This is a genomic window from Streptomyces sp. NPDC002520 (assembly GCF_053595235.1).
In genome coordinates, this window is record NZ_JBSFXG010000024.1 from 1 (window position 1) to 53462 (window position 53462).

The 53462-nt window shown below is 70.6% G+C and carries 58 protein-coding genes and 1 pseudogene (1 of these 59 running past the window's edge); 30 read left to right on the forward strand and 29 right to left on the reverse strand.

Annotated elements, in window-relative coordinates; genetic code table 11:
- Positions 1-123: 123 nt before the first annotated feature.
- On the reverse strand, positions 124-672 hold the full coding sequence (locus ACWD5D_RS28475; protein WP_451375610.1) for a cysteine hydrolase family protein: 549 nt from the start codon (positions 670-672) through the stop codon (positions 124-126).
- A gap of 82 nt (positions 673-754) precedes the next feature.
- Here ACWD5D_RS28475 and ACWD5D_RS28480 point away from each other — a divergent pair, with 82 nt between their 5' ends.
- Complete coding sequence (locus tag ACWD5D_RS28480) at positions 755-1315, forward strand: GNAT family N-acetyltransferase (RefSeq protein WP_451375611.1); 561 nt, start codon at positions 755-757, stop codon at positions 1313-1315.
- Positions 1316-1388: 73 nt separating this feature from the next.
- Here the strand turns inward: ACWD5D_RS28480 and ACWD5D_RS28485 are convergent, their stop codons facing one another.
- From ACWD5D_RS28485 to ACWD5D_RS28515, 7 genes are all read right to left on the reverse strand, one after another.
- A complete protein-coding gene (locus ACWD5D_RS28485) occupies positions 1389-2969 on the reverse strand; it encodes a type IV secretory system conjugative DNA transfer family protein (protein ID WP_451375612.1) in 1581 nt (526 codons plus the stop codon).
- A 10-nt stretch (positions 2970-2979) separates the two neighbouring features.
- The gene (locus tag ACWD5D_RS28490; RefSeq protein WP_451375613.1) at positions 2980-4392 is read right to left on the reverse strand and encodes an ATP-binding protein; all 1413 of its coding nucleotides are present in this window, start codon (positions 4390-4392) and stop codon (positions 2980-2982) included.
- A 14-nt stretch (positions 4393-4406) separates the two neighbouring features.
- Positions 4407-5966: an SCO6880 family protein gene (locus tag ACWD5D_RS28495; RefSeq protein ID WP_451375614.1), complete on the reverse strand. Its 1560-nt coding sequence runs from the start codon at positions 5964-5966 to the stop codon at positions 4407-4409.
- Entirely contained in the window at positions 5963-7306 is a 1344-nt protein-coding gene (locus ACWD5D_RS28500; protein WP_451375615.1) for a hypothetical protein, read from the reverse strand. Before ACWD5D_RS28500 ends, ACWD5D_RS28495 begins: the two co-directional genes overlap by 4 nt.
- On the reverse strand, positions 7296-8111 hold the full coding sequence (locus tag ACWD5D_RS28505; RefSeq protein ID WP_451375616.1) for a hypothetical protein: 816 nt from the start codon (positions 8109-8111) through the stop codon (positions 7296-7298). The genes ACWD5D_RS28500 and ACWD5D_RS28505 overlap by 11 nt, the downstream gene beginning before the upstream one ends.
- A gap of 177 nt (positions 8112-8288) precedes the next feature.
- Positions 8289-8597, reverse strand: coding sequence for a hypothetical protein (locus tag ACWD5D_RS28510; protein ID WP_014673544.1), 309 nt, complete (start codon positions 8595-8597; stop codon positions 8289-8291).
- Positions 8598-9205: 608 nt separating this feature from the next.
- Positions 9206-9811 (reverse strand): TetR/AcrR family transcriptional regulator, encoded by a 606-nt coding sequence (locus ACWD5D_RS28515; protein ID WP_451375617.1) that lies wholly within the window; start codon positions 9809-9811, stop codon positions 9206-9208.
- Between the two features lie 62 nt (positions 9812-9873).
- On the opposite strand from ACWD5D_RS28515, the gene ACWD5D_RS28520 reads away from it, so the two are divergent.
- The 6 genes from ACWD5D_RS28520 to ACWD5D_RS28545 all read left to right on the forward strand — a co-directional run bounded on the left by ACWD5D_RS28520 (position 9874) and on the right by ACWD5D_RS28545 (position 16134).
- Positions 9874-10830, forward strand: a complete 957-nt coding sequence (locus ACWD5D_RS28520; RefSeq protein ID WP_451375618.1) for an oxidoreductase — start codon at positions 9874-9876, stop codon at positions 10828-10830.
- A 188-nt stretch (positions 10831-11018) separates the two neighbouring features.
- Positions 11019-12059: an SDR family oxidoreductase gene (locus ACWD5D_RS28525; protein ID WP_451375619.1), complete on the forward strand. Its 1041-nt coding sequence runs from the start codon at positions 11019-11021 to the stop codon at positions 12057-12059.
- A gap of 169 nt (positions 12060-12228) precedes the next feature.
- Positions 12229-12999, forward strand: coding sequence for a trypsin-like serine peptidase (locus tag ACWD5D_RS28530; RefSeq protein ID WP_451375620.1), 771 nt, complete (start codon positions 12229-12231; stop codon positions 12997-12999).
- A gap of 351 nt (positions 13000-13350) precedes the next feature.
- Positions 13351-14007 carry a nuclear transport factor 2 family protein gene (locus ACWD5D_RS28535; RefSeq protein ID WP_451375621.1) on the forward strand — a complete coding sequence of 219 codons (657 nt, stop codon included), beginning with the start codon at positions 13351-13353 and terminating at the stop codon, positions 14005-14007.
- 187 nt (positions 14008-14194) lie between these two features.
- On the forward strand, positions 14195-15196 hold the full coding sequence (locus ACWD5D_RS28540; protein WP_451375622.1) for a C40 family peptidase: 1002 nt from the start codon (positions 14195-14197) through the stop codon (positions 15194-15196).
- Between the two features lie 230 nt (positions 15197-15426).
- On the forward strand, positions 15427-16134 hold the full coding sequence (locus tag ACWD5D_RS28545) for a phosphatase PAP2 family protein (protein ID WP_451375623.1): 708 nt from the start codon (positions 15427-15429) through the stop codon (positions 16132-16134).
- A gap of 24 nt (positions 16135-16158) precedes the next feature.
- Here ACWD5D_RS28545 and ACWD5D_RS28550 read toward each other — a convergent pair whose 3' ends face one another.
- Positions 16159-17718, reverse strand: coding sequence for an FAD-binding oxidoreductase (locus ACWD5D_RS28550; protein ID WP_451375624.1), 1560 nt, complete (start codon positions 17716-17718; stop codon positions 16159-16161).
- 342 nt (positions 17719-18060) lie between these two features.
- On the opposite strand from ACWD5D_RS28550, the gene pstS reads away from it, so the two are divergent.
- The 4 genes from pstS to pstB all read left to right on the forward strand — a co-directional run bounded on the left by pstS (position 18061) and on the right by pstB (position 22207).
- Positions 18061-19194: a phosphate ABC transporter substrate-binding protein PstS gene (gene pstS / locus ACWD5D_RS28555; RefSeq protein ID WP_451375747.1), complete on the forward strand. Its 1134-nt coding sequence runs from the start codon at positions 18061-18063 to the stop codon at positions 19192-19194.
- 123 nt (positions 19195-19317) lie between these two features.
- Positions 19318-20325 carry a phosphate ABC transporter permease subunit PstC gene (gene pstC, locus ACWD5D_RS28560; RefSeq protein WP_451375625.1) on the forward strand — a complete coding sequence of 336 codons (1008 nt, stop codon included), beginning with the start codon at positions 19318-19320 and terminating at the stop codon, positions 20323-20325.
- Positions 20322-21383: a phosphate ABC transporter permease PstA gene (gene pstA, locus ACWD5D_RS28565; protein WP_451375626.1), complete on the forward strand. Its 1062-nt coding sequence runs from the start codon at positions 20322-20324 to the stop codon at positions 21381-21383. The genes pstC and pstA overlap by 4 nt, the downstream gene beginning before the upstream one ends.
- A gap of 47 nt (positions 21384-21430) precedes the next feature.
- Positions 21431-22207: a phosphate ABC transporter ATP-binding protein PstB gene (pstB, locus tag ACWD5D_RS28570; RefSeq protein ID WP_451375627.1), complete on the forward strand. Its 777-nt coding sequence runs from the start codon at positions 21431-21433 to the stop codon at positions 22205-22207.
- 291 nt (positions 22208-22498) lie between these two features.
- On the opposite strand, the gene ACWD5D_RS28575 is transcribed toward pstB, so the two are convergent.
- Both ACWD5D_RS28575 and ACWD5D_RS28580 read right to left on the reverse strand, forming a co-directional pair.
- Entirely contained in the window at positions 22499-23497 is a 999-nt protein-coding gene (locus ACWD5D_RS28575; protein ID WP_451375628.1) for an anion permease, read from the reverse strand.
- A gap of 7 nt (positions 23498-23504) precedes the next feature.
- Positions 23505-24125, reverse strand: a complete 621-nt coding sequence (locus tag ACWD5D_RS28580; RefSeq protein ID WP_451375629.1) for a DUF47 domain-containing protein — start codon at positions 24123-24125, stop codon at positions 23505-23507.
- A 206-nt stretch (positions 24126-24331) separates the two neighbouring features.
- On the opposite strand from ACWD5D_RS28580, the gene ACWD5D_RS28585 reads away from it, so the two are divergent.
- Entirely contained in the window at positions 24332-24640 is a 309-nt protein-coding gene (locus ACWD5D_RS28585; RefSeq protein ID WP_014673531.1) for a metal-sensitive transcriptional regulator, read from the forward strand.
- A 31-nt stretch (positions 24641-24671) separates the two neighbouring features.
- Here ACWD5D_RS28585 and ACWD5D_RS28590 read toward each other — a convergent pair whose 3' ends face one another.
- Positions 24672-24839, reverse strand: coding sequence for a hypothetical protein (locus ACWD5D_RS28590; RefSeq protein WP_393881813.1), 168 nt, complete (start codon positions 24837-24839; stop codon positions 24672-24674).
- A gap of 101 nt (positions 24840-24940) precedes the next feature.
- On the reverse strand, positions 24941-25876 hold the full coding sequence (locus tag ACWD5D_RS28595) for a hypothetical protein (protein ID WP_451375630.1): 936 nt from the start codon (positions 25874-25876) through the stop codon (positions 24941-24943).
- A gap of 153 nt (positions 25877-26029) precedes the next feature.
- Between ACWD5D_RS28595 and ACWD5D_RS28600 the strand changes: the two genes are divergently transcribed.
- Positions 26030-26203, forward strand: a complete 174-nt coding sequence (locus tag ACWD5D_RS28600; RefSeq protein WP_451375631.1) for a hypothetical protein — start codon at positions 26030-26032, stop codon at positions 26201-26203.
- A 259-nt stretch (positions 26204-26462) separates the two neighbouring features.
- Here ACWD5D_RS28600 and ACWD5D_RS28605 read toward each other — a convergent pair whose 3' ends face one another.
- The 4 genes from ACWD5D_RS28605 to mshD form a co-directional block, all read right to left on the reverse strand.
- Complete coding sequence (locus tag ACWD5D_RS28605) at positions 26463-26888, reverse strand: NUDIX hydrolase (RefSeq protein WP_451375632.1); 426 nt, start codon at positions 26886-26888, stop codon at positions 26463-26465.
- Positions 26889-26907: 19 nt separating this feature from the next.
- Positions 26908-28083: a CHAD domain-containing protein gene (locus ACWD5D_RS28610; RefSeq protein ID WP_451375633.1), complete on the reverse strand. Its 1176-nt coding sequence runs from the start codon at positions 28081-28083 to the stop codon at positions 26908-26910.
- A complete protein-coding gene (locus ACWD5D_RS28615) occupies positions 28064-30295 on the reverse strand; it encodes an RNA degradosome polyphosphate kinase (RefSeq protein WP_451375634.1) in 2232 nt (743 codons plus the stop codon). Before ACWD5D_RS28615 ends, ACWD5D_RS28610 begins: the two co-directional genes overlap by 20 nt.
- Before the next feature lie 392 nt (positions 30296-30687).
- Positions 30688-31617, reverse strand: a complete 930-nt coding sequence (gene mshD, locus ACWD5D_RS28620) for a mycothiol synthase (protein ID WP_451375635.1) — start codon at positions 31615-31617, stop codon at positions 30688-30690.
- A gap of 191 nt (positions 31618-31808) precedes the next feature.
- Here mshD and ACWD5D_RS28625 point away from each other — a divergent pair, with 191 nt between their 5' ends.
- Positions 31809-33608 (forward strand): bifunctional metallophosphatase/5'-nucleotidase, encoded by a 1800-nt coding sequence (locus ACWD5D_RS28625; protein ID WP_451375636.1) that lies wholly within the window; start codon positions 31809-31811, stop codon positions 33606-33608.
- An 89-nt stretch (positions 33609-33697) separates the two neighbouring features.
- On the opposite strand, the gene ACWD5D_RS28630 is transcribed toward ACWD5D_RS28625, so the two are convergent.
- From ACWD5D_RS28630 to ACWD5D_RS28655, 6 genes are all read right to left on the reverse strand, one after another.
- Positions 33698-35143: a sensor histidine kinase gene (locus tag ACWD5D_RS28630; RefSeq protein WP_451375637.1), complete on the reverse strand. Its 1446-nt coding sequence runs from the start codon at positions 35141-35143 to the stop codon at positions 33698-33700.
- A complete protein-coding gene (locus ACWD5D_RS28635) occupies positions 35140-35874 on the reverse strand; it encodes a response regulator transcription factor (RefSeq protein ID WP_451375638.1) in 735 nt (244 codons plus the stop codon). Before ACWD5D_RS28635 ends, ACWD5D_RS28630 begins: the two co-directional genes overlap by 4 nt.
- 90 nt (positions 35875-35964) lie before the next feature.
- Positions 35965-36198, reverse strand: a complete 234-nt coding sequence (locus tag ACWD5D_RS28640) for a hypothetical protein (protein ID WP_451375639.1) — start codon at positions 36196-36198, stop codon at positions 35965-35967.
- 31 nt (positions 36199-36229) lie between these two features.
- Positions 36230-37258 (reverse strand): S1C family serine protease, encoded by a 1029-nt coding sequence (locus ACWD5D_RS28645; protein WP_451375640.1) that lies wholly within the window; start codon positions 37256-37258, stop codon positions 36230-36232.
- A 179-nt stretch (positions 37259-37437) separates the two neighbouring features.
- Entirely contained in the window at positions 37438-38463 is a 1026-nt protein-coding gene (locus tag ACWD5D_RS28650; RefSeq protein ID WP_451375641.1) for a LacI family DNA-binding transcriptional regulator, read from the reverse strand.
- A gap of 95 nt (positions 38464-38558) precedes the next feature.
- Positions 38559-39338, reverse strand: a complete 780-nt coding sequence (locus tag ACWD5D_RS28655) for a winged helix-turn-helix transcriptional regulator (RefSeq protein WP_451375642.1) — start codon at positions 39336-39338, stop codon at positions 38559-38561.
- Positions 39339-39501: 163 nt separating this feature from the next.
- Here ACWD5D_RS28655 and ACWD5D_RS28660 point away from each other — a divergent pair, with 163 nt between their 5' ends.
- From ACWD5D_RS28660 to ACWD5D_RS28670, 3 genes are all read left to right on the forward strand, one after another.
- Positions 39502-40353, forward strand: coding sequence for an alpha/beta hydrolase (locus tag ACWD5D_RS28660; protein ID WP_451375643.1), 852 nt, complete (start codon positions 39502-39504; stop codon positions 40351-40353).
- Positions 40354-40427: 74 nt separating this feature from the next.
- Positions 40428-40682 (forward strand): MoaD/ThiS family protein, encoded by a 255-nt coding sequence (locus ACWD5D_RS28665; RefSeq protein WP_451375644.1) that lies wholly within the window; start codon positions 40428-40430, stop codon positions 40680-40682.
- Positions 40683-40686: 4 nt separating this feature from the next.
- Entirely contained in the window at positions 40687-41862 is a 1176-nt protein-coding gene (locus ACWD5D_RS28670; protein ID WP_451375645.1) for a hypothetical protein, read from the forward strand.
- Here the strand turns inward: ACWD5D_RS28670 and ACWD5D_RS28675 are convergent.
- The 3 genes and pseudogenes from ACWD5D_RS28675 to ACWD5D_RS28685 form a co-directional block, all read right to left on the reverse strand.
- Entirely contained in the window at positions 41859-42230 is a 372-nt protein-coding gene (locus tag ACWD5D_RS28675) for a DUF397 domain-containing protein (RefSeq protein WP_451375748.1), read from the reverse strand. The genes ACWD5D_RS28670 and ACWD5D_RS28675 overlap by 4 nt on opposite strands.
- Positions 42222-42302 (reverse strand): annotated as a pseudogene (locus ACWD5D_RS28680) (DUF397 domain-containing protein); the annotation flags it as partial. The pseudogene ACWD5D_RS28680 and the gene ACWD5D_RS28675, both read right to left, overlap by 9 nt.
- Positions 42284-43126, reverse strand: coding sequence for a helix-turn-helix domain-containing protein (locus ACWD5D_RS28685; RefSeq protein WP_451375646.1), 843 nt, complete (start codon positions 43124-43126; stop codon positions 42284-42286). The gene ACWD5D_RS28685 and the pseudogene ACWD5D_RS28680, both read right to left, overlap by 19 nt.
- Before the next feature lie 169 nt (positions 43127-43295).
- On the opposite strand from ACWD5D_RS28685, the gene ACWD5D_RS28690 reads away from it, so the two are divergent.
- From ACWD5D_RS28690 to ACWD5D_RS28715, 6 genes are all read left to right on the forward strand, one after another.
- Positions 43296-43697 (forward strand): hypothetical protein, encoded by a 402-nt coding sequence (locus tag ACWD5D_RS28690; RefSeq protein WP_451375647.1) that lies wholly within the window; start codon positions 43296-43298, stop codon positions 43695-43697.
- A 260-nt stretch (positions 43698-43957) separates the two neighbouring features.
- Positions 43958-44695, forward strand: a complete 738-nt coding sequence (locus tag ACWD5D_RS28695) for an LmeA family phospholipid-binding protein (RefSeq protein WP_451375648.1) — start codon at positions 43958-43960, stop codon at positions 44693-44695.
- Between the two features lie 258 nt (positions 44696-44953).
- On the forward strand, positions 44954-45034 hold the full coding sequence (locus tag ACWD5D_RS28700; protein ID WP_350751515.1) for an Ms5788A family Cys-rich leader peptide: 81 nt from the start codon (positions 44954-44956) through the stop codon (positions 45032-45034).
- Between the two features lie 131 nt (positions 45035-45165).
- Positions 45166-46011, forward strand: a complete 846-nt coding sequence (locus tag ACWD5D_RS28705; RefSeq protein ID WP_451375649.1) for a sulfurtransferase — start codon at positions 45166-45168, stop codon at positions 46009-46011.
- A 45-nt stretch (positions 46012-46056) separates the two neighbouring features.
- On the forward strand, positions 46057-46344 hold the full coding sequence (locus ACWD5D_RS28710; protein ID WP_010351646.1) for a DUF1416 domain-containing protein: 288 nt from the start codon (positions 46057-46059) through the stop codon (positions 46342-46344).
- A 113-nt stretch (positions 46345-46457) separates the two neighbouring features.
- Positions 46458-46724: a DUF3099 domain-containing protein gene (locus ACWD5D_RS28715; RefSeq protein WP_451375650.1), complete on the forward strand. Its 267-nt coding sequence runs from the start codon at positions 46458-46460 to the stop codon at positions 46722-46724.
- 50 nt (positions 46725-46774) lie between these two features.
- On the opposite strand, the gene ACWD5D_RS28720 is transcribed toward ACWD5D_RS28715, so the two are convergent.
- The gene (locus ACWD5D_RS28720; protein WP_451375651.1) at positions 46775-47431 is read right to left on the reverse strand and encodes a TetR family transcriptional regulator; all 657 of its coding nucleotides are present in this window, start codon (positions 47429-47431) and stop codon (positions 46775-46777) included.
- 162 nt (positions 47432-47593) lie between these two features.
- Between ACWD5D_RS28720 and ACWD5D_RS28725 the strand changes: the two genes are divergently transcribed.
- Both ACWD5D_RS28725 and ACWD5D_RS28730 read left to right on the forward strand, forming a co-directional pair.
- Positions 47594-48379, forward strand: a complete 786-nt coding sequence (locus ACWD5D_RS28725; RefSeq protein ID WP_451375652.1) for an SDR family NAD(P)-dependent oxidoreductase — start codon at positions 47594-47596, stop codon at positions 48377-48379.
- Positions 48380-48420: 41 nt separating this feature from the next.
- Positions 48421-49185 (forward strand): glucose 1-dehydrogenase, encoded by a 765-nt coding sequence (locus ACWD5D_RS28730; RefSeq protein ID WP_451375653.1) that lies wholly within the window; start codon positions 48421-48423, stop codon positions 49183-49185.
- Between the two features lie 54 nt (positions 49186-49239).
- Here the strand turns inward: ACWD5D_RS28730 and ACWD5D_RS28735 are convergent, their stop codons facing one another.
- Positions 49240-49602, reverse strand: coding sequence for a DsrE family protein (locus ACWD5D_RS28735; protein WP_451375654.1), 363 nt, complete (start codon positions 49600-49602; stop codon positions 49240-49242).
- Positions 49603-49911: 309 nt separating this feature from the next.
- Here ACWD5D_RS28735 and ACWD5D_RS28740 point away from each other — a divergent pair, with 309 nt between their 5' ends.
- The 4 genes from ACWD5D_RS28740 (at position 49912) to ygfZ (ending at position 52217) form a co-directional block, all read left to right on the forward strand.
- Positions 49912-50487, forward strand: coding sequence for an FABP family protein (locus ACWD5D_RS28740; RefSeq protein WP_451375655.1), 576 nt, complete (start codon positions 49912-49914; stop codon positions 50485-50487).
- 93 nt (positions 50488-50580) lie between these two features.
- Entirely contained in the window at positions 50581-50775 is a 195-nt protein-coding gene (locus ACWD5D_RS28745) for a hypothetical protein (protein ID WP_451375656.1), read from the forward strand.
- A 28-nt stretch (positions 50776-50803) separates the two neighbouring features.
- Positions 50804-51241, forward strand: a complete 438-nt coding sequence (locus ACWD5D_RS28750) for a Fur family transcriptional regulator (RefSeq protein ID WP_451375657.1) — start codon at positions 50804-50806, stop codon at positions 51239-51241.
- Between the two features lie 10 nt (positions 51242-51251).
- Entirely contained in the window at positions 51252-52217 is a 966-nt protein-coding gene (gene ygfZ, locus ACWD5D_RS28755; RefSeq protein WP_451375658.1) for a CAF17-like 4Fe-4S cluster assembly/insertion protein YgfZ, read from the forward strand.
- A gap of 82 nt (positions 52218-52299) precedes the next feature.
- On the opposite strand, the gene dtd is transcribed toward ygfZ, so the two are convergent.
- The gene (gene dtd / locus ACWD5D_RS28760; RefSeq protein ID WP_451375659.1) at positions 52300-52725 is read right to left on the reverse strand and encodes a D-aminoacyl-tRNA deacylase; all 426 of its coding nucleotides are present in this window, start codon (positions 52723-52725) and stop codon (positions 52300-52302) included.
- 160 nt (positions 52726-52885) lie between these two features.
- Here dtd and ACWD5D_RS28765 point away from each other — a divergent pair, with 160 nt between their 5' ends.
- Positions 52886-53462, forward strand: partial view of an RsiG family protein gene (locus ACWD5D_RS28765; RefSeq protein ID WP_451375660.1) — the 5' portion only. The gene runs 17 nt beyond the window's last position; the window shows 577 of its 594 coding nt (coding positions 1-577); its start codon is at positions 52886-52888; the stop codon falls past the right edge of the window.

A 53462-nucleotide genomic window follows, 5' to 3' on the forward strand; every position in this document is an offset into this window, starting at 1 on the left:
GTACTGCAGGGGGGACCCTGTGGGAGAGTAGGACGCCGCCGAACAAATTTTGGGAAAACCCCCGCATCCACGGATGCGGGGGTTTTCTGCGTTCAAGAGCGGCTAGGCGGTCAGCAAGAGCGGTCAGAAGGTCACGTCCGCCGTGTTCACCGTTTCGCCCCGGCGGCCGGGTGCGTGCTGCCCGTTCCAGTAGAGGTTGGTGTGCGCGATCACCAGCTCGGGGGCGGGAGCGCCGTACTCGGTGGCGTCCTCCGTGGTGTGGGCGTCGCCGGCCAGCGTCGCGTCGTAGCCGCGGACGAGCGCGCCATGCAGCGTGGAGCGGACGCAGAAGTCGGTCTGGGCGCCCGTGACGACGACACGGCCCACCCGGTGCTCGGCCAGGACCGACTCCAGGTCGGTGTCCTCGAAGGAGTCCCGGTAGTTCTTGTGGACGAGGGGCTCGGTGTCGAGGCGCGTCAGCTCCGGTACGTACTCCCAGGCTTCACTGCCCCGCTTGAGTTCGTCGTCGTTGTGCTGCACCCAGACCACCGGCACGCCTTCCGCGCGGGCCTTGTCGATCAGGGTGTTGATGTTGGCGAGGACGCCGTCAAGGTTGTGGCAGCCCGACACGACGTCGTTCTGGACGTCGATGACGAGCAGTGCGGAATGCGGCCGATCGGGAAGCGTGGTCATGCGCCCACAGTAGAAGCTGCCGCTGACATGGGCGCCCCGTATATCGGGTGAGGGCCGGGGCCGGGGCGGCTACCGTTCCGTCATGAGTACTCAGACCCGTGCCGACTACATCGTGCGCGCCCTGCGCCCCGAGGAGTGGGCCGCCGCACGGCAGCTGCGCCTTGACGCGCTGCGGGACCCGGTCGCGCACATCGCCTTCCTGACGACGTACGAGGAGGCCGAGGCCCTCCCGGACTCCTTCTATCAGGAACGGGCCCTGCAGTCAGGTGAAGGGGCCACAGGGGCACGACAGTTCATCGCCGAGGCGCCGGACGGGGCCTGGGCCGGCACTGCCACGGTGCTCCTCGAGGAGCCCGGCGGCAAGGACTGGGCAGGGTACCCGGTCGACCGGCGACAGGGGCAGGTGGTCGGTGTGTTCGTCCGGCCCGAGCACCGCGGGCGCGGGCTGACCGAGGCGCTGCTCGATGCCGGCGCCGCCTGGGCGTGGGAGCAGAAGGCCGAGCGGATACGGCTGTTCGTGCACGAGAACAACACGAGGGCGCAGGCGGCCTATCGCAAGGCCGGATTCGTGCCCAGCGGAGTGGCCGTGACGTTCGCCAAGTTCGAGGCGGAGAAGGACCTGGAGTTCGTCCTGGAACGGTAGTTCCGGGACCGGTGGTTCCGGGACCGCGGGGTTCTCGGACCGGTCCCTTCCAGCCCGGACCGATCGATCGCTTCTAGACAGGTAGCTCCTGGTGGGGCCAGCGGGATTTCGCCTGTTCGCGGGAGCGGAGGAGGGCCAGGGTCGGCAGGCCCCGCTCGGTTCCGGCGGCCAGCAGGTCGGGGAGCTGGGGGATGGGGGCCACGGCCGCCACATCGTCCAGGACCAGGGTCAGTGGTGGGTCGAGCCGACCGGAGGATGACCGTTCGGCCATGCGCCGGCCGCGCTCGACCACGCTGGAGACGAGGGCCGTCAGCAGGGGCATCGCCCCTGGGTTGGTCCTGGGGTCCTCGATGGATTCACCGACCACATAAAGCGTGCCCCCTTCCTGGACGAAGGAATCCAGGGAGAGCGCATCAGTTCGGTTGGGGGTGCAGGCCTCGCGAATGTTGACCGTGAAGAGGGCGGAGAGGGCCCGGCTGGTCAACTCCTGGGCGATGTCGCGGCGTTCAGGGTGGGCGGTGAGCGCGGCCTCGAGTTCGCCGGCGGCGCCGGGGGCGGCTTTGGGATGGGTGCGGAGGGTGCGTACAGCGTCCTGGATCTGGGTGCCCTGGGACCAGCGGTGGACGTGGCGGATGGTGCGGTTCTCCAGGGCGGCGGCGTGGAGATAGCTCCTCAGGAGCGTTATCGCGGTGTCGGTGACCGCTTGGTCGATCCTGGCCGTGGGCTGGACGGGGCTGATGAGGGCCGTCGCCCTGTGCAGCGCGGTCTGCTTGTCCTCGCAGCCGGTGGTCGGGGACCAGTGGAGGCGGGCGGGGGTGTCGCAGAGGTGGGCGGGGTCGTAGAGGAGGGTGGGGCCCAGTTTGGCCCTGGCGTCCTTTGTCTCGGCCCAGAGGGCCGGGTTCGAGGTGAGGACGAGGGCGGGGCCCGGCGCGTCCTGGATCGCCTGGGTGGCGGTTTCCTGGCGGGCCGCGGGTGGTGCGTAGTGGACCGCGCCCTCGGCGCGGGGAGTTACCCAACCGGCGCCCCGGTTGCCGTCCGCCGGGAAGCGGCCGTTCGGCTGCTGCGGCTCGGGCTCCTGACGAGGCGTGGGTACCTCATGCTGCGTCTGCGTCTGCGTCTGCGTCTGCGTCTGGGGCTGCGTCTGGGGCTGGGGCTGGGCCTGGGCCTGGGGCTGTGCCTGGGCCTGGGGCGGGGGCTGGGGCAGGGGCTGCGGCTCCGGTGTCTGTTCCTGGGCCTGCGCTCTGTCGCGAGCACCCGCCCGCGCCCTCCCCTTCCCGGTGCCCCGCTGCGCTCTCCCCGCCCGCCACCGCGCCACCACGCCGATCACGAACACGGTCAGCACGAACAGGATCATCAGCTGGCCGATGAACAGGCCCCAGAACAGGCCCCAGCCGGAGAGCTGGTGCGCGGGGGTGTCGGGCCAGGCGCCGGCCAGGTCGTGCGGCTCGCCGATCAGGTGGCGCATGGCCGGCGGGGTGCGGGTGAAGGTGACGGCGTCGGGCCAGGCGCCCTTGGCGAAGTAGGCCGCCAGGCCCGTGGCCGTCCAGACCAGCACGGTCATGCCGATGAGGAAGGCGAGCAGGCCGATCAGCAGGCCGTCGGGGATGCCGCCCTGGCTCTCCCGGCCGCTGTCACGGCGGTCGTCCCGTCTCACGCTGTTCCCCCTACGCCACCGTCGACTCGGAGTCGCCCAGGTGCTGCTCGACGAAGGCCGCCGCCCGCTGTTCGGCCTCCAGCTCGGCCGCGTGCAGCGCGTCGTCGGCCGTCAGCTCGCTGGAGGACTCGGTCATCGCGCGGTCGGTGAAGACCAGGGGGCGTTCCGTCTCCGTGACCAGGTGTTTGACCACCTGGACGTTGCCGTTGACGTCCCAGACGGCGATGCCGGGGGTGAGGGTGGGGATGATCTCGACCGCCCAGCGCGGCAGACCGAGGACCCGTCCCGTCGCTCTCGCCTCGTCCGCCTTCTGGGCGTAGATCGTCCTGGTCGACGCCATCTTCAGGATCGCCGCCGCCTCCTTCGCGGCCGCGCCGTCCACCACGTCGGACAGGTGGTGGACGACCGCCACGAAGGACAGACCGAGCCGTCGGCCGAACTTCAGCAGCCGCTGGAACAGCTGGGCCACGAACGGGCTGTTGATGATGTGCCAGGCCTCTTCCACGAGGAAGATGCGCTTCTTGCGGTCGGGGCGGATCCAGGTGTGTTCCAGCCATACGCCGACGATCGCCATGAGGATCGGCATGGCGATGGAGTTGCGGTCGATGTGGGAGAGGTCGAAGACGATCAGCGGGGCGTCGAGGTCGATGCCGACCGTGGTCGGGCCGTCGAACATGCCGCGCAGGTCACCGTCGACCAGGCGGTCGATGACCAGGGCGACGTCGAGTCCCCACGCCCGTACGTCGTCTATGGCGACGTTCATCGCCTCGGCCGACTCCGGCTCGGGATGCCGCAGCTGCTCCACGATGTCGGTCAGGACCGGCTGGCGGTCCACGATCGTCTCGTTGACGTAGGAGTGGGCGACCTTGAGGGCGAAGCCGGAGCGTTCGTCCAGGCCGTGGCCCATCGCGACCTCGATGATCGTACGGAGCAGCGCGAGCTGGCCCGTGGTGGTGATCGAGGGGTCGAGCGGGTTGAGGCGGATGCCGTGGTTCAGGGCGGCCGTCGGGTCCAGCCGGATCGGCGTTATTCCCAGCTCCTCCGCGATCAGGTTCCATTCACCGACGCCGTCCTCGCCCTGTGCGTCCAGGACGACGACCTGGCGGTCCTTGAAGCGCAGCTGGCGCAGGACGTACGTCTTCTCCAGCGCGGACTTGCCGTTGCCGGACTCGCCGAGGACGAGCCAGTGGGGGGCCGGGAGCTGCTGGCCGTACAGCTGGAAGGGGTCGTAGATGTAGCCCTTCCCGGAGTACACCTCGCGGCCGATGATGACGCCGGAGTCGCCGAGGCCGGGCGCGGCGGTGGGCAGGTAGACCGCCTGGGCCTGGCCCGTGGAGGTGCGTACCGGCAGCCGGGTCGTCTCGACCTTCCCGAAGAGGAAGGACGTGAAGGCGTCGGTGAGGACGGACAGCGGATCCCGCATCGGCGAATCAGCCCCTACCTTCGGATGCCGGTGGCGAAGGGAAGTGTGTTCACGAAGGCCCGGTGGTGCTCGCGGTCGCACCACTCCAGCTTCAGATACGACTTGCCTGCGGAGGCCCTTATCGTGCGCTTGTCGCGGTTCAGGGCCTCCGGGGTGCGGGCGGAGACGGTGATGTAGCCGACCAGGTTGACGCCGGCGGCGCCGCTGGCGAGGTCCTCGCCGCGCTGGTCGAGGCGGTTGTGGGCGGCCACGTCGCGGGGGTCGACCGTCCGGTTCATCTTGGCGGCGCGGGAGGCCTCGGCCTCGTCGTTGGTCTTCTCGGTGAGCATCCGCTCGATGGCGATCTCGGTGGGTTCGAGGTCCATCGTCACGGCGACCGTGCGGATGACGTCAGGGGTGTGGACGAGCAGCGGGGCGAGGAAGTTGACGCCGACGGGGGTCATCGGCCACTCCTTCACCCAGGCCGTGGCATGGCACCAGGGGGCGCGGGTGGCCGACTCCCGGGTCTTGGCCTGGAGGTAGGTGGGCTCCATGGCGTTCAGCTCGGCCGGCCAGGCGTTGCGCTTCGTCATCGCCTGGATGTGGTCGATCGGGTGGTCGGGGTCGTACATGGAATGGATGAGGGAGGCGAGCCTGCCCTGCCCGAGGGGCTGGCGGACCCGCATGTCGGCCTCCTGGAGCCGCGAGCAGATGTCGGTCAGTTCGCGGGCCATGACGACGGCGAGTCCCGCGTCCCGGTCGAGCCGGCGCCCGGCCTGGGGCCGTGCGGCCCGCGCCATGGCCTGTGCCTCGGCGGCCAGTTCACGGGTGTAGTGCATGCAGGCGACCAGGTAGGCGCGGTGCTGCTCGCTGCTGGTGGACACCATCGACTGGAGCTGGTCGTACGACTGCTGGAGCCACGAGGGCGAGCGTTCGTCACCGCGCTGGGTGACGTCCTTGGCGTGGGCGTCGGGGTCGGCGGGCAGCGTACGGGCGAGCATCTGGATCCGGGTGACGAACCCGTCCCCGTTGGCGACGTGCTTGAGCAGCGTGCCGAACCGGTCGACGAGGGCCTCCTGGTCCTCGGAGTCGCGCAGGCCGACGCCCGGTCCCTCGATCTCGATCGCCGCCGTGACGGTCCTGCGGTCGGCGTGCAGCAGTACGGCGATCTCGTCCGGGCCGAACGGCGCGGCCAGCCAGCTGATCCGCCCGATGCCCGGCGGCGGCCCGATCTCGACCTCGCGCCCGTCCAGCCGGGTCCCGGCATCCACGGCGGAGGAGCGATAGACGGCGGCGCGCTTGACGGTGCGCTTGTACGAGCGGTTGATCTCGAACCACTTGTAGAAGGTGCGGCGCTTGTACGGCACGTACACGGCGGCGAGCGCGAGCATCGGAAAGCCCGTCAGCAGCACGATCCGCAGGGACAGGACCGGGACGAGGAGGCCGCACATCATGCCGAGGAACGCGCCCAGGACGATCAGCGCGATCTCGCCGGACTCTCGGTTCCGGCCGACGATCGCGTTCGGCCGGGCGCGGCCGATGAGATACGTACGGCGGGGCGTGACCGGATGGGACAGGTGGGACTCGGTCGTCAACGCCCTTCACCTCCCGTGCGGTTGCTGTTGCGGGTGTTGCCGGCGTGCGGGGTGTTGACCGGGCTGGGGGAGCGCGGCGCCGGGGTGGCGGGGGGAACTGCTGCGCCGCCGCCCTGCGGACTGCGGGTGCTGTGGGCGGCGACGCCGCCGGAGGCCGGGTTGGCCGGGCGCGGCCCGCTGCCGCCCTGGGCCTGCGCGCCGCCGCCCCCGCCCCCGCCGTTGTTGTCGGCGCGGGCGCTGTGCGTCTTGATGCCCTGGGCGACCATCGTGGCCGGGGAGCTGATGACCGCGGCGGCCTTGGCCTCCGCGCCCTGCATGATGCGGTTGCTGCGGGAGCCGGCGATCTCGTCGCCGAAGCCCGGGACGAAGCGGTAGATCGCGCCGCTGGCGAAGATGGCGAGCAGGATGATGGAGAGGCCGGAGACGACCGCGGAGAAGGCGTCCGGGCCGTTGTCGCCGGAGAGGGCGCCGGCCAGCCCCAGCACGATGACGATCACCGGCTTCACCAGGATCACCGCGATCATGATCCCGGCCCAGCGGCGGACGTGGCCCCACAGGTTCTTGTCCACCAGGCCCGCGTAGACGACGGTGCCGAGGAGGGCGCCGACGTAGAGCAGGGCGGCGCGGATGACGAGCTCCAGCCAGAGGATGCCGGCGGCGAGGATGCTGACCAGCGAGACGACGATCAGCATGATGGGGCCGCCGCCGATGTCGTTGCCCTTGCTGAGCGCGCCCGAGAACGTGCCGAAGAACGTGTCCGCCTGGTCGCCGGTCGCCTTCGCGAGGACGTCGGTCACACCGTCGGTGGCCGATACGACCGTGTACAGGATCAGCGGCGTGAACGCGGAGGCCAGCACCGTCAGCCAGAGAAAACCGACGGCCTCCGAGATGGCGGTCGTGAGCGGCACGCCGCGCACCGCGCGCTTGGCGACGGCCAGCAGCCACAGCAGGAGGGTCAGGATCGAGGAGGCCGCGAACACGACGGCGTACTGCTGCAGGAACTTCTCGTTCGTGAAGTCGACGGTCGCCGTCTCCTTCACCGCGTCACTGAGCTTCCCGATCGTCCAGGAAGCGGCGTCGGCACAGCCCTTGGCGAGGGAGGAGAGGGGGTCGAGGGTGTCGGTGAGGGGGTTGCTGGGGGTACCGGTGAGGCCGTTTTTGGAGCTGCCGTTGTCTTTTTCGCAGAACTGTTTGGCGGGGCCGACGATGAGGTCGCACTTGTTCGACGAGGGTGACGGTGTGGGTGCGGCGACGGCTCGGGTGGCCAGCAGGACGAGGCCACTCTGCACGGCGGTGACAACGGCGGTGGCCTTGAGTACGCGACGCGGGCTACCGGGCATAAGTGAAGCCTCCGTACTCCTCGACGGCCTTCGACATCTCGTCGGCGCTGGATGCCTTGTTGTCACCGGGGACGGGCGCGGGGCCGTCCTTCTGGGAGAAGCTGTCGACCTTCCAGTCGCCGTCCGACCAGCTCAGCTGAAGGGTCAGGGTGAACCAGTCGCTGGTGACGGGGTTGGTCGATCTGTCACCGGCGGTCCCGAACACACCGGTGCACCAGACCTCGACCGTTGCCGCGGTCCCCGAGTAGCTCGTGGTCTTGGTGCCGATCGGCGCGGTACGGGAGACGTAGGTCTGTCCGGCGGCAGCGTTGCCGTTGGCGTCCAGGCCGATGCTGCTCAGGAACTGTCGGCTGTACGCCTTGTCGAACTTGTCGGTCAGAGAGGCCTGCTGGTTGGCGACGAAGACCTGGCGGACGATCTCGTTGCGCCGCGCAGGCTTGAGGATGTCGGCCGAGACCAGCACCACGGAGTAGTTCGCGGCAGCGCTCTGCGCACCCCCCTCCGTGTGTGCGAAACCCGAAGGAATCCCCCCGCTCTTCGTCTCCACGGGACGTGACCCGCTGGCCGCCGTGGAGGAGCTTTTCGGTTGTTGCCCCTTGTCCGTCGAGCCGTCCGCGGACGAGTCCCCTCTGTTCGCGAAGGCGATCGCCGCGATGAGGAGGACGACCACGCCGACGACGGTGATCAGGCCCCGGGAGGAGGAGCGTCCGGGGCGGCGGGGTGCGCCGCCGTAGGGGTCGCCGCCGGGCAGGTGGGTCCGGGTCTGGCCGGTTTCGGTGTAGCCCTGCTCGTCTCCGGGATTCATGCCGCGTACGCCCCCTCCACCTCGTAGACATACGACGGTAGCCGTGCTGGTTCCCGCGCGGGCGCGGTGTGGTGACTCGACATCAGGGAAACGCAACCTCAGCCGGTGGGCACGACGGGTGGGTGGGGTGGAGGGGACGGGAACCGGGCGTGCCCGGGCGGGGACAGGAGAGGAGGGCTAGACCGCCATGCCGTACACGATCGTGAAGAGTGTGCCGAGGGATCCGATGATGAAGACCCCGGTGAGGCCGGCGATGATGAGGCCCTTGCCCTGCTCCGCGCTGAAGGTGTCGCGCAGGGCGGTCGCGCCGATGCGCTGCTTGGCCGCGCCCCAGACCGCGATGCCGAGACAGAGCAGGATGGCGACGGCCATCACCACCTCGATCATCACCTTGGCTTCGTTGCCCAGGCTGCCGAAGGGGCCCCAGTCCGGAGCGATCCCGCCGATGATGGTGTTGATGTCTCCCTTGTCGGCCGCAAAGAGCATGTAAGTCACCGCCCCTGGTGGGTAGTTCCGCATGACCCCTGCCGTGTGCAGAGGTCAGCCCTCATTCTCGCCGACAACGTCGCTGTCGTATGTCGACTTGACGTCATTGGCTGGCGGGTTTCGTACGAATCCTTGGCACGGTCACTCTGTGTATCACGGCAGGTCACGCCGGGCAACGAGGCCGGTGCGAAACCCGTCACGTGGTTACGTCGTTGACCTCTCTTACGCCCTGGCACGGCTTCTGACGGCTGGTCGGGTGAGGCGTCGGGACGATGTTCTCACGGGGTTCTCACGAGCAGGGAAAACGGGCCGCGGCCGGATGCCGTGGCCCGTCTTCCTTCCCGCGCCGCCCCGAGGGGACCCCACGTCCCCCTGCGGTGGCGGCTCCCCGTGACCCGACGGGGGTCGGGCGGCGCCGAGTACGGCGGCCCGCGACCAATGTCGCCTGTCGGGTGGGCGGCAGCCAGGGAGCTTTCGGAGTTCTGACTCCCGCCTTACTGGAGGGGGTTGCCGGCTTACCTCTCGATGGCGAGCGGATGGCGGTGTGCTGGGCGGAACTTGACCGGAAACACGGGGTGCGCACAGGCGCACCGAAGGGGCGCGGCCGCTCAGCGGGGCTTGAGGCCGTGCAGGATCAGATGGACATGCTCGTCCAGCCCGGCCAGGGCCTCGCTCGCATCCAGTGCGCAGCTGGTGATGAGGGCGGCGAGGCCGTGCAGGCTCGACGTGGCGACCATGGCGATCCGCTCGGGATCGCCCTCGACGATCTCGCCCCGTTCCTGCGCCTCGGTGAACATGCGGGTGAGGCCGGTGAGGGACTGGTCGACGGCCGCCGTGAGCTGGGCGGAGCTGTCGGGGTCGTGCTTGCGCGCGAACATCAGCTCCAGCAGTTCCGGGTTCTCGACGGCGAAACCGAGGTAGGCGCGTGCGAGCGCGGTCATGCGCTCCTCGAAGGTCGGGTCCGTGAGGGCGGTGGCCGCGGCGAGGCCCTGGTTGAGGCGCTCGTACCCGTCCAGTGCGAGGGCGTCCAGCAGCGCCTGCTTGTCCTTGAAGTGCCGGCCCGGGGCCGCGTGGCTCACGCCTATGTCACGGGCCAGTTCGCGCAGCGACAGCGCGCCGGCCCCCTTCTCGCGCAGGGTGCGCTCGGCGCTCTTGAGGAGGGCGGCGCGCAGGTCTCCGTGGTGATAGGGGCGGCTCGTCGGGATGCGCGGCATGGGCCCCATCGTAACGTGATGTTGTCGTTGACAGCATTGTTGTCGATGCCTACATTGAGGCTATGGCTGATACGAGCGGTGCGCGCCGTGCGCGCAAATGGAACGCGACCGACCTTCCCGACCTGACCGGCCGCACGGCCGTGGTCACCGGAGCCAACAGCGGCCTCGGCCTCGCCACCGCCGAGGCGCTGGCGCGGTCCGGGGCGCATGTGGTGTTCGCCGTACGGGACCCCGCGCGCGGCGGTGCGGCGGCGGCGCGGGTGGGCGGCAGCACGGAGGTGCGCCGCCTGGACCTGGCGGACCTGGACTCGGTGCGGGAGTTCGCCGCCTCCTGGGACCGCCGCCCGCTGGACCTGCTGATCAACAACGCCGGCGTGATGATGCTGCCCGAGCAGCGCACCAAGCAGGGCTTCGAGATGCAGTTCGGCACGAACCACCTCGGGCACTTCGCCCTCACCAACCTGCTGCTGCCGTACGTCACCGACCGGGTGGTGACGGTCTCCTCCGGCCTCCACCGCGGCGGCGACGGGGTGGTGCACTTCGACGACGTGAACCTGCGGGGCCGTTACTCCCCGACCCGCGCCTACGCCCAGTCCAAGCTGGCCAACCTCCTGTTCACGCTGGAACTCCAGCGCCGGCTGGCCGAGGCAGGCTCGCCGGTGCGCGCCCTGGCGGCCCACCCCGGCTACGCGGCCACCAACCTGCAGAGCCACGCCGCGAACCCCCTCGCGCGGGCCTTCATGGTCGTCGGCAACAAGCTCTTCGCCCAGGAGGACAAGGCCGGCGCCCTCCCCACCCTCTACGCCGCCACCCAGGACCTCCCGGGCGCGGCCTACGTCGGCCCCGACGGCCTCGGCGGGATGCGCGGCGCTCCGACCCTGGTCGGCCGCAGCGCGGCGGCGAGCGACCCGGAGGCGGCGCGGCGGCTGTGGACGCTGTCGGAGGAGATGACCGGGGTGCAGTGGGGGCTCGCGGCGGGGGCTGCTCCGGGTGCGCCGGGGGCTGCCGAACGGTTCTGAGCCGGGTGCGGCGGGCATCCCGGCATCCGGGGCAGGGGCGGGCGGCGGGCCGAGGCAGGAATCCGGTCCTCCCGGTCCTCCCGGTCCGTACCGGGTTTACCCCGCAGTAGAAATTGACCCGTGCACAGCCGCTGACCTCCGCACCCTTGCCGGATACGGTGACCCCTCATGGACGAAGAGGAGCGGGGATGAGCGGCGACACCGGCATCGCGCAGCCGTACGTCCCTGCCGAGTCGTACGTCCCCGCCGGGCGGGACGCCCCTGCCGGGCCGGACGCCCCTGCCGGGCCGGACGCACCTGCCGAGTCGTACGCCCGTGCCCTGCCGGGCGTGCCCGCCCAGCCGGGCCCGCGCGCCGACCATCTCCGCGCCACCCCCGCGAACATCCCTGTGCGCACCCCCGTGACCCCGCCGGTGAGTTTCCGTCTCACCGGCCGCACGGCGCTGGTGACCTGCTCGGTGCGCGGGATCGGGTTGGAGATGGCGCGGGCACTGGCCGGGGCCGGGGCGAAGGTCGTGCTCAACGGCCGTGATCAGGCGGCCCTCGACGCCGTGGCGGCGCGCCTGCGGGGCGAGGGGTACGACATCCTCACGGCAGCCTTCGACGTCACCGACCGGGAGGCCGCCGAGGCGGCGGTGAGCCGGCTCGGCACCGTCGACGTCCTGGTGAACAACGTGGGCGACGACGACCGGCGCGACGTGGGCGAGATGACCCCGGACGAGCTGTCCGGGGTGCTCGGTGTCCGCCTGGCCTCGGCGTACGCCCTGAGCCAGACCGTGGCCCGGGGCCTGGCCGCCCGGGGCACGCCGGGCCGCATCATCAACGTCTCCTCGGTCGTCGGCCGGCTGGGCCGCACCGGAGACGTCGCCTACGCGACCGCCAAGGCGGGGCTGGACGGTCTGACCCGGGCCCTGGCCGCAGACCTCGGCCCGAGCGGTACGACGGTCAACTCGGTGGCGCCCGGCACCTTCGCCACCGACGTCGAGGCCGACGTCGAGGCCGACGTCGCGGGCGAGACCAAGGCCGACGTCGCGACCGAGGGTGCGGCCGGCACCGAGGCCGCCGAGGATCCCGAGTGGGCGCACTGGCTGCGCACCCGTACCGCGCTGGGCCGCTGGGGCCGTCCGGGCGAGATCGCCGGGATCGTCGTGTTCCTGGCGAGCGAGGCGGCCTCCTTCATCACCGGGCAGACCATCGCGGTGGACGGCGGGATGACCACGACGTTCTGACCGGCGCCCCCCGGACGGGCCGCGTGGGGAGGCGGCGGAACGGGCCGCACAGTACGGTGGACCCGGCCTGGGCCGTACGGGCGACGCCCCGGGCGAGAGAGCGGTTCACAGGAAAAAATCAGTGAAGTCGGGACGGGTTTCTCACCTTTGTGCGACAGAGTGAGGACTGATGAAGCGCATCTCACGCATCTCGGTCACCTCGCGTCCCGCGCTGCTCTGCGCGGTGGTGATGCTCGCCCTCACGTCGGCGTCCGTGGCCTCTGCCGATGACGGGCCCGGGCCCCTCGGGGTCACCGCCCTGGCCGCCAGGACCGCGCGGAGCGTGCCGGTGGGCGCGCTGTTCGGCGCGGACCGGGCCGGCAACATGACCGGCGGACACTTCTGCACCGCCTCGGTCGTGCACAGTCCGGGCCGCGACCTCATCGTCACCGCCGCGCACTGTGTCGACGGCGTCGACGGCGACCTGGTGTTCGCACCGGGCTACCGGGACGGCAAGGCGCCGTACGGGGAGTGGAAGGTCGGGCAGCGGATCCTGCCCGACGGGTGGGCGCGCGACCAGGACGAGGACAGCGACATCGCGTTCGCCGTCGTCGACGCACGGGGCGGCCGGCGGATCGAGGACGTCGTCGGAGCGCATCGCTTCGTCCCCGGAGTGGCCACCGGCGCCACCGCCGTCACCGTCATCGGCTACCCCGACAGCCGCGAGACCCCCATCAGCTGCACCAACAAGCCGTCCCCGCACAGCGCCACCCAACAGCGCATCGACTGCCCCGAGTTCACCAGCGGCACCAGCGGCAGCCCCTGGATCAACGGCGACGGTCAGGTGGTCGGCATCCTCGGCGGCCACGAACAGGGCGGCTCGACCGACGACGTGTCGTACAGCGTGGTGCTGGGGAAAGAGGCGGCGGAGCTGTACCGGGACGCGACGGCCGGTTCCTGAGAGGTCGCGGCCTCGACACCGTCGCGTCAGGGATCGTCGGTCCTCGGCCGGCCGCCGCGCACCGTTCCCGAGGGGGGCGGTGAACTCTCCTGTGCCGGCCGGACACCTGCTGATCATCCATCAGTCGACCCGCCGGGCCGGCGCGCTTCGTGGCGCGACCCTCACGCGGCCCTCGCGCGACCCTTGAGCAATACATAAATCAATCATTCGCTTGACAGGTCTGCGCCGTCGTCCATATCTTCAAGCGAGCGATTGATTTAAGAAGCGCCGGCACGCGACGGCGCGCCACCGTCTTGATGGATCCCGGATCCCGGATCCCGGACCCCGAGAACCAACCTGGAGGAACACGACATGAAGCTCGGATGGAAGACGATCATCGCCACGGCCGCCGTCGCGAGCCTGGGCGGTCTCGGCATCGCCGCGGTGCCGTCACAGGCGGCGAGCCCCGTCGCCCCCACCGCGCACGTCCGCACCGCCGGCGACGCGGAGGCCCGCCCGGCCCTGACTCCCCGCCAGCTGTCGGAACTGCCCCTCACCGACCGCCACCTGACCCCGCGCGAGACGGCCAACCTCGCCGTCGTCCTGAACGCGTACCACGTGGCGGAGGGCAAGAGCCTGGACCCCGACGCGTTCGTCGACGGCTTCGCCGAGGACGGCGTCTTCAACGACATGGTCGCCGGTCAGGCCTACCGGGGTAAGGCGCTCGGCGAGGTACCGCGCTACATGGCCAACCTCTTCCCCGACGTCCATCGGGACCTCAAGCGCATCACCGTGAGCGGCGACGAGGTCAGCATCGAGCTGTCGATCCAGGGCACGTTCGAAGGGCCGCTGCGGACGCCCGCCGGCACCGTCAAGCCGACCGGCGCGAGGGTCGACGCACCGACCGCCGACTTCTGGTACCTGCACAACGGCAAGGTCGAGCAGTTCAACTGCTACGTCGGCTACACGAAGATGTACTCCGACATGGGCGTGAACCTCGACTGGGCCTCGGCGGTCGCCAAGGGCTGAGCCAGACCCCGGAGGGCTGTCCGGCCGAGGGCCGGGCGGCCCCTTCCGTTGTCCCGCAGCCGCAGCCGCAGCCGCAGCCGCAGCCGCAGCCGCAGCCGGGGGCGTAGTGCCGGGTGTCACCCGTGAAATGACGCCACATCACGAGGAAAGTGCATTGAACCGCTCTGGCATGGGGGAAAGTTGAACCGTGCGGAAGGTATGGGTGGTCGGTGGGGCGGCGGTCGGGCTCGGGACGGCGTTCGTCGCGCTGCTCGTCGTGGGGGTGTACGTCGTCGCCGGGAATCTGGTGAACGGGGTCACCTCGGGCGGCCGGGGTCTCGCCAAGGGGGCGGTGCCGGCCGCGTACAAGCCACTTGTGCAGGAGTGGGGGAATCTGTGCCCGGCCCTCACCCCGGCGCTGCTCGCGGCCCAGCTGTACCAGGAAAGTGGCTGGAATCCGACGGTCGTCAGCCCTGCCGACGCGCGCGGTATCGCCCAGTTCATCCCGGGCACCTGGGCCACGCACGGCATCGACGGCAACGGTGACGGCAAGCGCGACATCTGGGATCCGCAGGACGCGATCCCGTCGGCGGCGTCGTACGACTGCGAACTGGCGAAGTACGTCAAGGACGTTCCGGGGAACGTCGGCGACAACATGCTCGCCGCGTACAACGCGGGTGCCTACCGGGTCATAAGGGCGGGCGGCGTTCCCGCCATCAGCGAGACGCAGAACTACGTGAAGCGGATCCGCTCCCTGGAGCAGAGCTTCGCCGCGCCGGTCAGCCGGCTCGACCCCACCCGACAGGCCGCCGGAGCCATCGGGTTCGCGCAGAAGAAGCTCGGCACGCCCTATCTGTGGGGTGGCAACGGCACCGCCGACCAGGGCGGGCGCTTCGACTGCTCGGGGCTGACCAAGGCGGCGTACGAGAACGTGGGGATCCAGCTGCCCCGCGTGGCCAACGACCAGTACAACGCAGGCCCGCACCCCTCCCGGGACGAACTGCTCCCCGGGGACCTCGTGTTCTTCTCCCACGACCCGGCCGACTCCCGGGCCATCCACCACGTCGGGATCTACGTGGGCGGCGGCTACATGATCGACGCGCCGCGCACGGGCGCCGTGATCCGGTTCGACCCCATCGACACCGGCGAGTACTTCGGTGCCACCCGGGTCACCGCGGATGGCGCAAAAGCGCTCCCCACCAAGGTGTGAACCGAGCGTGAACCTACCCCCTGAGCTGCGATGATTCGTCTCTCTTCGATAACGTCTGAGTGATCGTTCAGTGGATTGTGGAACGTATGCATGAGTGCTGTGCGTTCCTGGACACGTAGCCGAGCGGACGTCAGTACGCCAGTGCAGCGGAAGCGGATCTACGAACCACGGGGGGCTGGAGCGACGCACACGAGGTGCGTCCGGGAAGACGACGAAGGGGCCGCAGCACGATGGCTGTACTCGCCGAATCCGGATCGAACCCCGACGTCGACCTGCTGTACGACATCAACGGCCTGGCCAAGGACGCGCCGCGCTGGCTCGACCGGGTCATGGAGTTCGTCGGTGAGTACGGACTGCTGCTCGCCATGGTGCTGCTCGTGCTGTGGTGCTGGTGGACCGTGCGGCGCCGGGGCGGGCCGGACGCGGCGTCCTCGGTTGCCGCGCTGCTCTGGGCGCCGCTCGCGGCGGGCATCGCGGTCCTGGTGAACGTGCCGATCCGCGGCTTCGTCGAACGCCCCCGCCCCTTCGTCGATCACCAGGGCCTCGCGGTCCTCGTCACCGGCAAGAACGACTTCTCCTTCGTCAGCGACCACGCCACGATCACCATGGCCCTCGGTGTCGGCCTCTTCGTCGCCGACCGCCGCTTCGGTGTCGCGGGCATCGGGCTCGCCCTGCTGGAGGGCTTCTGCCGCGTCTACATGGGAGTCCACTACCCGACGGACGTCGTCGGCGGCTTCGCCCTCGGCACCGCGGTCGCCCTGCTCCTCTCTCCCCTGGCGAGCGCCCTGCTCACCCCGCTGACGAAGGCCGTGGAGCGCTCCCCGCGCGCGGGCTGGATCGTCCGCCGCGGCTCCTCGTCCGCCCCGGAGGAGAAGGACGGCCTGGTTCCCGGCCCCCGCCCGTGCGCGGAGTCCGACGAGAAGGACCTGGCCGCGTAGCCCCCGTAGGTCCCCTTCCTATTCCTACAGCCCCTGCCCGTAAGAGAAGAACCGCTCCGGGTCGTACTTCTTCTTCACCGTGGCCAGCCGCCCCGCCGCGTCCCCGTAGTACGCCTTCCGCCAGTCCTTCAGCGTGGGATCGGTGTAGTTCTGGTACGCCGCGCCGGAGGCGTACGGCTTCATCGCGTCGTGCGCCGACGTCAGCCAGGACTGGGCCGAGCTGCCGGAGGCCCCCGCCCCCCAGGACGCGATGTACTGCGCCAGCATCCGCGAGCGGCGGTGGACGAAGGCCGTCGCCGTAGGGGAGACCCGGTTGACCGCGCCGCCGAGCGCGGTGAGCGCGATGCTGCCGGCGCCGCCGCGGACCGAGCCGATCTGCCGGAGCAGGGTCTGGATGCCCGCCGCGGACAGCGAGCGGTCGAAGAAGTCGGACCGGGCGGCGTAGGTCTCGCGGCCCAGCCTGCCCTGTGGGGAGCGGCCGGGGGTGGAGCCGGGCAGATGACACTGGGCGTCGGTGGAGAAGGAGGAGCAGCCGGCGTAGATCTCCATCGCCTCCTCGTAGCCCCGGCGGCGCAGGGACACGGAGCGCGCGTCGGCGCCGGCCATGTGTGCCAGCCGGTCCACCGCGTTCTGGAGTTCGCCGTAGGTGCCCAGCGAGAAGCAGGCCACGGAGATCGTCGGTGTGCCGCCCGGGGTGCCGGCCAGGTGCAGGGAGGACCAGATCTCGTCCGGCTGGGAGGGGCCCCACTCCTGCCAGGCCTTGATCAGCGCGGCCGCCTTGGACCAGGACCACGTCATGTACGCGGTCACTGCCTGCGGTGCCGGGTGGGTCGTGAACCGCAGCTCGGTGACGACGCCGAAGTTTCCGTTGCCGGCGCCGCGCAGTGCCCAGAAGAGGCCGGAGTGGGAGGTGGCGTTCGCGGTGACCTGGGTGCCGTCGGCGGTGACGACCGTCGCCTGGGTGAGGCTGTCGCAGGTCAGGCCGTAGGCGCGGGAGGCGACGCCGTGGCCGCCGCCGAGGACCAGGCCCGAGACGCCGACGGTGGGGCAGGAGCCGGCGGGTATGGTCACGCCCTTCGCGGCCAGCGCCCGGTAGACGTCGATCAGCTTGGAGCCGGCGCCGACCACCGCCTGCCCGCCGCTCACCCGGATCCGGTTCAGTTTGGACACGTCGAGGATCAGCCGGCCGTCGCCGGAGGAGTAGCCCGCGTAGGAGTGGCCGCCGTTGCGTATCGCCACCTTGATCCGGCGGGCGTGGGCGTACGCCAGGGTCGTACGGATGTCGGCCGGGTGGGCCACGTAGGCGACCGCGGCGGGCTTCAGTCCGTCGAAGCGGGTGTTGTACAGCTGGTGGGCCGTCTTCCAGGAGGCCTCGCCGGGGCGGACGAGTATGCCGTCCAGGTCGCGGGCGAGGGCCGCCCAGTCCGACGCGGCGGCCTGACTGGTGGTCTTCAGCGCTGTACCGGAGGATGAAAGCGTCGTCGCCGACGACCCGGCGGACGTTCCCGATCCCGAGCTGCACGCGGTCAACGCGGTCGCGGCCAGCGCGGCCGCGCCGCCCGACATGAACGTACGCCGTTCCATATCCGTCGCCCTTCCTCGGCATTCGTGGAACGAGACGACGCCGCGCGCACAGGAGTTCCATCGACAGGAGAACGATCGTCGAACACGCGTCAGCGAGTACCGAGTACGTGTCCGCGTCACCCCGCGTTCGGGATCTGGGCGTGCTCTACCCGTGAGCATTCCGTGACCTCACCGGGCCGATGGCAGGGGTTCACTCTCCGTTCACTTTCGGCCATTGGTCGCTTCATCTGTCGTGCCTAATTTCGGCCGTACCGGTGCTGAGTGCGGCCTTTGAATGCGCTCTGCGCCCAGACGACTTCGCACGCCGCCGACAGCGGCGGCTCCTGGAAGGAACTCCTGAAAGTGATGCTTCAGCGCAAGAACCGGCTGCGCGCCCTCTCTCTCGGTGCTGTCGCCGTCTCCGGCGCCCTTGCCCTGACGGCGTGCGGCTCGGACGACAACGGTGGCGGGAGCAAGGCGTCGGGCAACCCGTCGTCCTCCGCCCAGGCCAGCTCCATCAAGTGCGACGACGCCAAGGGCCAGCTGCTCGCTGACGGCTCCTCCGCGCAGAAGAACGCGATAGACGCCTGGGTCAAGCAGTTCTCGCAGGCCTGTGGCGTGCAGATCAACTACAAGGGTTCCGGTTCCGGCGCCGGTGTGACGGCGTTCACGCAGGGCCAGGTCGCCTTCGCCGGCTCCGACTCGGCGCTGAAGCCCGAAGAGGTCACCGCCTCCAAGAAGGTCTGCTCCGGCGGCCAGGGCATCGACCTCCCGATGGTCGGCGGCCCGATCGCGCTCGGCTACAACGTCCCGGGTGTCGACAACCTGGTCCTGGACGCGCCGACCCTCGCCAAGATCTTCGACAGCAAGATCACCAAGTGGAACGACCCGGCGATCGCCAAGCTGAACAAGGGCGTGAAGCTCCCCGACCTGAAGATCCAGGCGTTCCACCGCTCGGACGAGTCCGGCACCACGGACAACTTCACCAAGTACCTGATCGCCACCACCCCGGACAACTGGAAGTACTCCGGCGGCAAGGCCTGGCAGGCCAAGGGCGGCCAGTCCGCTCCGCAGTCCGCGGGTGTGGCCCAGCAGGTCAAGCAGACCGCCGGCGCCATCGGCTACTTCGAGCTGTCCTACGTCGGTGACGGCGTGAAGGCCGTCTCCATCGACACCGGTGCCAGCAAGCCGGTCGCGCCCAGCACCGAGAGCGCCACCGCCGACATCGCGGCCGCCAAGGTCGTCGGCACCGGCAAGGACCTCACGCTCAAGCTGGACTACAAGACCAAGGCCGAGGGCGCGTACCCGATCACCCTGGTCACGTACGAGATCGTCTGCGACAAGGGCAACAAGGCGGACACCCTGCCCGCCACGAAGGCTTTCCTGCGCTACATCGCCAGCGAGGACGGTCAGAAGGTGCTCTCGGGCATCGACTACGCCCCCGTCCCCGCCGAGATCATCGCGAAGGTCCGCACCACCGTCGAGGGCCTGAGCTGACCTGATCCGTGAAGTGCGGTCCGGTCCGAGGGCTTCCCTGGGACCGGGCCGCACCGTCCGGTGCACCGCCGCCAGGAATCGCCGCCCCCGTGGGGCGCGCGGTTCAGCAGACCGGAGAACCCGATGGACATATCGACACAGAAAATCGACACACCACCACCCACCCCGAAGCATTCCGTGGCCGCCTCCAAGGGCGCGTCCCGCGGTGCCGCCCGGCCCGGTGACCGGATCTTCCTCGGTCTCTCCCGCGGCTCGGGCATTCTGCTGTTGGTGATCATGGCCGCCATCGCGGCCTTCCTCACGTACCGTGCCGTCCTCGCCATCAGCAAGGACCACGGGAACTTCCTCACCACCTTCGAGTGGAACACCAACCTCACGCCGCCGACCTTCGGCATCGCGGTGCTGGCCTTCGGCACGATCGTCTCCTCGGTCATCGCCATGCTGCTCGCGGTCCCGGTCGCGGTCGCCATCGCGCTGTTCATCACGCACTACGCGCCGCGCCGGATGGCCGGCCCCGTCGCGTACGTGATCGACCTGCTCGCCGCCGTGCCGTCCATCGTGTACGGCCTGTGGGGCGCGCTCGTGCTGGTGCCGCACATGAACGGCCTCTTCGGCTGGCTCAACAGCTACTTCGGCTGGACCGGCCTGTTCTCCTGGGACGAGGGCGCCCCGCGCTCGATGCTCACCGTCGGCATCCTGCTCGCGATCATGATCCTGCCGATCATCACCAACGTGAGCCGCGAGGTCTTCCGCCAGGTCCCGCAGATGCACGAGGAGGCGGCCCTGGCCCTCGGCGCCACGCGCTGGGAGGTCATCCGCATGTCCGTGCTGCCCTTCGGCCGCTCCGGCGTGATCTCCGCGTCGATGCTCGGCCTCGGCCGCGCGCTCGGTGAGACGATGGCCGTGGCCACCGTGCTCTCCCCGTCCTTCGACATCCAGGCCAGCCTGCTCAACCCGGGCGGCGGCACCTTCGCCCAGAACATCGCCAGCAAGTTCAGCGAGGCGACGGAGTTCGGCCGGGACGCGCTGATCGCGTCCGGTCTCGTCCTGTTCGTCATCACCCTGCTGGTCAACGGCGCGGCCCGGCTGATCATCGCCCGTCGTGCGGAGTACTCGGGGGCCAACGCATGAGCACCGCAGCCGTCACCGGCAAGAACGCCGGCAACCTGCAGGGCGCCAGCCTGCCCAAGTGGTCGCCGTGGGCGATCGCCGTGGGCTCCGTCGCCGTGGGCATCGGCATCTCGCTGGCCGCCGGCCTGGACAGCAAGATCCAGTGGGGCCTGATCGCCGCGGTCCTGTTCGTCCTCGGGACGTACGTCATCGCCGCCCGCGTCGAGGGCACCCGCCAGGCCAAGGACCGGCTCGCCACCAGCTTCGTCTGGGTCGCCTTCCTGCTCGCCGTGGTCCCGCTGGTCTCCCTGATCTGGGTGACCGTCGCGCGCGGCGTGAAGGTCCTGGACGTCTACTTCCTGACCCACTCGATGGGCATCGTCGCCGACACCGAGCCCGGCGGTGGCATCTACCACGCCATCATCGGCAGCCTCGAGCAGGTCGGCCTCGCCACCCTGATCGGCGCGCCGATCGGCGTCATGACCGCGATCTACCTCGTGGAGTACGGGCGGGGCAGGCTCGCCAAGGCGGTCACCTTCTTCGTCGACGTCATGACGGGTATCCCGTCGATCGTCGCGGGTCTGTTCATCCTCAGCCTGATGCTCATCTTCAAGATGCAGCCGTTCGGCTTCGCCGGTTCGCTGGCCCTGGCCATCCTGATGATGCCGGTCGTCGTCCGCTCCACCGAGGAGATGCTCAAGCTCGTCCCGAACGAGCTGCGCGAGGCGTCCCTGGCGCTCGGCGTGCCGAAGTGGCGCACCATCCTGAAGGTGGTCCTGCCGACCTCCATCGGCGGCATCACCACCGGCATCATGCTGGCGATCGCCCGTATCGCCGGTGAGACCGCGCCGGTGCTGCTGCTGGTCTTCGGTAACCCGTTCATCAACAACAACCCGTTCGAGGGTGCGCAGTCCTCGCTGCCGCTGTACATCTACCAGCAGTTCGCGAACAGCGCGGGAGCCGGAGCGGCGTACGACCGGGCGTGGGCGGCCTCGCTCACCCTGATCGCCTTCGTGATGATCCTCAACCTGGTGGCCCGCGGCATCGCCCGCTGGAAGGCCCCGAAGACCGGTCGCTGACGCGGCCATACAGCGACCGAGCCTGAATTTCTGGAAGTGAAGTAGACATGGCCAAGCGAATCGACGTAAGCGGACTCACCGCCTACTACGGCTCCCACAAGGCGATCGAGGACATCTCGATGTCCGTCGAGCCGCGCTCGGTGACGGCGTTCATCGGCCCGTCCGGCTGCGGCAAGTCGACGTTCCTGCGCACGCTGAACCGTATGCACGAGGTCACCCCCGGTGGCCGCGTCGACGGCAAGGTGCTCCTGGACGACGAGGACCTCTACGGCACCGGTGTCGACCCGGTGATGGTGCGGCGCGAGGTGGGCATGGTCTTCCAGCGCCCGAACCCGTTCCCCACGATGTCGATCTTCGACAACGTGGCCGCGGGCCTGCGCCTGAACGGCAGCTACAAGAAGAGCGAGCTGAACGACATCGTCGAGCGGTCGCTCAAGGGCGCGAACCTCTGGAACGAGGTCAAGGACCGCCTGAACAAGCCGGGCTCGGGTCTGTCCGGTGGCCAGCAGCAGCGTCTGTGCATCGCGCGGGCGATCGCGGTGGAGCCGAGGGTCCTCCTCATGGACGAGCCCTGCTCCGCGCTGGACCCGATCTCCACGCTCGCGATCGAGGACCTGATCGGTGAGCTGAAGGAGCGGTTCACGATCGTCATCGTGACGCACAACATGCAGCAGGCGGCGCGTGTGTCCGACCGTACGGCGTTCTTCAACCTCTCCGCCGTCGGTCAGCCCGGCCGGCTGATCGAGATCGACGACACCGAGCGGATCTTCTCGAACCCCTCGGTCCAGGCCACGGAGGACTACATCTCCGGCCGCTTCGGCTGAGTCGGTCCGCGCGGCTTCGGCTGGGCCGAGGCCGCGCCACAGAGACCCTCGCGGTGCTGCATGGCGGTGCCACCGCGAGGAAACAGAAGGGCCCGCCCCTGGCTCCCAGGGGCGGGCCCCGCTGCGTTCTTCCGACCGTGTCCGGGTTCCCGGTGAGGGTCGCCCCCGCGGGGGGCGGACCCCTCTAGAAGCGACATGACCCCGCAGCCGAAGGTCTGGCGGCAGCCGCGTCCCCGAGAGGCGCGGGGAACTGCGCGATCAGCCACGACGAACCCGCGTACGACGAATCCGCTAGAGGACCGTCAGCTTCAGGAGGCCGAAGGTCAGGGCCGCCACCAGGGCCGCGGCCGGCATGGTGATGAACCAGCCGAGGACGATGTTCTTGGCCACGCCCCAGCGGACGGCGTTGACGCGCTTGGTCGCGCCGACGCCCATGATCGCCGAGGTGATGACATGGGTCGTGGAGATCGGTGCCTTGAAGAGGAACGCCGTGGTGAACATGATCGACGCGCCGGTCGTCTCCGCGGCGAAGCCCTGCGGCGGGTCGAGTTCGATGATCTTGCGGCCCAGCGTGCGCATGATGCGCCAGCCACCCGCGTAGGTCCCGAGGGACAGCATCACCGCACAGGCGATCTTGACCCACACCGGGATCGGGTCGCCGTACGTCTCATGGCCGGAAATCACCAGTGCCATCACGACGACACCCATGGTCTTCTGGGCGTCCTGGAGACCGTGACCGAGGGCCATACCCGCCGCCGAGACGGTCTGCGCGATACGGAAGCCCCGCTTGGCCTTGTGCGGGTTGGCCCCGCGGAAGATCCACATGATCGCCGTCATGACCAGGTAGCCCACGATCAGGCCCACGATCGGCGACAGGAACATCGGGAGGATGATCTTGTCGATGACGCCGTTCCAGAGCACTTCCGTGCCGCCGGCCAGCGCCGCACCCACCAGACCGCCGAAAAGGGCGTGGGAGGACGACGAGGGCAGGCCGAAGTACCAGGTGACCAGGTTCCAGACGATCGCGCCGAGGAGGGCCGCGAAGAGGATGCCCATCCCCGTGGACCCCTTCGGGGTCTCGATCAGGCCCTCGCTGACCGTCTTGGCCACCCCGGAGCCCAGGAAGGCACCGGCGAGGTTCATCACGGCGGCCATCGCCAGCGCCGCCCGCGGCGTCAGCGCACGGGTCGACACCGAGGTCGCGATGGCGTTCGCGGAGTCGTGGAAGCCGTTGGTGTACGTGAAGAAGAGCGCGACCGCGATGGTCACGATCAGGACGAAGGTGTCCATCGACGCCTCAGGACTCCTTGACGGCGATGGTCTCCACCGTGTTCGCCACGTGCTCGAACGCGTCCGCCGCCTCTTCCAGGACGTCCACGATCTGCTTGAGCTTGAGCACCTCGATCGCGTCGTACTTGCCGTTGAAGAGGTGGGCCAGCAGCTTGCGGTGTATCTGGTCGGCCTGGTTCTCCAGCCGGTTGACCTCGATCCAGTACTCGGTGAGGTTGTCCAGCGTGCGCAGGTTCGGCATGGCCTCGGCCGTCAGGTCGGCCGCCCGCGCCAGCACCTCGATCTGCTGCTCGACGCCCTTCGGCAGTTCCTCGACGTTGTAGAGGACGACGAGGTCGACGGCCTCCTCCATGAAGTCCATGATGTCGTCGAGGGACGACGCGAGGGAGTAGATGTCCTCGCGGTCGAACGGGGTGATGAACGAGGAGTTCAACTGGTGGAAGATCGCATGCGTGGCGTCGTCACCCGCGTGTTCGGCTGCCCGCATACGCTCCGCGATCTCGGCCCGGGCGGAGGAGTCCGCCCCGAGCAGTTCCATCAGGAGTTTCGAGCCCGTGACGATGTTGTCCGCGGACGCGGCGAACATGTCGTAGAAGCTCGTCTCCCTGGGGGTCAGACGAAAGCGCACGTGGGGTCCTCGGGGTGCTTCGGTTTCGGTCAGGCTGATGCTAGGCGCAACATCCGGCCACGGCTATCGGGCCGTCCTCCAGTGTCGCCCATGGGAAAACCTGGTGAGCACGGGGGCGGGCCAAGGGCCCCATACCCAGCAAAATTCGATACCATATACCCACCAGGGGTATGTATCCGCAGCTTGTCCCGAGACGGAGGCCAGCGATGACGACGACGACCGAGGCCGGCGCCACGCACGGCTACCACAAGCAGAAGGACGAGCACCTCAAGCGGCTGCGCCGGATCGAGGGGCAGATCCGCGGTCTGCAGCGCATGGTCGAGGAGGACACGTACTGCATCGACATACTCACCCAGGTCTCCGCCTCCACCAAGGCCCTGCAGTCCTTCGCCCTCCAGCTGCTGGAGGAGCACCTGCGGCACTGCGTGGCGGACGCGGCGGTCAAGGGCGGTGACGAGATCGACGCGAAGGTCGACGAGGCGACGAAGGCGATCGGCCGGCTGCTGCGCAGCTGAGCCGCGCCCGCCGGCTCGGCCGGCGGAGGGCTCAGACCTCGGCGGACCGCCGTTCCTCGGCGACCCGCAGCACCTCGTCGATGCTCTCCAGGCTGAGCCGGTCCTCGGCGGCGGAGGCGGCGATGATCAGCTCTCCGCACAGCTCGATCTCGGCGAGGGCCACGTGGTCCTGTACCGCGGTACCGCCGAGCGGAGCCACGCGCGTCACCTCTTCTCTGCCGTCAACGACTTCCTAGAGTAGGCAGCGCTCTACACACAGCGCATGGCACGGACGGGCTAGTCCGGGGAGGGCGTCCCGGACTAGTGCGCCCCCTCGTCCCCGCCCGCGCCGCCGTCCCCGGCGCTCCCGTTCTCCTCGGTGCCCCCCTCGCCGCCGCCGCTGTCGCCCTCCGCGATCCGGCCCGCGTAGATGTCCTTCGGGCTCGGCAACCGTACGTCGACGGGGGCGCCGAAGTCGTACAGCAGCGTGGTCGAGGCGACCGCGACGGCGGTGGACTGCCGGCCGTTGACGAAACTGAAGTGCTGTCTGAGCTTGCGGATCCGGCCCTGGTCGTCCAGGTAGGCGTCGAACGGCACCTGTGCCGAGGCGAACCCCTTCGCCGCCGCGGCCAGGGGCGCCCGGTTGCCGGCCGAGGCGCCGCGCGCCGCGCGGGCCAGGTCGGCCGTGCCCCGGTAGTGCCGCACCGCGGTGCCGGCGATCTCCGTGCGGCCCACGTACGTCGCCCTGCGCGTCCCGCGCAGCACCTCGGCGGCGGCGTACGGGTCCGTCGCGCCGCCGGTGACGAGGTTGCCGTCGGACACGCTCGCGGTCTCCACCCGCACCCACTTGTCCGGGGGCACCCCGGCGCCCCGGTTCTTCATGAACAGGGCGCCGGGGGCGAGGAGTTCGGTGATGGGCCGGTGCTCGGAGGTGCCCGCGGGGTCCTCCGGGAGCGTGACGGTCAGCCGGCCCAGCCGGCGCCGGTAGTCGTAGGCGCCCCTGCCGCGGATGGTGACGCGGGTGCCGCCGGTGGCCATCTCCATGGACGTGGTGGCCTTGGAGCTGCCGGCGGCGCGCAGTCTGTCGGCGGCCTGCCGCAGCGCGGCGACCGGGTCGGCGCCCGCGCCGTTCGCGCCCTCCGCGGCGGCACCGGTGCCGGAACACCCCGTGGTCCCCACTCCGAGCCCGACCGTGAGTCCCATGATCCCCACCGCGACGACCGTCGTGCCCGCGCGCGTGTGCTGCCGCCGATCCATGGCCTGCCTTACCCCCAGCCGGTCCGTCCGTCGGGCCCCCTGTCGTTCCGGTTAACGACGGGTAGGGAGTGCCGTCACGCGCTGCGGGAGGCGGGCCGACGGCGGAGAAAGACCGGACAAGCCCTTTTCCCGCCATTCGGTACCGTTGGCTGTGTGGCGCAGGAGGATGGGCCGGGGCAGGCCCGGCAGGTACGGGAGCACCTCACGACGACGACCGAGCAGGGGCGCTTCTGCGTCGCTCGGTGCAGCTGCGGCTGGCGCGGCCCGGCCCGCCGGGCCCGCAGCCAGGCCAGGGCGGACGCGGCCGGGCACATGGCCGGGCTGTGACGCCCTCGGGGGCGCTTTCCGGCCGGAGCGCTGGTTGCTCCAGAGCTGGGCCCTGGCGGAGGCGTTGCGGGCGCCCGCCCGCGTGTCCGTCTCCTGCGTGAAGTGACGCCGGAAGACCCGGTCTTCGGCGTATCCGCGCTCCCTGTCGGTGATCGTGGCGACGCAGCTCGTCCAGCGGGCGGTCGGCTCACCATGACGCCCCGTCACCACCCGCGTCGCAGACGTGTGACGGCTGGCCGGCCGACCGGCGCCGGGACTCCTACACCCTGCCCCGGTCGACGCCGATGGCCGCGAGAGCCAGGGGGATCAGTTCCCTGTCCCGCTCGTAGGTCAGCAGGTCGCCCGCCTCGTCCGGTGACAGCCAGAGCAGCTCGCTGACCTCGTCGTTGGGGGCGAAGGCGCCGCCGGTCGTCTCGGCGGTCCAGTACGTGACCACCTTGTCCCGGCCCGCGTGGTCGACGTAGCGGGACGTCGGCAGGTCCGATCCGAGCCGGCAGGTGTGGCCGGTCTCCTCCTCCACCTCGCGCAGGGCGGCCTCGCGGGCGGTCTCGCCCTTCTTGAGCTTCCCCTTGGGCCAGGACCAGTCGGACCACCTGGGCCTGAAGACCAGGCCCAGTTCGACGGTGCCGGAGGCGGAGCGGCGCCACAGGACGCAGCCCGCCGCCTCGACCTTGGTGTCGTTCACTCAGCCTCCTCGGCAGGGTTCAGGACGCGCCGGAGTTCGTTCCCTGCCAGGCCTGCTGGAAGGCGTACCGGGCCGCCTCCACCTCGTGCCGCTGGTCGGCGTGGAGCACGCCGAGCGCGTACGCCGTCGCCGGTGCGATGCGGGGCGTGCGGGCCGCCTGGGCCGCGGCGGCCGCCGCCTCCGAGGCGTCCCGGTGCCGGTTCAGGGCCTGGCCCGCGGTGAGCAGGTGGACGTCGACGGGGCAGCTGCCGCCGTGCAGCACCTCCTGGGCGTACCGGTGCAGGCGCAGCAGGAGGCGGACCTGGTGCCAGGGACCGTCCTGGGGGTGCGGGGACGGGTCCGGGGACAGGCCGTGGACCAGGGCCTCCGCGTTGTAGGGGTGGCCCGCGACGATCAGGGGGAGCGTGGCGACGGCGTCGGTGAGCCGCTCCTCGGCCGCGGCGGCCAGGGGCCGCAGGTCGGTGGTGGTGGCGGTGAGGGTGAGCGGGACCTCGCTGGCGAGGACGGCGACCTTGTCGGCGACCGCGTGGAAGCGGGAGGAGCCGAGGGCCTGGAGTGCCGTGGAGTGGGCCCGGGTCCGGGCGAGGGTGAGCTGGCGCTCCAGCAGCGCGCCCGCCTTCGCCGCGCCCACGGTCAGGTTGCCGCGCTCCGGAACGGCCACGGGGCGGCCCGGTCCACCGGTGTTCAGCGCGCCCGCGGCCACCGGCTGCGCGGGCAGGGTCGTGGAGCCCGACAGCCGGTGCAGCGCCACGAGCAGCCGCTCCAGGCGGGCCTCGTAGGAGTGCTCGAGGCCCAGCGTGCCGGAGACCCAGGCCAGCTCGGGCCGCATCTCGTCGGACCAGTCGGAGTCCAGGAGGGCCCGGAACGTGTGCAGGCTGGCGCTGATCCGGCGGGCCGAGCGGCGCAGGGCGCGGGCCGCGTCGACGGACTCCTGCGCGCCGGCCTCCCCCGCGCCCGCGTACTCCCCCACCCGCGACCTCGCTCGCGCGGGCGCACCCCCGTGCGCGGCGGGACCCCCACCCCCGTTCCCGGTCTCCCGGTGCAGGCGCAGGGCGCGGAGGAACTCCGTGGCCTGGGCGCACAGGTACACCGCGAGGGCGTCCCCGGTGGGTGCGCCTTTCTGCTCGAGCGTCGTCGAGAGCTTGGGGGACGCCCCGGCCGCCGGGTCCGTCGGGTCAAGGTGTTGCTGTGCCACGCCGGCGCCTCCGGGCGTCTATGAGCATCTCCTGGACGTTGCGCAGGGGCTGTCCGTCGGCATCGGTCGCGTGCCGCGTCCATTCGCCGTCGGGACCGAGGTGCCAGGAGGCGGTGGTGTCGGACATACCGGTGTCGAGCAGCCGGTTCAGGGCCGCCCGGTGGCCGGGGTCGGTGACCCGGACCAGGGCCTCGATCCGGCGGTCGAGGTTGCGGTGCATCATGTCGGCGCTGCCGATCCACACCTCGGGCTCGCCGCCGTTGCCGAAGGCGAACACGCGGGAGTGTTCGAGGAAGCGGCCGAGTATCGAGCGGACCCGGATGTTCTCGGACAGGCCCGGGACGCCGGGCCGGATCGCGCAGATGCCGCGCACCCAGATGTCGACCGGCACGCCCGCCTCGGAGGCCCGGTAGAGCGCGTCGATGACCGCCTCGTCGACCATCGAGTTGACCTTGATGCGGACGAACGCCGGACGGCCCGCGTGGTGGTGCTGGACCTCCTTGTCGATCCGGGCGATCAGGCCGTCGCGCAGCGACTTGGGGGCGACCAGCAGCCGGCGGTAGGTCTCGCGGCGGGAGTAGCCGGACAGGCGGTTGAAGAGGTCCGAGAGGTCGGCGCCGACCTGCGGGTCGGCGGTGAGCAGGCCGAGGTCCTCGTAGAGGCGGGCCGTCTTCGGGTGGTAGTTGCCCGTGCCGACGTGGCTGTAGCGGCGCAGGGTCTCGCCCTCCTGGCGGACCACCAGGGACAGCTTGCAGTGCGTCTTGAGGCCGACGAGGCCGTAGACGACGTGGCAGCCGGCCTCCTCCAGCTTCTTCGCCCACTTGATGTTGGCGTGCTCGTCGAAGCGGGCCTTGATCTCGACCAGGACGAGGACCTGCTTGCCGGCCTCGGCGGCGTCTATGAGCGCGTTGACGATCGGGGAGTCGCCGGAGGTCCGGTACAGGGTCTGCTTGATCGCGAGGACGTCCGGATCCTCGGCCGCCTGCTCGACGAAGGCCTGCACGGACGTCGAGAAGGAGTCGTACGGGTGGTGCAGGAGGACGTCGCGCTGGCGCAGGGCGGCGAAGATGTCCGGTGCCGACGCCGATTCGACCTCGGCCAGGTCGCGGTGGGTGCCCGCGATGAACTTCGGGTACTTCAGCTCGGGCCGGTCGAGGCCGTGGATGCGGAAGAGACCGGTGAGGTCGAGCGGGCCGGGCAGCGGGTAGACCTCGGCCTCGGAGATCTTCAGCTCGCGCACCAGCAGGTCGAGCACCTCGCGGTCGATGGACTCCTCGACCTCCAGGCGCACCGGCGGGCCGAAGCGGCGCCGCATGAGTTCCTTCTCCAGGGCCTGGAGGAGGTTCTCGGCGTCGTCCTCCTCGACCTCCAGGTCCTCGTTGCGGGTGAGCCGGAAGGCGTGGTGCTCCAGCACCTCCATGCCCGGGAACAGCTCCTCCAGGTGCGCGGCGATGACGTCCTCCAGCGGGACGTACCGGCCGGGCGCGGCCTCCAGGAAGCGGGACAGCAGCGGCGGCACCTTCACGCGGGCGAAGTGCTTGTGGCCGCTGACCGGGTTGCGTACGACGACGGCCAGGTTCAGGGACAGGCCGGAGATGTACGGGAACGGGTGGGCGGGGTCGACCGCCAGCGGGGTGAGGACCGGGAAGATCTGGTGCCGGAAGAGCGTGAAGAGGCGGGCCTGCTCCTTCTCGGTCAGCTCGCTCCAGCGGACGAGGTGGATGCCCTCCTCCGCGAGTGCGGGGGCGACGTCCTCGTGGTAGCAGGCGGCGTGCCGGGCCATGAGCTCGCGGGAGCGGGCCCAGATCATCTCCAGCACCTCGCGGGGCTGGAGGCCGGAGGCCGAGCGGGTGGCCACGCCCGTCGCGATACGGCGCTTCAGACCGGCCACCCGGACCATGAAGAACTCGTCCAGGTTGCTGGCGAAGATCGCCAGGAAGTTGGTGCGCTCCAGCAGGGGCGTGTTCGGGTCCTCCGCCAGCTCCAGGACGCGCTCGTTGAACGCGAGCCAGCTGCGCTCCCGGTCGAGGAAGCGACCCTGAGGCAGCGGTGCGCCGTCACCCGGAGCCTCCTCGTACGCGTCGAGATCCGCGTCGATGTCGGGTTCCAGGTCGGAGACGGTCGCCGCCACGGTGTGGGGGCGGTGGGCCGCGATGGAGCCCACGGGGGGCTGCGTGTGCTGGACCGGTGCCTGGGCTTCTTGCTGACTCATGAACCCATTCTTCCGCGCCGAGGGCGTGACGGGCGCGTCGGAACGAGCGGGCGGGAGCGTCAGGGCCCCGTTCCCCGCAGGCCCCTCGGGGGGCGGTGAAGGCTCTGGCACGGCGGACGTCATTGGCCGAGCGTCGCAAGCCCGGCTGAATCAATGGTTACGGAGACATGACGTGCGGGATATCGCAGGGCGGCTCCCGGGGGCCTTTCGCCGGAGAATCTCCTGCCCGGCACCGCCGGAAAGCGCGGAAGGAAGCCGCTCCCGTGCCGTCCGGAGCGGCGAGGGGCGGCATGAGGGCTGGAGTGAAAGGTGGCATGAGGGGCGGTATACGGAGAGTGCGCCGCCCCTTACGCCGGCATACACGGGCATGCGCCGAGATGCGCTGGGGCATGTCAGGTTTCGGTGCGGTACATGAGGTCGGTCTCGTGCACCGTGAATCCCAGCCGTTCGTACACCGACACCGCCGCCTTGTTGTCCGCGTCGACGTACAGCATCGCCGTCGGCAGCGCCTGCCCGGCCAGGTGGCGCAGCCCGATCGTGGTCAGGGCCTTGCCCAGGCCGCCGCCCTGCTCGCCGGGCCGGACCCCGAGCACGTACACCTCGCCGAGCCCCTCCTCGGCGTGCACCTTGGTCCAGTGGAAGCCGACCAGCTCCCCGCCGCGCTCGGCGAGGAAGAACCCGGCCGGGTCGAACCACGGCTCGGCCTTGCGGTCGTCCAGGTCGCGCTGGGTCAGCGAGCCCTGCTCGGGGTGGTGGGCGAAGGCGGCCGCGTTGACGGAGAGCCAGGCCGTGTCGTCCTTGCCGGACACGAAGGTGCGCACCGTCACGCCCGGCGGCAGCACCGGGTCGGGCAGCTCCAGGTCGGTCAACGACCGCCGCATCTGCCGCAGTTCACGGAACAGGGTCAGCCCCAGCACCTGGGCGAGATGCCGGGCCGCGGGGTGTCCGCCGTGCGCCCAGACCCGCAGCCGCTTGCCCGAGGCCGCGAGCAGCGCCGCGCCCAGCGCCCGGCCGTGTCCGTGCCCGCGGTGCGAGGGGTGGACGACGAGTTCGGCGGCCGGCGCCTCCACCGGGTCGGTGTCCTCCAGCTGGGCGTAGCCGACGAGTTCGTCCCCGACGTGCAGCAGCAGATGGGAGACGCCCTCGCGGGTTCCCCCGCGCAGCTGGAGTCGTCCCTGTTCGGACACCGGTTGCTGTCCGTCGACCCGGGCCGCCTCGGCGACCAGCTCGAGCACGGCCTCGGCGCGGTCCGGGGCGAGTTCGGTGTACGTGTCGATGGAGCGGGAGGGGAACGGCCGCAGGGTGTCGTCGTCGCTGCTCATGCGTACGAGGGTACGGGGCGGTGCGGGCGAAGTGCCGACATCTCAGCGGGTAAAGGGATCGGCAAGGGGTCGGCAAGGGGTCGGCAAAGGGAAACCAGGATGTAACCATGAACCTCCTGTCGCGCTACGCGCGTTGACCATAGGCTGCGGCCGAACGATCAGTCGTCCCAGCCGACCCACAGGGGGGTCTCATGCCCGTCGTGCCCCGGCGCACCAGACGCCGTACCCAAGCCGTACTCGGGGCGGCCGCCGCGCTCGCCACCGCCGCCGCCCTGGCCGCCGCGCTGCCCGCGCAGGCCCACACCGACCAGGAGGACGGACACCGGCCACCGAGCCGCTACCAGGACGTCCAGCTGCTCTCCTTCAACGACCTGCACGGCAACCTCGAACCGCCGGCCGGCTCCTCCGGCCGGGTCAGCGAACTCCAGCCGGACGGCACGACGAAGACGATCGACGGCGTGGGCGGCGTCGAGTACCTCGCCACCCACCTGCGCACGGCCCGCGAGGGCCACCCGTACTCGGTCACCGCGGCCGGCGGCGACATGGTCGGCGCCTCCCCGCTGCTGTCGGGCCTGTTCCACGACGAGCCCACCGTCGAGGCGCTCAACAAGCTGAAGCTGGACGTCACCTCGGTCGGCAACCACGAGTTCGACGAGGGCGCGAAGGAACTCGCCCGCCTGCAGAACGGCGGCTGCCACCCCACCGACGGCTGCTACGGCGGCCAGAAGTTCCAGGGCGCGGACTTCCCGTACCTGGCGGCGAACGTCCAGGACGAGAAGACCGGCAAGCCGATCCTCAAGCCGTACTGGGTCTGGAAGAAGAAGGACGTCAAGATCGGCTTCATCGGCGTCACCCTGGAGGGCACGCCGAACATCGTCTCCGCCGACGGCATCAAGGGCCTCGCCTTCAAGGACGAGGTCGAGACGATCAACAAGTACGCCAAGGAGCTCCAGCGCCAGGGCGTCCAGTCGATCGTGGCGCTCCTCCACGAGGGCGGCTTCCCGGCCTCCGGCGCCTACAACGGCGACTGCGACTCCGCGGGTCCGGGCAGCGGCATCTCCGGCCCGATCGTCGACATCGCGAAGAACGTCACGCCCGCCGTCGACGCCCTGGTCACCGGCCACACCCACAACGCGTACGTGTGCACCGTCCCGGACCCGGCGGGCCGGCCCCGCATGGTCACCTCGGCCGCGTCCTTCGGCCGCCTGTACACGGACACCACGCTGACGTACGACCGGTACACCGGCGACATCGCCCGTACGGCCGTGAAGTCCGCGAACCACGTGGTCACCCGGGACGTCCCCAGGGCCCCGGACATGACGGATCTGATCTCCCGCTGGAACACCCTGGCCGCCCCCATCGGCAACCGGGCCATCGGCTACATCTCCGCCGACGTCGACAACACCGGCACCGAGTCCCCGATGGGCGACCTGATCGCCGACGCGCAGCTCGCCCACGGCCGTGAGCTGGACCCGAAGACGAGCCTCGCGCTGATGAACCCGGGCGGTGTGCGGGCCGGCCTGACCTACGCGGCCAAGGGCGCGGAGGGCGACGGGGTCGTCACCTACGCCGAGGGTTTCACGGTCCAGCCGTTCGCCAACACCGTGAACCTCCAGGACTTCACCGGTGCCCAGCTGATCCAGGTGCTCAAGGAGCAGGTGAGCGGTCCCAACACGGCCGCCCCGAAGATCCTCCAGCCCTCGGCCGGGCTCACCTACACCCTCGACCTCACGAAGTCGGGCGCGGACCGGGTCGTCACCGACTCCATCCGTCTGAACGGCAGCCCCGTCGACCCCACGGCCACCTACCGTGTCGCCACCAACAGCTTCCTCGCGGGCGGCGGCGACGGCTTCCCGACGCTGGGGCAGGGCACGAACGACCTGGTGGGCAGCGACGACCTGGCCGCGCTGCAGAAGTACCTGACGGCCAACTCCTCGCCGACGGCTCCGATCGCGCCTCCGGCGGCGAACCGGATCACCGTCGTGAAGTAGGAACGTGAAGTAGGAACGTGAAGTAGGAACGCGGGCTTCCCGGGCGCCCCTGAGCACTCCTCAGGGGCGCCCGCCCATGCCTGCCCCTCCTACCCCGCCTCCGGCGGCGGCGTGGGTGCGCCCGGCAGGCGTACCGTCGCCACCGTGCCGCCGCCCTCCGCGCGGGACAGGTTCACCTCGCCGCCCGCCTGCCGGACCGTTCGGGCCACGATGGACAGGCCGAGGCCCGAGCCGGGCAGGGCGCGGGCGCTGGGGGAGCGCCAGAAGCGGTCGAATACGTGCGGGAGTTCGTCGGCGGGGATGCCGGGGCCGTGGTCGCGGACGGTGAGCGCGCCGTCGGCCAGCCGCACGTCGACCGTGCCGCCCTCGGGGCTGAACTTCACCGCGTTGTCGAGGATGTTGACGATCGCCCGCTCCAGCGCGATGGGCTCCGCCCGGGTGTACCAGGGCTTCAGGTCGGCCGTGATCGTCAGCTCCGGGCCGCGCAGCCGGGCCCGGCGCAGGGCGTCCTCGACGGTGTCCTGGAGGGACACCACCTGGACCCGTTCCCCGCGCTGCCCCTCCGAACGGGACAGCTCCTGAAGATCGCCGATGAGTGCCGCCAGCTCCGTCATCTGCGCCTTCACCGAGTCCAGCAGCGCCTTGCGGTCCTCCGGCGGCAGCGGGCGTCCCGTCTCCTCGCTGCGGGTGAGGAGCTCGATGTTCGTGCGCAGCGAGGTGAGCGGGGTGCGCAGCTCGTGGCCGGCGTCCGCGATCAGCTGCTGCTGGAGGTCGCGGGAGCTGGCCAGGGCGGTCGTCATGGAGTTGAAGGAGCGGGAGAGCCGGGCCACCTCGTCCTCGCTGTCGTCCGCCACCGGGATGCGGACGGTCAGGTCCTCGGTGCGGGCGACGTGCTCCACCGCCTCGGTGAGCTTGTCGACCGGGCGCAGGCCCGCGCGGGCCACGGCGAGACCGGCCGCGCCGGCCCCCACGACACCGATGCCGGAGACGAGGAGCAGGACGAGGGCGAGGTCGTTCAGGGTCCGCTCGGTGTCCTCCAGGGACAGGGACACCATGACCGCCACGTCGGGGTAGGGCTCGACCGTGAGCCTTCCGCCCACCGGGACGGCCACGGTGGCCACCCGGACTTCGTGGCCCTGGGTGTCAGTGCCGTTGTGGAAGGTGCGGGTGCGCAGCGTGGGGTTCTGCGCCATCGACTGGTCCGTGGCCGTCACCCTCACGACGCCCTGGGAGTACGGCGCCACGCACGCCTTGCCGTTGGCTGTGACGACCTGGAGGTACAGGAAGGCGGGACGGTCGTCCTGGGGGCTCGGGGTCTGCGGGCAGGTGACCAGCAGCGTGGTGACCTGGTCGCTGTCCAGTTGGCGGCCCATGCCGGCCAGCCGGTCGTCGACCTCGCCGTACAGCTTCCCCTGCACGAGGAACCAGCAGGTGACGGAGACGGCGGCCACGGCGAAGGCGACCGCCGCGGCCACCAGCATCGCCAGCCGCGCCCGGATCGGCAGTGCCCGGTACCGGCGCACCAGCTGGTTCACTCCGCGCCGCCCTGCCGCAACACGTACCCGACCCCGCGGACCGTGTGCACGAGGCGCGGCTCGCCCCCGCTCTCGGTCTTGCGCCGCAGGTACATGACGTAGACGTCGAGCGAGTTGGACGACGGCTCGAAGTCGAAGCCCCACACGGCCTTGAGGATCTGTTCGCGGGTGAGGACCTGGCGCGGATGGGCCATGAACATCTCCAGGAGGGTGAACTCCGTACGGGTCAGTTCCACCGGCCGCCCGGCCCGGGTGACCTCGCGTGTCGCGAGGTCCATGCGCAGGTCGCCGAAGGTCAGCGCCTCGTCCTCCTGGGCCTCGGCGGACACGTCCACCGCGTACGAGCTGCGCCGCAGCAACGCCCGGATGCGGGCGAAGAGCTCGTCGAGCTCGAAGGGCTTGACCAGGTAGTCGTCCGCTCCGGCGTCCAGCCCGGTCACCCGGTCGCCGACCGTGTCGCGGGCGGTCAGCATCAGGATCGGCGTGGTGTCCCCGGAGCCGCGGATGCGGCGGGCCGCCGTCAGGCCGTCCATGCGGGGCATCTGGATGTCCAGGACGACCAGGTCCGGCGCATAGGCCGAGGCCTTCTCCAGGGCGTCCGCGCCGTCCACCGCGACCTGAGTGTCGTAGCCCTCGAACGCGAGGCTGCGCTGGAGCGCCTCGCGCACGGCGGGCTCGTCGTCCACGATCAGGATGCGCTGGGTGTCACGGTCGCCTTCGGCGGGGCTCATCGCTCGTGACTTCCTCGGGGGTGTGGTGGGGGTGCGGTCGGGCGTTTCTCAGCGTCGCACGTTTCGGGGCCGGCGGCGTGAACGCCGGGTTCAGACCCCGACCGTGGCCAGTCGGTTGAGCGCGGTGAGGCGGTTCAGGGGCACCTTGCGGCGGTTCGGCCGGGTGGCGGTGCGGCGCAGGCCCATCAGCTGGGGAGCGGGGGTCGACAGCTCGGGTGCGCGGCGGACCGGCTCGGGCGCGTGCAGCTCGTGGGCCACTTCCAGGGCCAGGGTGATACCGGCCGGACGGATCGCGGAGTCCTGGTGCACAACCTTCTTGATCATGACGTTCTCCCTGCTGTTCGGTTCTTCCCTGCTAGCTCGTGGAGCCCGCTCGCAGCTTGGCGAGGTCGGACTTGACGGTGTCGACGGGGATCGCGAAGCCGAGGCCGACGCTGCCCGCGTCCGAGGACGAGGAAGCCTGCGAACTCGACGAGTACATCGCGGAGTTGATGCCTACGACCCGCCCGCTGGCGTCGATCAGGGCGCCCCCGGAGTTGCCGGGGTTGAGCGAGGCGTCGGTCTGGATCGCCTTGTACGTCGTGGTGGACGAGCCGGTGTCGCCGTTGAACTGACGGCCGCCGAACTGGAACGGCCACTGTCCGCCGCCCTGGTCCTGCTGCTGGTTCTCGTCCGTGGAGACGGTCACGTCCCGGTCGAGCGCGGAGACGATGCCGCTGGTGACGGTGCCGGTCAGGCCCTCGGGGGAGCCGATCGCGACGACCGAGTCGCCGACCTGGACGCCGGAGGAGTCGCCGAGCGAGGCGGGCTTCAGCCCCGAGGCGCCCCGCAGCTTGATCAGCGCGAGGTCCTTGGAACTGTCGGTGCCGACGACCTCGGCGGTGTAGGTGTGGCCGTCGCTGGTGCGCACCTTGACGGAGTCGGCGCCCGAGACGACGTGGTTGTTGGTGACGATCTCGCCGCCACTGGTGATGATCACGCCGGAGCCGGTGGAGGTGCCGCCCGGGAGGGTGGCGTTGATCTCGACCACGCTCGGGCTGACCGCGGCGGCGATCGCGGCCACGTCGCCCTTCTTGCTCGACGGCACCACGGGGGTGCCGGTCGTGGTGGAGGCGGCGGCCGTGGGCTCGCCGGTCAGCTCCTGGAAGGCGTAGGCGGTGCCGCCGCCGACCGCCGCCGCGACGATCGCGACCGCGGCGAGGAGCGCGACCGGTCCACGGGTGCGCTTGGGCTTCGGCGCGGGCTCCGGGGCCGCCTCCGGCTGGTACGCCGGCGGGGGCGGCCATTCCGGGTGCGCGGGAGCGGAGTGGCTGGGCTGCTGAGCGTGGGGACCCTGGGGGTTCTCGTGCTCGTAGTCGCCGCTGCGGTACATGCTCTCGGTCATGAGGAGAGCGTCCCCCGCCACCATGAGAGCTTCCTGAGTCCCGCCTGAGAAGCCCGGCAGAACCTCGTTCGCCCGATATAAAGGCGCTTCCCGCGGCCCGGGGCGGCTTTCTCATCCGCCCTTCATCAAGGGCTCGACGCCCCCGTGACGCCGGGCTCGACGCCCCCGTGACGCCGGGCTCAGCCCTCGCAGCCGCAGCTGCTGCGGACCACCAGTCTGGACGGGAACGTCTTCAGGCGCTCGCGCCGCGAGCCCACCACCCGCAGCCCGTCGTCCAGCACCAGATCGACGGCCGCGCGGGCCATCGCCGAGCGGTCCGAGGCGACCGTGGTCAGCGGCGGGTCGGCGAACGCCGCCTCCTTGATGTCGTCGAACCCGGCCACCGCCAGCTCGCCCGGCACGTCGATGCGCAGCTCGCGGGCGGCCCGCAGCAGGCCGATCGCCTGGTCGTCGGTGGAGCAGAAGACCGCCGGCGGCCGGTTCGGGCCGGACAGGAGGTCCAGGGCGACGCGGTAGGCGTCGTAGCGGTTGTACGGCGCCTCGAACAGGCGGCCCTCGGTGGGCATGCCGGCCTCCGCCATGGCCCGCTTCCAGCCCTCGACGTGGTCGGAGACGGGGTCGCCGACGGCCGGCGTCTCCGCCGTACCGCCCATACAGGCCACGTACTCGTACCCGTGCTCCAGCAGGTGGCGCACGGCGAGCTGGGCGCCACCCAGGTCGTCGGTGACGACGGCGACGTCGTCGATGGCCTCCGGGCGCTCGTGCAGCAGCACCACCCGGGCGTCCCAGGCGTCGATCTCGGCGGCGGCCAGGTCGTTCAGGGCGTGTGAGACCAGGATGAGACCGGAGACCCGCATGCCGAGGAACGCGCGCAGATAGTGGACCTCGCGTTCACCGATGTAATCGGTGTTGCCGACCAGGACCATCTTTCCGCGCTCGGAGGCGGCCTGCTCGACCGCGTGCGCCATCTCCCCGAAGAAGGGCTGGCGGGCGTCCGGGATGATCAGGCCTATGAGGTCGGTGCGCCGCGAGGCCATCGCCTGGGCGACACGGTCCGGCCGGTACCCCAGTTCCTTGATCGCCGCGAGGACACGCTCGCGCGTGGCCGGGGCGACCGGCCGGGGTCCGTTGTTGATGACATAACTGACGACGGCGGTGGAGGTCCCAGCGCGCCGTGCCACGTCATCCCGAGTCACCTTGGCCACGCGCGGAGTCTACGCGGATGGATCCGCCGTGGGCAGGGCGTATCGAGGCGTGGATTGCAGTGGCAATGCCCGACCGGACGTCGGCCGGGCGGCGGCTAGGCGTCCGCGCGCACCTCGGAGGTGTCCAGGGCGGCGGTTGCGCCCGCATCTTCCGCCTTTGACCGGCCCGCCTTGGCCTTGGAGTCGTCCCCGGACCGGTCGCCCTTCTCGGGCGTAACGAATCGATAACCGACGTTCCGGACGGTGCCGATCAGCGACTCGTTCTCCGGGCCGAGCTTTGCGCGCAGCCGTCGCACGTGCACGTCCACGGTCCGGGTGCCGCCGAAGTAGTCGTAGCCCCACACCTCCTGCAGCAGCTGGGCGCGGGTGAAGACGCGGCCCGGGTGCTGGGCGAGGTACTTGAGCAGCTCGAACTCCTTGAAGGTCAGGTCCAGGACCCGGCCCTTGAGCTTGGCGGAGTAGGTGGCCTCGTCCACGGAGAGGTCGCCGTTGCGGATCTCCATGGGGGAGTCGTCGTTGACGATCTGCTGGCGTCCCATGGCGAGCCGGATCCGGGCCTCGACCTCCGCCGGGCCTGCCGTGTCGAGGAGCACGTCGTCGATGCCCCAGTCGGCGCTGACGGCGGCCAGGCCGCCCTCGGTGACCACGAGCAGAAGGGGACAGCCGGGGCCGGTCGAGCGCAGCAGCTGGCACAGGCTGCGCACCTGCGGGAGGTCACGGCGGCCGTCGACGAGGATGACGTCCGCGCCCGGCGTGTCGACGAGAGCGGGCCCCTCGGCCGGGGCGATCCGCACGTTGTGCAGCAGAAGGCCGAGCGCGGGGAGCACTTCCGCCGACGGCTGGAGGGCGTTGGTCAGGAGCAGCAGCGAACTCATACGTCTGGTTCCTCCTCGGTCCCTGCGAGCACTCGGAACTGCCTCTGCGCCCCCGGGTGCCCCGTACACCCGCGGTTTCCCGTCGTGTGCACCAGGCTTACGAAAGCACAAAAGGACCCGGGGGCTGCGCTGCCCGAGTCCTCTGCCCAGCAGAATAGCCCACATGAGCAATCGCCCGGCAGGTCATGCGGCACGTTCCACCGTTCGTCCGGACTCCGAGACGGGCGGACCTGCTGCTATGCGGACGTTTCTGCACACCGCTGACGGCATCCCGGTCGATTCCGTATACAACCCGGGCACGGTCGTATACGAAACGGCGCCGGACGCCTCCCGGACGCCCTCCGGCGACCTCGCGTTCGTGATCGCCCACGGCTTCACCGGGGATGTGGATCGGCCGCATGTTCGAAGGGTGGCGGGTGTGCTGGCCCGTTACGGGGCCGCCGTCACCTTCTCCTTCCGCGGGCACGGCGCCTCCGGCGGCCGCTCCACGGTCGGCGACAAAGAGGTGCTGGACCTCACCGCCGCGGTGGAGTGGGCCCGCGGCCTCGGGTACGCGCGCGTGGTGACCGTCGGCTTCTCCATGGGCGGCTCGGTGGTGCTGCGGCACGCGGCCCTGCACCCCGGCACGGTCGACGCCGTCGTCTCGGTCAGCTCCCCGGCCCGCTGGTACTACCGGGGCACCGCCCCCATGCGCCGCCTGCACTGGATGGTCACCCGGCCCGAGGGCCGCCTGGTCGGCCGCTACGGCTTCCGCACCCGGATCCACCACCGCGAGTGGAACCCCGTCCCGCTCTCCCCGGTCGAGGCCGTCCCACGCATCGCGCCGACCCCGCTCCTCGTGGTCCACGGCGACAGCGACGCCTACTTCCCCCTCGACCACCCCCGGATGCTCGCCGACGCCGCCGGTGAGCACGGCGAACTCTGGCTGGAGCGTGGGATGGGTCACGCCGAGCACGCGGCGGACGAGGCGCTGCTGGACCGGATCGGGGCCTGGGCGGTCGAACGGGCGGGCTAGCCTGACACCATCCAGCTTTGTCGTTCTTGTTCGCCGTTCTTGTTTGTCGTTCTCGCCGTCGATTGAGGAACCAGATGCCCAAGGTCACGGTCCGCTACTGGGCCGCCGCCAAGGCCGCGGCCCAGGTCGCCGAGGAGCCGTACGACGCGGCCACGCTCGCCGACGCGCTCGCCGCCGTGCGCGCGCGACACCCCGGTGAACTGACGCGCGTACTGCAGCGGTGTTCCTTCCTGATCGACGGTGATCCCGTCGGGACCCGCGCGCATGAGACGGTACGGCTGGCCGAGGGCGGCACGGTCGAGGTGCTCCCGCCGTTCGCAGGAGGGTGAGGCGTTGAGCGACCAGCCGTACGAGGGCTACGACCCCTATCAGCAACAGCACCAGCAACAGGGGTATCAGCAGCAGGCGTGGCCCGATCAGGGGCAGACCGGTCACGGGCAGACCGGTTACGGGCAGCACGCCGGGCCGTACCCGCACACGGGGTACGACGCGCAGCAGGCGCACCAGGCGCAGCACTGGCAGGGCCAGACGTGGGAGTCGCAGACGCACGCGTCGGTACCGGCGGGGGAGACGGCGTACCTGCCGCCCTACGACGAGTACCAGCAGCAGCCGTACGCGGTGCCGGCCGGCGTCGCGCAGGCGCAGCCGGAAGCCGCACCCGCACCCGCTCCCACCCCCGCGCCCCCGCCCGCGTCCGGCGCGGAGGAGGGCGACCCGGCCTACGGTCCCGCCACCCTCGCCGGCAACGCCCGCATCACCGACGCCCAGCGGGCGCGGCTGGAGGGCCGCTCGCCGATCATCGACCCCGGCATGCAGCCCGCGCTGCTCACCGCGCTCCTCGGGCTGCTGCTGGCCGGCGCCGCCGCCGTCGGCACCTACGCCCTGCTCGTCCCGCTGGTGCTGCTCCAGGCCGTCACGGCGGCGGGCTGGTTCCGGCTGAACGGCATGTGGCCCGCCCGGCAGGGCATCGCGCTCGCCTTCCTGGGCGCGCTGGCCGCCGACGCCGCCGTCCTCGGCGCCGGACGCGAGCACGCGCCCGGCGCGATCCTCGGCACGCTCGGCGTCTGGGTCCTGCTCTGCCTGGTCCTCCAGCTCCGCTCACACGCGGACCCGGACGAGCGCATGTACGGCCTGATGGCGTCGGTCACCTCGGCGGCCCTCGCGATCGTGACCACCGGCTACCTCGGCGCCGACGCGCACGCGGTCTCGGTCGGCGCCGCCGCGGTGGCGGTCGCGGCCGTCGCCCGCGCGCTGCCCCTGCCGACCCCGGCCTCCGTGGCCGTGTCCGTCCTCGCGGCGGCCGGCGCGGGCATCGCCGTGGGCGGCATGACCGGCATGGGCGCGAAGGGCGCGCTGCTCGGCGCGGCGGCGGCGGTCTGCGCGCTGATCGGACACCGGGTCGCCGCGTACGACTACCCGTCCCGCTTCGTCCACTTCACCGCCGGTGTCGCCCTGCCGCTCGCGGCGGCGGCCCCGGTGGTGTGGGTCCTCGGCCGCGCGCTCGGCTAGAAGGCACCCTCACGCTTGACGACCCCGTCCACGAAGGCGGCCCAGCTCCCGACAGGGAAGACGAGGGCTCCCCGGGCGGGGTCTTTGCTGTCCCGGACGGGAACGACGGAGGGGATGTCGTGCCCGACCTCGATGCAGTTGCCGCCGTCCGAGTTGCTGTAGCTGCTCTTCTGCCAGGAGGCGGCGTCCAGAAAGTCGCCGGAGACTTCGACGCAGGCGCCGCCGTCCGTGTTGCTGTAGCTGCTCTTCTGCCAGGAGGCGGCATCCAGGAAGTCTTCGGACACCTCGACGCACTGGCCGCCGTCGGAGTTGCTGTGGCTGCTCCTGTGCCAGGAGGCGGCGTTCAGAAGGTCGTCGGAGACCTCGATGCACTCCCCGCCGTCCGGATTGCTGTAGCTGCTCTTGCGCCACGTCACGTTACTCAGATCGATGGCTCGCACGGCACTTCCTCCAACGTCTGCAGGATGACCTTCCGCGACTCGGCCGGGTTCAGTGCCAGGTCGCGCATCGCATCGTACGCACGGTGCATTCGCTCAACAGACCCGTATTCCTCCACCAGTTCACCTCGAAGGGCGTTCTCTGTGTACGCCACCGCTCGTCCGTCGAGGAGCCGTAGGAACATCACGGCCGTGCTCACGAGGCCATGTAAGCCAGCCTGTTGTGGCAGCACCTGGATCGTGACGTGCGGCCACTGCGATACCTCCAACAGGTGCTCCAGCTGTCGCCGCCACTCGCTCGCCTCCTGCAGCGGGGTCCGTAGTACCGCCTCGGCCAGGAGGGCCCGAAATGGCGGGGGGTCGTCACCCTCCAGCAACTTCCGTCGTCCGGTGCGCGCTTCGACCTGCTGGTCCAGCTTGTCGCCCTTGGCCCCACCCAGTGCGAGCACCTCACGGGCGTAGCCGTCGGTTTGCAACAGACCAGGCAGGACGCTGACCCCGTAGTGCCACAGGCTCATCGCCTCCGACTCCAGGATCATGTACCGCCGGTACTGCTCCTTGAACTGTGTCGGATCGGCCACCGCCAGTTCCCACAGGGTCACCAACAGCCCAGGTGTGCCGTAGTACTGGTCCAGCGCCTGCACGATCTCCGGGCCGCCCAGGGTCCGGCCGCTCTCCATCTTGCTGAACTGGGACGCGTCCCAGCCCACCTCCTTGGCGAGGTCCCGCAGACTGAGGCCGCGTTCGGTTCTCAGGCGCCGCAGCTCCTCGGTGAACCGCTCCCTGGGGTCCTGGCTGCGTCCCGTGATCACCAGCCTCTGTGGCATCGCCGCTCCTGTTGAATTTGTTGAATTTGGCACGCCAAGCGTTGAATTTGGGCCGCTCAACAACCTTTTCGCGCCTTCGTTGCGCCATGCTCGTAGCACGCAGCCGAACACGCAGCGTAGTCCCATGTTTGCGCTGCGCTCAGGCGTTCACGGAAAGGAACCGGGCGATATGACGGCGAAGTTGGGGCCCGACGAGAGCGGATCACTCTTCTACGACACCGCCACCGGCAAGGTGGGGGAGTACCAGGACAAGGCGGGCCCGTACGTGATGCTGCGCCCGGTCGGCGGCGGGCGGGAGTGGCAGGCCGACCCCGAGGCGCTGCGCCCGGCCACGGACCGGGAGCGGCTCGGCGAGAGCGTGCGGGCGGCCAACCAGCGGACTCGGACGCAGCCCGCGCTGCCGCCGTCGCTGGACGACATCAGCCGCCCGCCGCGTCCCGTGCCGGACTGCGGGACCTGCGCGGAACTGGCGGGGCTGCGGGAGGACGCGGTCTCGGCGCACGACCGCAGCGCCGAGACCGACGCCAACGTCCTGCTGCGGCAGCACCAGCGGCGGGAGCACCGGGCATGAGGGGCGGACCTGGCAAGAGGGGCGGCCAGGGGCTGCCGTACGAGGAGTGCCGGCGGCAGCGGCATGCCGCACGGCCGGAGTCCGCTCCGCTCGACCCCGGATACGCGATCCCGCCGTTCCGTCCCGGCCTGCCGCCGCGCGCCCCCACCCGTGTTCCCTCCCTCTGTCACGGGTGATCCACAAATCCCGCCCGGCCGGGCCCCGCAGGGTTACCGTGGCGATGAGCGACCATCACCGCCGACCCGGGGGACACTCACACCATGCGCGCCCTGCGAATAATCCTGATCATCGTCGTGATCCTGGGCGGGCTCTTCGTGATCGCCGACCGGGTGGCAGTGCACCTCGCCGAGGAAAAGGTCGCGGACAAGGTCAAGGCGACGGAGAACCTCGCCTCGACGCCGGACGTGGACATCAAGGGCTTCCCGTTCCTCACCCAGCTCGCCGGCGGCTCGCTGGACGACGTGCAGATCGGCATCAAGGACTACGAGGCGGCCACCGGCAACGGGGGCAGGACCATCCGCATCGACGACCTGAAGGCCGACATGAAGGGCGTCTCCTTCTCCGGCGACTACAGCTCCGCCACCGCCGGCTCCGCCACGGGCACCGCGACGATCTCGTACACGGAGCTGCTGAAGGCCGCCAGGTCCGAGCCGACCGAGGTCGCCCCCGGGATCCTGGCCCGGATCGTCGGCCTCTCCGACGGCGGCAACGGCAAGATCAAGGTCTCGGTGGAGGGCACCGTCTCGTCCCTCGGTATCAAGCGGACCGTGTCCGTGCTCAGCTCGGTGTCCGTCGTGGACGACAAGGTCCAGGTGCGCGCCGACAACCTGCCCGAGCTGGGTGTCGCCGCGATCGCCGAGAGCCGTATCCGTCAGGTCATCGACTTCCAGCAGGTCATCGACCGGCTGCCCGGCGGCATCAAGATCGACAAGGTGCAGGCCGCGCAGGACGGCGTCGAGATCACCGTGAAGGGTTCGGACGTCAAGCTGGCCGGGTAGGACCAGCGCGCGGGACGGACGAGCGGACAGGGAGCGGACGGACGCCGCCGGGCAGGGGTCCGGCGGCGGCGCGAGACGCCCGGCGTCCGACAGGCGAGACGTCTCCGTCCGCACCGCAGATGCGATGAGCGCCACGAGCGCCAGGAGGCCCCGGAACGCGGCCCCGGGCGCTTTCTTCATCCCGCTATACGGACGATCGTGTCTCAGGATTCGACACGCCGGTGACATGCCCGCCCGTACGTCCCTACGATCGAGCCCATGAAGCGACAGGCGGATCTCACGAAGCGGCGGGCAGTGGACCTGTGCCGCGTTGCCGCCATGCTCTGTCGCCCCTTCTGAGCGTAAGTCCCCGACTTCCGCGTCTCACCCCTGCCCTGCTCGAAGGGCACCCGTGCGCCTCCGGACGAAACCGGAGCCGCACCCGTACGCACTCGCACGCCCCGCCGCACCTGCCCCGGAGGAGAAAGAGCATGAGCCGCAGCGACGTCCTCGTAGACGCCGACTGGGTCGAGGCCCGCCTGGACGACCCGAACATCGCGATCGTCGAGGTGGACGAGGACACGTCCGCCTACGAGAAGAACCACATCAAGAACGCGATCCGCATCGACTGGACCAAGGACCTCCAGGACCCGGTCCGTCGTGACTTCGTCGACCAGGACGGCTTCGAGAAGCTCCTGTCGAAGAAGGGCATCGCCAACGACACCCTCGTGGTCCTCTACGGCGGCAACAACAACTGGTTCGCCTCCTACGCGTACTGGTACTTCAAGCTGTACGGCCACGAGAACGTCAAGCTCCTCGACGGCGGCCGCAAGAAGTGGGAGCTGGACGCCCGCGAGCTGGTCGACGGCGCCGACGTGCCCGAGCGCGCCGCGACCGACTACAAGGCCAAGGCGCAGGACACCTCGATCCGCGCCTTCCGCGACGAGGTCGTCGCCGCGATCGGCACGCAGAACCTGGTCGACGTCCGCTCGCCCGACGAGTTCTCCGGCAAGCTGCTCGCCCCCGCCCACCTCCCGCAGGAGCAGTCGCAGCGCCCGGGTCACGTCCCGAGCGCCCGCAACATCCCGTGGTCCAAGAACGCCAACGACGACGGCACCTTCAAGTCGGACGAGGACCTGAAGGCCCTCTACGCCGACGAGCAGGTGGACCTCGCCAAGGACACGATCGCCTACTGCCGCATCGGTGAGCGCTCGGCCCTGACCTGGTTCGTCCTGCACGAGCTGCTGGGCGTGGAGAACGTCAAGAACTACGACGGCTCCTGGACCGAGTACGGCTCCCTCGTCGGCGTGCCGATCGAGCTCGGCGCCAACAAGTAATCCCACCGACCGACCTTCTGGTCAGACCCCCTTACGGAGAAAGACATGTGTGGAGCGAAGGCCGGCGGCCCCGACGCCTCGACGATCAAGCCCGGTGAGACCACCATCCAGGGTCAGGTGACCCGCGACGGCGAGCCGGTGACGGGCTACGTCCGTCTGCTGGACTCGACCGGCGAGTTCACCGCGGAGGTTCCCACCTCCGCCACGGGTCAGTTCCGTTTCTACGCCGCCGAGGGCACCTGGACCGTTCGCGCCCTCGTCCCCGGCGCCACCGCCGACCGCACGGTCGTCGCCCAGCAGGGTGGCCTCGCCGAGGTCGCGATCGCGGTCTGAGGAACCTCAGCACCGGCAGAAGGGCCGCACCCCCCGGGTTGGACTCCTGGGGTGCGGCCCTTCGGCCTGTGCGGCCCCCTCGCGCCAGGGCGTATGCGGCCTACCCTGGAATCATGTACGCGCGGCGTAGGCACCTCTACTTCGCCATGATGGGGACCTGCATCTTCCTCTTCGTCCTGGCGTGGGCCGTCGTGCGGATCTGGTCGGTTCCGGCGGCGGTCGGGCTGTGTGTGGTGGCCATGCTCATCCCGCCCGTGGCGGCGATGGTCGCCAATCGGCGGGGGCCAGACGACCGGTGGTGGGACGACCCCTCCGGTGATCCGCAGTCCGACGAGTGGTGGGACGAGCTGGACGGCAAGAAGAAGCCGCCCACCAGGTAGCGGCCCCCCACCAGGTAGCGACCCCCAGGTAGCAGCCGTGCTCCGGGCGCTCAGTGCCCGCCTTCTCTGGCACGTTCCGTCAACGGCCCCATTCCGCCGATGAGTTGACGCAGGCAGCGGACCGCCAGGTCCGCCGGTGAGCCCGGTCCCGTCACCCCGGCCTCGTTGCCGGCCCAGGTCTCCAGGGCGATCCGGATGGCGTCGGTGGCGGCCGCGGCGACGAGCCGCACCTCCAGGGGGTCGGCCCCCTCGCCCGCGAGCCGGGCGATCACCGGGACGAGCCGTTCCTCGGAGTCCTGGTTCACCCGGTACCAGACCGCGCGCAGCGCGACGTCACCGGCGATGGCCCGCAGCAGCCCGCGCGTGCGCAGCAGCGCCTCGACCGACTCCGCGTCCGGCGTGGCCAGCGCCTGCTGGACCGCGCTCTCCAGCGCCCGGCCCAGCGGGGTGCCCGGCTCCGTCGCCTCCAGCAGCGCACGCCAGCGGTCGCCGCCGACCGTGAGCAGCGGGCTGACCGCGTCCTGCTTGGAGCGGAAGTACCGGTAGAAGGTGCGCAGCGCGATGCCCGCGCGGTGGGCGATCTCCTCGGCGGTCGTGCCGTCCGGGCCCCGCGTGGCGAACAGCTCGGCCGCCGCGTGCGCGATGTCGAGCTGGGTGGCGGCCTTGCGGCGCTCGGTCAGGGACGGGGACGACGGCTCGGTGCTCACCCCAGAAGCGTACGGCTTGCGACCGGAGTGCGGCACGCCGTGACGGGGTGGCAAACCGTGCCACTCAGGCGTAACGTGAAATGGCGTCGAGGCGCCTGACGTGAGAGAAACCGGCGCCATTCGGGCCGGGTCGAACAGCGACAGGCCGGGTTGGAGAAACACATGAACCGCTACGAAGGCCGTCGCGCCCTGGTCACCGGCGCCGGCTCCGGCATCGGCCAGGCCACCGTGCTGCGCATGCTCGAGGAGGGCGGCTCGGTCGTCGCCGTGGACGTCAGCGAGCGGGGCCTCGCCGACACCGTCGAGAAGGCCGCCGCGCACGCGGACCGCCTCACCACGCTCGTCGTCGACATCGCCGACGAGACCTCGGTGCGGGGTGGCGTCGCCGCCGCCGTCCAGGCGCTCGGCGGGCTGGACGTGCTGGTCAACGCGGCCGGCATCCTGCGCTCGTCGCACACCCACGAGACCGGTCTCGACGAGTTCAACCGCATCCTCCAGGTGAACCTCGTCGGCACGTTCCTGATGATCCGCGAGTCGATCCCGGCGCTGCTCCAGGGCAACGGCGCGGCGGTCGTCAACTTCAGCTCGACCTCCGCGATGTTCGCGCACCCCTACATGGCGGCCTACGCGGCGAGCAAGGGCGGCATCCAGTCCATGACCCACGCGCTCGCGGCCGAGTACGCCAAGCAGGGCATCCGCTTCACCGCCGTCCAGCCGGGCTCCATCTCCTCCGGCATGACGGACGGCAGCGGTGCCAGCGGCCAGAGCGCCGGTCCCGGCCTGCCCGCGGACGCCGACATGAGCCTGTTCATGAAGCTTGCGCCCGCTCTCGGCCAGGGCTTCGCCGGCCCGGAGACGGTGGCGTCCGTCGTCGCGATGCTCGCCTCGGACGACGGCAGGTTCATCACCGGCACCGAGGTCCGGATCGACGGCGGCACCCACTTCTGAGTGGGCCGGGCAGCCTCAGCAAGAGCAACAGGAGCACAGACATGCACGACCTGACCGGCAAGACCGTCATCATCACCGGCGGCGCCCGCGGCCTCGGCGCGGAAGCCGCCCGTCAGGCGGTCGCCGCCGGAGCGAACGTGGTGATCACCGACGTCCTGGACGAGGAGGGCGAGGCCACCGCCGCCGAACTCGGCAAGGCCGCCCGCTTCCTGCACCACGACGTCACCTCGGAGCAGGACTGGCAGCGCGTCGCCGACTTCGCCGTCGCCGAGTTCGGCTCCCTGCACGGCCTCGTGAACAACGCCGGCATCTCGACCGGCCAGTTCCTGGAGGCGGAGTCCGTCGAGCACTTCCGCAAGGTGCTCGACATCAACCTCACGGGCGTCTTCATCGGCATGAAGACCGTGATCCCCGCGATGAAGGAGAACGGCGGCGGCTCGATCGTCAACATCTCCTCCGCGGCCGGCCTGATGGGCCTCGCCCTCACCGCCGGATACGGCGCCTCCAAGTGGGGCGTGCGCGGGCTCACGAAGATCGGCGCCGTGGAGCAGGGGACGTCCCGCATCCGCGTCAACTCCGTGCACCCGGGGATGACGTACACCCCGATGACGGCGGCCGTCGGCATCGAGAAGGGTGAGGGCAAGTACCCGAACACGCCCATGGGCCGGGTCGGCGAGCCGCACGAGATCGCGGGCGCGGTCGTCTTCCTGCTCTCCGACGCCGCGTCCTACGTCACCGGCGCGGAACTGGCCGTGGACGGCGGCTGGACCACCGGCCCGACGATCAAGTACGTCATGGGCCAGTGAGGTCGCGCCGGTGACCGGCGCCGTACGGCTCGGCGGGCGAGCGCCCGGACGTCGTCAGTAGACGAGCGCCTGGGTCTCGTCCGCCACGGCTTCCTGGACGAAGACCTGGGCGCCGGCGATCCGTACCCCGTCGATGACGTCCTTCTCCGTGATCTCGCGGCGCGCCGCGCACTGCGTGCACAGCGTGATGCGGCCCGCGGCGAGGATCGACTCGATCAGATCGGGCAGCGGTGCCGCGTGCGGCAGCTCGAACTCGGCGGCCCGGCCCGGCAGCGCGAACCAGGACGACTCGCCGGTCAGCCACAGAGAGACCTCCACCCCGCTGGCGACGGCCACCGCCGCCACCGTGAACGCCTGCGAGCAGCGCTCGGGGGCGTCCGCCCCGGCCGTCACCTTGATCACGAGCTTCTTCGCCATGCCGGAAGCGTAAGCCCTCGCCGCCGGCGTCGGCCGCGCGGACGCAGGCCGCTGAGCCGTCCCGGCCGGAGGAGCCCCGGTACGGGCCCACCTCACCGGGAGAGTGCGGACCGGGCCGCGTAAGCTGAGCCCCGGCTCTGTGTACGTGTACGCCCACCCTCGCTCAAGGAGCACCCGTGGAGATCTTCTTCGAAACCCTGCTGGTCCTGGTCTGCGTCGGCGTCATCGCCTTCGCCGGACTGACCGTGAAGAAGCTGTACCAGGGCCAGCGCTGAACCCCCTCAAGGACCACACCAGGAACGGCCGCTCATGATCGAGATCCCGTCAGACCTGCACAAGGACCTCGTGCCCCTCGCCTTTCTGCTGGGCGACTGGGTCGGCGCGGGTGTCCACGACTTCCCCGGCGCGGAGAAGTGCAACTTCGGGCAGGAGGTCTCCTTCTCCCACGACGGCCGGGACTTCCTGGAGTACCACTCCCACACCTGGGTCCTGGACAAGGACGGCAACAAGGTGCGCCCGCTGGAGTCGGAGTCGGGCTACTGGCGGATCGGCCCCGACCGCAAGGTCGAGGTCACGACGACCCGTGACGACGGCACGGTGGAGATCTGGTACGGCGAGATGGCCGACCAGAAGCCGCAGATCGACCTTGCCACAGACACGATGGCGCACCTCCCCGACGCCCGTCCCTACAGCGGCGGCAAGCGCCTGTACGGCTACGTCAAGGGCGACCTGATGTGGGTCGGCGAGAAGCAGACCCCCGAGGTCGAGCTGCGCCCCTACATGTCGGCCCAGCTGAAGAAGGCCGTCACCCCGGAGGACGTCGAACGCTGGGCCAAGGCCCTCCCGGACGACATGCCGGACGACGGCATCGCCTTCTTCAAGTAGGCGTTCTCGCTTCAAGTAGGCGTTCTCGAAGCAGGCGGTCCCGCCTGCTTCGAGCTGGCATACGCAGTGCTCGGGCCCGCCTCAGGCGGGCCTTTGCTTCAGCTTCCGCCACACCCGCTCGAGATCCTGGATGTCCCGGTCGTCGAGGCGCTGAGCGCCGAGCGTCCGCCGCTGCGGACGCAGACCTCCGACTGGGCCCTTGACTTCGTCGGCACCAAGCTCTCCGACCTCGACGGTTCGGCCGTGCAGAACCTCACCGGGGGCTGGGTGGGCCGGACGATGCCGTGAGCGGCCGGGCGGACCTAGACTTTCCGGTGTGGTGAGCACCGACTGGAAGAGCGACCTCAGGCAGCGCGGCTACCGGCTGACGCCGCAGCGACAGCTTGTCCTCGAAGCCGTGGACACCCTTGAGCACGCGACCCCCGACGACATCCTCGTGGAGGTGCGCAAGACGGCGTCGGGGGTCAACATCTCCACCGTCTACCGGACGCTTGAGCTGCTGGAGGAACTGGGCCTGGTCAGCCACGCCCACCTCGGGCACGGTGCGCCCACCTACCACCTCGCCGACCGCCACCACCACCTCCACCTGGTGTGCCGGGACTGTGAGAACGTCATCGAGGCCGACGTGGCGGTGGCCGCCGACTTCACGGCCAAGCTGCGCGAGCAGTTCGGTTTCGACACCGACATGAAGCACTTCGCGCTCTTCGGCCGGTGCAAGGACTGCTCGCCGAAGGGTTCAAGTACCACGTCGTAGTCTTGCCGGTATGAAGAGTCCTCTGCTGTCCCTGCCCGGCGCCGTCCCCGCCGAGGGCGTGGACGAAGGCGTCGCCGCCCACTACGGCGACCTGTTCCGCGAACAGCGTGCCCTCGCCGACGGCACCGGATTCGTCGACCTCTCGCACCGCGGTGTCGTCGCCGTCACCGGCGAGGACCGCCTCGCCTGGCTGCACCTGCTGCTCACCCAGCACGTCAGCGATCTGCCCGTGGGCGAGGCCACCGAGGCGCTGATCCTCTCCGCGCACGGGCACATCGAGCACGCCCTCTACCTGGTGGACGACGGCACGACCGTCTGGGCCCACGTGGAGCCCGGCACCCAGGAGGCGCTGATCGCGTACCTGGAGTCGATGAAGTTCTTCTACCGCGTCGAGGTCGCCGACCGTACGGCCGACTTCGCGGTCGTCAGCCTGCCGGCGGGGTCGATCGCCGAGGTGCCCGAGGGCGTCGTCGTGCGCGAGACGGCGTACGGCCGTGATCTCTTCCTGCCGCGCGCGGACCTGGAGTCCTTCGCCGCGACGGCGGGTCCGGCGGCCGGTCTGCTGGCCCACGAGGCGCTGCGGGTCGAGCACCACCGGCCCCGGCTCGGCTTCGAGACCGACCACCGCACGATCCCGCACGAGCTGGGCTGGATCGGCACGGCGGTGCATCTGCAGAAGGGGTGCTACCGCGGCCAGGAGACGGTGGCCCGCGTCCAGAACCTGGGCAAGCCTCCGCGCCGGCTGGTCTTCCTGCACCTGGACGGCAGCGATGTGCACCTGCCGGTGCACGGGACCGAGGTCCGTGTCGCGGACGAGGGTCCCGACGGCCGGAAGATCGGCTTCGTGACGACGTCCGTACGCCACCACGAACTGGGCCCGATCGCCCTCGCCCTGGTCAAGCGGAACGTGCCCCTCGACGCGAGGCTCCTGGCCGGAGAGACGGCGGCGGCGCAGGAGGTCGTGGTCGCGCCGTAGTTGCCGTGGCTGTACGGGGTCTCGCCGTTGGGCCGCGGCGCGCTTCCGGCTGCGGGTGTGTCGTGGCCGCAGCACCCGGCGCCTAGATCTCCAGCAGCACCGTGAAAGGGCCGTCGTTCGTCAGGGACACCCTCATCCGGGCGCCGAAGCGGCCCGTGGCCACGGTGGCGCCCAGGGTTCGCAGTCGGGCGACCACCTCGTTCACCAGGGGCTCGGCGACGTCGCCGGGGGCGGCCGCGTTCCAGGTCGGCCGGCGGCCCTTGCGGGCGTCGCCGTAGAGGGTGAACTGGCTGATGACGAGCAGCGGGGCGTCGATGTCGCTGCACGACTTCTCGTCCTGCAGCATCCGGATCGACCAGAGCTTGCGGGCCAGTCGGGCCGCCTTCTCCTTGGTGTCGTCGTGCGTCACCCCGACCAGGACGCACAACCCCTCGCCCTCGATCGCTCCCACGGTCTCGCCGTCCACGACCACATCGGCCCCGTCGACCCTCTGCACCACCGCTCGCATGCGCCCCATCATGCCGGTTGCCCCACCCATCGCCGCAGGCGGCCTCATTATTGAACCTTAACCGTCCATCTGGGGCTGTTCGGGGGCACTCGGTCACATAGCGGCCACTTGGGGTGGCACGATGCTGACACACGCCGGTCGAGGGGACGGTCACAAGCACATGAGCACACCGAGCACCAGCGGGCGGCCGATCACGCACCGAGCGCCCGCGCAGCGCGGCGACACCGTGTCCGGCCCGTCGCTGCCCGCGGAGCCGGCCGAGCCCGACCTGGCCCGGCTGAGCCTGCCCGAACTGCGTGTCCTGCGCCGCGACGCCCAGCGCGACGAGGCGGACCTCAGCTATGTACGGCGGCTGCTGCAGGGCCGTATCGACATCCTGCGCGCGGAACTGGCCCGGCGCGGCAGGGCGTCCGTGCCGGCCCCGGCGGACGCCTCCGTGGTGGAGCGGCTCTCGGAGATCCTCACCGACGCCCCGGCCCGGCAGCGTTCCTCGGCCCGCCACGTCACCCTCGGCACGCCGCACAACGAGGAGTACGGGCAGCTGGCCGCGGAGATGCTCGCCGAGGTCGAGCTCTCGGACCTCCAGGCGCGCACCGACCTCGAACTCAGCACCGCCATGGGCCGCCTGGTCCGCTACGAGCAGGAGATCTCCCACCACCGCCACCACCTGCAGCGCACCGCCGACGACTGCAGCGGGGAGATCGCCCGCCGCTACCGGGTGGGCGAGGCACAGGTGG

What these genes read in the sequence shown, in the direction of transcription:
- ACWD5D_RS28475 (WP_451375610.1), bottom strand. Translation starts at nt 672, where the DNA reads ATGACCACGCTTCCCGATCGGCCGCATTCCGCACTGCTCGTCATCGAC.
- ACWD5D_RS28480 (WP_451375611.1), top strand. Translation starts at nt 755, where the DNA reads ATGAGTACTCAGACCCGTGCCGACTACATCGTGCGCGCCCTGCGCCCC.
- ACWD5D_RS28490 (WP_451375613.1), bottom strand. Translation starts at nt 4,392, where the DNA reads ATGCGGGATCCGCTGTCCGTCCTCACCGACGCCTTCACGTCCTTCCTC.
- ACWD5D_RS28500 (WP_451375615.1), bottom strand. Translation starts at nt 7,306, where the DNA reads ATGCCCGGTAGCCCGCGTCGCGTACTCAAGGCCACCGCCGTTGTCACC.
- ACWD5D_RS28505 (WP_451375616.1), bottom strand. Translation starts at nt 8,111, where the DNA reads ATGAATCCCGGAGACGAGCAGGGCTACACCGAAACCGGCCAGACCCGG.
- ACWD5D_RS28510 (WP_014673544.1), bottom strand. Translation starts at nt 8,597, where the DNA reads ATGCTCTTTGCGGCCGACAAGGGAGACATCAACACCATCATCGGCGGG.
- ACWD5D_RS28515 (WP_451375617.1), bottom strand. Translation starts at nt 9,811, where the DNA reads ATGCCGCGCATCCCGACGAGCCGCCCCTATCACCACGGAGACCTGCGC.
- ACWD5D_RS28520 (WP_451375618.1), top strand. Translation starts at nt 9,874, where the DNA reads ATGGCTGATACGAGCGGTGCGCGCCGTGCGCGCAAATGGAACGCGACC.
- ACWD5D_RS28525 (WP_451375619.1), top strand. Translation starts at nt 11,019, where the DNA reads ATGAGCGGCGACACCGGCATCGCGCAGCCGTACGTCCCTGCCGAGTCG.
- ACWD5D_RS28530 (WP_451375620.1), top strand. Translation starts at nt 12,229, where the DNA reads ATGAAGCGCATCTCACGCATCTCGGTCACCTCGCGTCCCGCGCTGCTC.
- ACWD5D_RS28535 (WP_451375621.1), top strand. Translation starts at nt 13,351, where the DNA reads ATGAAGCTCGGATGGAAGACGATCATCGCCACGGCCGCCGTCGCGAGC.
- ACWD5D_RS28545 (WP_451375623.1), top strand. Translation starts at nt 15,427, where the DNA reads ATGGCTGTACTCGCCGAATCCGGATCGAACCCCGACGTCGACCTGCTG.
- ACWD5D_RS28550 (WP_451375624.1), bottom strand. Translation starts at nt 17,718, where the DNA reads ATGGAACGGCGTACGTTCATGTCGGGCGGCGCGGCCGCGCTGGCCGCG.
- pstC (WP_451375625.1), top strand. Translation starts at nt 19,318, where the DNA reads ATGGACATATCGACACAGAAAATCGACACACCACCACCCACCCCGAAG.
- pstA (WP_451375626.1), top strand. Translation starts at nt 20,322, where the DNA reads ATGAGCACCGCAGCCGTCACCGGCAAGAACGCCGGCAACCTGCAGGGC.
- pstB (WP_451375627.1), top strand. Translation starts at nt 21,431, where the DNA reads ATGGCCAAGCGAATCGACGTAAGCGGACTCACCGCCTACTACGGCTCC.
- ACWD5D_RS28575 (WP_451375628.1), bottom strand. Translation starts at nt 23,497, where the DNA reads ATGGACACCTTCGTCCTGATCGTGACCATCGCGGTCGCGCTCTTCTTC.
- ACWD5D_RS28585 (WP_014673531.1), top strand. Translation starts at nt 24,332, where the DNA reads ATGACGACGACGACCGAGGCCGGCGCCACGCACGGCTACCACAAGCAG.
- ACWD5D_RS28595 (WP_451375630.1), bottom strand. Translation starts at nt 25,876, where the DNA reads ATGGATCGGCGGCAGCACACGCGCGCGGGCACGACGGTCGTCGCGGTG.
- ACWD5D_RS28615 (WP_451375634.1), bottom strand. Translation starts at nt 30,295, where the DNA reads ATGAGTCAGCAAGAAGCCCAGGCACCGGTCCAGCACACGCAGCCCCCC.
- mshD (WP_451375635.1), bottom strand. Translation starts at nt 31,617, where the DNA reads ATGAGCAGCGACGACGACACCCTGCGGCCGTTCCCCTCCCGCTCCATC.
- ACWD5D_RS28625 (WP_451375636.1), top strand. Translation starts at nt 31,809, where the DNA reads ATGCCCGTCGTGCCCCGGCGCACCAGACGCCGTACCCAAGCCGTACTC.
- ACWD5D_RS28635 (WP_451375638.1), bottom strand. Translation starts at nt 35,874, where the DNA reads ATGAGCCCCGCCGAAGGCGACCGTGACACCCAGCGCATCCTGATCGTG.
- ACWD5D_RS28640 (WP_451375639.1), bottom strand. Translation starts at nt 36,198, where the DNA reads ATGATCAAGAAGGTTGTGCACCAGGACTCCGCGATCCGTCCGGCCGGT.
- ACWD5D_RS28645 (WP_451375640.1), bottom strand. Translation starts at nt 37,258, where the DNA reads ATGACCGAGAGCATGTACCGCAGCGGCGACTACGAGCACGAGAACCCC.
- ACWD5D_RS28655 (WP_451375642.1), bottom strand. Translation starts at nt 39,338, where the DNA reads ATGAGTTCGCTGCTGCTCCTGACCAACGCCCTCCAGCCGTCGGCGGAA.
- ACWD5D_RS28660 (WP_451375643.1), top strand. Translation starts at nt 39,502, where the DNA reads ATGAGCAATCGCCCGGCAGGTCATGCGGCACGTTCCACCGTTCGTCCG.
- ACWD5D_RS28665 (WP_451375644.1), top strand. Translation starts at nt 40,428, where the DNA reads ATGCCCAAGGTCACGGTCCGCTACTGGGCCGCCGCCAAGGCCGCGGCC.
- ACWD5D_RS28685 (WP_451375646.1), bottom strand. Translation starts at nt 43,126, where the DNA reads ATGCCACAGAGGCTGGTGATCACGGGACGCAGCCAGGACCCCAGGGAG.
- ACWD5D_RS28690 (WP_451375647.1), top strand. Translation starts at nt 43,296, where the DNA reads ATGACGGCGAAGTTGGGGCCCGACGAGAGCGGATCACTCTTCTACGAC.
- ACWD5D_RS28695 (WP_451375648.1), top strand. Translation starts at nt 43,958, where the DNA reads ATGCGCGCCCTGCGAATAATCCTGATCATCGTCGTGATCCTGGGCGGG.
- ACWD5D_RS28700 (WP_350751515.1), top strand. Translation starts at nt 44,954, where the DNA reads ATGAAGCGACAGGCGGATCTCACGAAGCGGCGGGCAGTGGACCTGTGC.
- ACWD5D_RS28705 (WP_451375649.1), top strand. Translation starts at nt 45,166, where the DNA reads ATGAGCCGCAGCGACGTCCTCGTAGACGCCGACTGGGTCGAGGCCCGC.
- ACWD5D_RS28710 (WP_010351646.1), top strand. Translation starts at nt 46,057, where the DNA reads ATGTGTGGAGCGAAGGCCGGCGGCCCCGACGCCTCGACGATCAAGCCC.
- ACWD5D_RS28715 (WP_451375650.1), top strand. Translation starts at nt 46,458, where the DNA reads ATGTACGCGCGGCGTAGGCACCTCTACTTCGCCATGATGGGGACCTGC.
- ACWD5D_RS28725 (WP_451375652.1), top strand. Translation starts at nt 47,594, where the DNA reads ATGAACCGCTACGAAGGCCGTCGCGCCCTGGTCACCGGCGCCGGCTCC.
- ACWD5D_RS28730 (WP_451375653.1), top strand. Translation starts at nt 48,421, where the DNA reads ATGCACGACCTGACCGGCAAGACCGTCATCATCACCGGCGGCGCCCGC.
- ACWD5D_RS28735 (WP_451375654.1), bottom strand. Translation starts at nt 49,602, where the DNA reads ATGGCGAAGAAGCTCGTGATCAAGGTGACGGCCGGGGCGGACGCCCCC.
- ACWD5D_RS28740 (WP_451375655.1), top strand. Translation starts at nt 49,912, where the DNA reads ATGATCGAGATCCCGTCAGACCTGCACAAGGACCTCGTGCCCCTCGCC.
- ygfZ (WP_451375658.1), top strand. Translation starts at nt 51,252, where the DNA reads ATGAAGAGTCCTCTGCTGTCCCTGCCCGGCGCCGTCCCCGCCGAGGGC.
- dtd (WP_451375659.1), bottom strand. Translation starts at nt 52,725, where the DNA reads ATGCGAGCGGTGGTGCAGAGGGTCGACGGGGCCGATGTGGTCGTGGAC.